Origin of the sequence: Chitinophaga sp. (assembly GCF_017745275.1) — a bacterium.
GTDB lineage: Bacteria > Bacteroidota > Bacteroidia > Chitinophagales > Chitinophagaceae > Chitinophaga.
Window position 1 is genome coordinate 1 of the sequence record NZ_JAGHZS010000014.1, and the last position, 57,671, is coordinate 57,671.

Here is a 57,671-nt window from a genome sequence, read left to right on the forward strand (position 1 = left end):
ATGTGTCAACTTATTTCAGGACGACTCAGAAAGCAGAAAGCAGAAAGCAGAAAGCAGAAAGCAGAAAGCTATTGAAGCGGATGGTCAGTTTAATCCTGTCCCAAGACAAAATCCGCTCTGATCATCCGCTTCAATAGCTTTCTGCTTTCTGCTTTCTGCACCATTATTACTGAATAACAAGCGGGATAGCCTTTTCTTTTTCCGTGCTCCGGATGTAATACACTCCTTTAGGCTGTGTGCCCAGGTCCAGTGCCAGCTCTTTATCTTTCATTACTTCCGTATGCACTAATGCACCATTACTGCTGAATATTTGTATCAGTAAAGGCGTAGCAGGTGCTTTGGCGAGCTGCAGGTGTACATCGCCGGCAGATGGATTAGGGAAGACGTTCATTTTAGTACCCACCGGATCTGCGGGATGTGCAGCGGGGATCTGTAGTGTATCTCTTTGTATTGCCGTATCAGCCTGGGCTTTACCGCTGAAAATCAATACACTCATCAAAAACAGGTGTAAATGTTTAATCATAAGGATAGGTTTTTTATTTTGAGGATATAGTATAAAATTACGCATTTTTTCTCTCATTTAAATTATTTAACATATTTCTTATCTCTTTTAGCCACTTTCCGGCTTCGTCAATTTCCCGTATGTTTGCAGTTGGATTAATTGCACCGTGATATCTCAAAACTCCATACAACAGATCCTCAGTCGCATCGACATTGTGGAAATAGTGGGTTCCTTCGTAAAGTTGAAAAAGAGAGGCGCCAACTACCTGGGTTTGTGTCCGTTTCACAACGAGAAATCCCCTTCTTTCACGGTATCTCCCGGCAAAGAGATTTATAAATGCTTTGGTTGCGGCGCCAGCGGCAATACCATCAGCTTCATCATGGAGCATGAGAAGTACTCTTATGTAGAAGCATTACGTTGGCTGGCCCAGCGTTACCAGGTAGAACTGGAAGAAACGGAAGTAAGTCCGGAGCTGAAGCAGCATCAGCTCATGGCGGATAGTTTGTTTATCATCAACAACTACGCCCGTGAATATTTTACTGATACACTTTTCAATAAGGAAGAAGGACAGAATGTAGGTCTCAGTTACTTTGAAGAACGTGGATTTACGGAAGAAACGATCAAAAAGTTCCAGCTGGGCTACTGTCTGAATACCTTCGACTCTTTCGCAAAATCTGCGCTGGATAAAGGCTACAGCCTGGAATACCTGCAAAAAACGGGGCTTGTTACTATTCGTAATGATCAGCCGGCAGATAACTACCGTGGCCGTGTTATTTTCCCGATTCATAATCAGTCCGGGAAGATCCTGGGTTTTGGTGCACGTATCCTGGTAAAATCAGACCGGGCACCGAAGTATATCAATTCTCCCGAAAACGAAATCTATGTAAAGCACCGGGTCCTGTATGGTACTTACTTTGCCAGGCATTCCATTGATAAACTCAATGAATGTTTACTGGTAGAAGGTTATACCGACGTGATTTCCCTGCATCAGGCAGGTGTGGAAAACGTGGTAGCCTCCAGTGGTACCTCCCTCACACAGGATCAGTTACGGCTGATAAAGAAATATACCAACAACCTCACCATCGTTTATGATGGCGATAGCGCCGGTGTGAAAGCCGCCCTGCGCGGGCTGGACATGGCCATTGAAGAAGGGCTGAATGTGAAGCTGGTACTGCTGCCGGACAAAGAAGATCCTGATAGCTATGTACAGAAAATAGGCGCCGCCGCTTTCCGGGAATTCATCCAGGAAAATAAGCAGGACTTCGTACTGTTTAAACTCCAGCTGAGTATGCAGGAGGCGGGCACCGACAGCAATAAAAAATCACAGCTGGTAAATGAAATTGCCGAAACCATTTCCAAAATTGATAAGGCAGAAGATTTTACCCGGCAACAGGATTATATCCGTCAGTGCAGCCAGTTATTGCATATTGATGAGCAGGGGCTGATACAGCTGGTCAATAAATTTATCCGCGACCGGCTTGTAAAACGGGAACAGGCACATGCACGCAACAATCCTCCACCAGATGATGACGGATTGAGTGAAGAAGCCATTGCCGCCATGGAAGCTGCTGAAACAGGGATTTCGGTAGATTCACTGATCAACGGGCACGAGAAACAGGAAAAGGCGCTGGTAAAAATCCTGTTACGTTTTGGCGACAAACCTTTTAAGGAAGAAGACAACAGTACAGTAGCGGATTATGTGTTCCATTTGCCGTACGACTTTGAAGCACTGGCCGAAAGTGAGCTGGTGAAAAGGATTTTAAGGGAGTATAAGGCTTTGTATGATGCAGGCAATCTCCAGGATAAACGCTGGTTCCTTTATCATGAAGATCAGCAGTTTTCAAAAGCGATTGCGAATATCCTGGAAGACCAGGAAGCGGATCTCAGTATGAAATGGAAGGAGCAGTTTGAAATAGATACTGTTTATGGAGATAATGCTTACCTGCAGGACACCATTTCCACGACCAACTACCTGATACTGCGGAAAATCAAAAAGTTGATTCATGAAAACCAGGAAGAGGCGAAAAGAGCCACTGACATGGATCAGATCATGAATTGCCTGGAAATGCAGAAGCATCTTAACTCACTGGAAAAAGAACTGACCAACAGTATGGGTACTGTTATTTTTAAATAATTACGAATTACAAATTACGAATTACGGATTTGTGGATAGATATTAGCGAGTGTTAATCTTCGCGTTTACGATCTATCTACAAATCCGTAATTCGTAATTTGTAATTCGTAATTTATTTCAGACCCGTTCCCATACCTGGAACGAGAAGGCATATTGATTTTTCTCGTCTGGCTCATGACGCTCATCGCTGACCAGTTCAAACTCTGCCCCATCCAGTTGTGGGAAGAACGCATCGCCTGGTACTACGGCATATACGCGGGTGAGGTAGATACGTTCTATCAGCGGCCATGCCTGTTCAAAAATCTGGGAGCCGCCGGTAATAAACAGCTCATCACCTTCAAACGTTTTAGCTTTAGCAATAGCTTCCTCTACGGAACCTGCTACGTACGCGCCTTCCGGCTGGTAGTTGGTTTGCCGGGTGATCACGATATTAGGCCGGCCGGGAAGGGCTTTCCCGAGGGAGTCGAATGTTTTACGGCCCATTACTATCGGTTTGCCCAAAGTAGTGGACTTGAAATATTTCAGATCTGTTGGCAGGCGCCAGGGAAGCATGTTATTGATGCCAATGACATTATTCTCTGAGGCCGCTACGATAATGGATATACGCATACCAAAAATTATATCGCTACCGGCGCTTTAATAGCAGGATGAAACTGGTAATTGACCAGTTCAAAGTCTTCATAGGTAAAAGAAAAAATGTCCTTTACTTCCGGGTTGATTTTCATCACCGGCAGTGGGAACGGTGTTCTGCTCAATTGCAGGTGGGCCTGTTCCATATGATTACTATAGAGGTGTACATCGCCGAAGGTGTGGATAAAGTCGCCCGCATCAAGATCACATACCTGCGCCATCATCATGGTCAGTAATGCATAGGAGGCGATATTGAAAGGTACGCCCAGGAATACGTCTGCGCTGCGTTGGTACAACTGGCAGCTCAGTTTTCCACGGGTTTCTCCTTTAGCCGGATCTGCCGGGGTGACATAAAACTGGAACAGGCAGTGGCAGGGGCTGAGTGCCATTTCAGACAGTTCACCCACATTCCATGCGTTCACGATAATGCGGCGGGAATCAGGATTGTTTTTAATGGTGTTTACTGCCTCGCTAATCTGGTCAATCACTTTTCCGCTACGGGTTTCCCAGCTACGCCATTGTTTGCCGTATACGGGTCCTAAATCGCCATTTTCGTTGGCCCATTCATCCCAGATACTTACATGATGTTCTTTGAGCCACTTAATGTTGGTATCTCCTTTTAAAAACCACAATAATTCGTATATGATAGATTTAAGGTGCAGCTTTTTAGTAGTGACTACCGGGAATCCTTCCTGTAAATTGAAACGCATCTGGTAGCCAAAGCAGCTGGTAGTACCGGTTCCGGTGCGGTCAGTTTTAACGGCGCCCTCTTTGATAATATGCTGTAATAAAGATAAATACTGATCCATAAGGCCGCAATTTACGAAGTTTTAAAGTCGAAAAATATAACATAATTAAGTCAAACAAAAAAAACCGAAATACCTGTAAAATTTCGTAATCTGCCAGCCGAATATTTTACGTTACGACAAAACTGGCTTAATGAGAAACCCCTACCGGCTGCTGTAGTGAAAAACCCGTGTTAGCCAAGCCTGGTAAGGACAGAATGATAGTGTCTTGTAAACCTGAACAACCAAAATCGGATAATCCATTAATCATGAAAATCTATTTATCGGCTCATATGATCAGATAACCACTTTTTACACATCATCACTTATCTAAACCAAACAAGCTATGCTTCTACCAAAATCCAGCTTGCTGGTACTGCTATGCCTGTGCAGTACCCTGGCACTATTTGCACAACAAAATATTTCAGGAAAAGTAAAGGACGCCGCCAGTGGGAAACCTATACCGGGTGTGACTGTTCGGGTACCTAATACCAATAAGGGTACCATTACAGATGCGGGTGGTACGTACACACTGGCCGTTCCGGCCGGTACCACCAGTTTGCTGGTAAGTTATACGGGATATAAAAGTCAGACCGTAGCACTGAAACCCGGTGAAACGGCATTGAATATTGCCCTGGAAGAAGATTTCGCCCGACTGGAAGAAATTGTGGTCACCGGTTTGGCCACTACAGTAAAGCGAAGAAACCTTGCCAATGCGGTAGCCACTATTTCCGGTAAAGAACTGAATGGTGTAGCACCTGCGCAAACCTTTGACGCGGCACTCAGCGGTAAAGTACCCGGTGCCCTGATTACTGCCAACTCCGGTGCACCTGGTGGTGGTATCTCTGTAAAAATGAGAGGGATTACTTCCGTATTCGGTAACTCACAGCCCCTCTATGTAGTAGATGGTATTTTCTTCAACAACAGCAGTATTCCTGCCGGCCTCAATGATGTTACCGGCGCTGCTACCTCCGGGAATCCCAACAACCAGGATAACCCTTCCAGCCGTATTGCCGATCTCAATCCGGAAGATATTGAAAACATCGAAATCCTGAAAGGCGCTTCTGCTGCTGCTATGTATGGCGCCAAAGCGGCTGCCGGCGTAATTATCATCACCACTAAAAAAGGGAAAAGCGGCAAAACAAAAATCAGTGTGAACCAGGAAGTTGGTTTTACAAAGGTACGACACCTGATGGGTGTCCGCGCCTTCACCGCAGAAACCGCAGCTGACCTCGCAGGAACCGCCACCAATCCTGATCCCAACGTGAAGAAAAAAAGAGAAGAATATGCTGCACAATACACCGCAGCTAAAAATGCAGGCAAGATCTTCGACTATGAAAAGGAAATGTTTGGTCAAACTGGCCTGGTATTAAACTCCGGCATTTCCCTCAGCGGAGGTGGCGATAAAACTACTTTCTATCTCTCCGGTAACAGACGGCAGGAAGATGGTATTGTAAAGAACAGCGGCTACTTCAACAACTCAATCCGGTTAAACGTGGATCATAAAGTCAATGACCGTATATCCATTGGCGTTACTACCAATTATATTGGCTCTTCTGCAGACAGGGGCATCACCAACAACGATAACAACGGCGTTTCCTATGGCGTGGCATTATCGTCTACTCCCGACTTCGTGGATCTGCATCCCAACTCATTAGGGGAATATCCGGACAACCCGTTTGCTCCGTCTAACCCACTGCAAACACGTGACCTGGCCTCCAACAACGAAAAAACCAATCGTTTTGTAGGCGGCGCCAACCTCGATATCCGGTTACAACAAAGTGAACGGTCTACTACCCGCCTTATTGGCCGTGGCGGTATCGACTACTTTAATTTTAAAACTGCCGCGCTGTTTCCCCGCAACCTGCAATTTGAAGCCAACAACCTGCAGGGCCATTCCATACAGGGAAATACCAACAACACCAATACCAACCTGGCCGGCTTCGTAGTAAATACTTTTACGCCTAATAACAACCTCAGTTTAACCAGTACTGCCGGCGCCACACTGGAAACAGGCTTCATGGATTATATCATCACTTCTGCTACCAACCTGGTAAATGGTCAAAGTAACCTGGACGCCAGTGCTAATACTACCACCCACCAGTTCCGGCAGAAATTCCGTGACAACGGCCTCTTTTTACAGGAAGACCTCTCCCTGATAGATGCTATCACTATTAGTGCCGGCGTACGTTTCGACCGCTCTACCAACAACGGCGATTATCTTAAATACTACGTATTCCCTAAAGGCGCCTTGTCCTGGAACTTAAGTAAAATGAGGTTCTGGAACATCAGTACAATAGATAACTTCAAGATACGCGCCGCCTACGGCCAGTCTGGCAACGTACCTCCTTACAGCAGTAAATTCACCGGTATGCTGGGTAGCAATATCGATGGTTTACCCGGTGTATTGGTAGATAACCTGAAAGGTAACCCGGAAATCAAGCCTGAACGGCAGGCAGAATTTGAAACCGGGTTGGATGTGAGTGTACTGAATGGCCGTATCAGCCTGGAAGCTACTTACTATAACAAAAACATTTACGATGTACTGTTGCGTCATGCCCTGCCTGGCGCGTCTGGCTATGCCAACGAGTGGAAAAACAGTGGTGACCTGAAAAACCAGGGGGTAGAACTGGGGCTGACAGTAATCCCGGTAAACAACGCCAACATCCGTTGGAACAGCACCATCAACTTTTGGCTGAACCGCTCTAAAGTAACCAAACTGGTGATTCCGCCTTATTCAATTGGTGCTTTCGGTAACTCACTGGGTACCTTTTACCTGGAGCAGGGAGCGCCGGCTACGCAGATTAAAGGCATTGTGGGCGATGAGCTAAAACTGATCGGTAACTCAGAACCTAAATTCCAGATGAGCTTTTTTAATGAAGTGACCCTGTATAAAAATTTCTCCCTCCGCTTCCTGATCCATTGGAAAAAAGGAGGAGATAATATCAACCTCACCGAACTGCTGACAGATCTGGGCGCTACTTCACCGGACTTCGATGCGCCGATGAAGGGTACCAAAGCAGGGCTGTATCGCCCGGGCGCCGGCGATGCTTCCATTTATGTACAGGATGCTTCGTATGTGCGTATACGTGAGATAGGTTTATATTACAATCTCCCACTAAAAAACACCCAAAATATCAAAGCATTAAGGTTCGGTATATCCGCGAACAATTTCTTCACCTGGACGAAATATATCGGATATGATCCGGAAGTATCAAATTTCGGCAGTAACACGATTACAACTGCGCAAAGTCGCGGTAGTATTGGCTTGTCTACCGGTGTAGACGTGATGTCATTTCCTGCATCCAAACGAGCCAGCTTTCACGTGGGCATAGATTTCTGATCATTTCCTTTCTGCTAAAATCATTATATATGAAAAAGTATATCACACATATTACCGTTGTCATTTTCCTGCTGGTATTGAATGCTTGTCAGAAGGGAGAAATCAACAGTTTGAATACACCTGTTGTAGACGTTATCAGTAAGAATCCAACGAAAAGCGATTTATTTAACCTGGTAACAGGTGCGGAATCCGGTATGCGTAACAGCCTGGCTGTTTACCTGGATGGTGAGGGCATTATAGGCCGGGAAATTTACCGCTTCTCCGGATCAGAACCCCGTTACACGACGGATTTGTTAGGCGGAGGTACCAAGACGCTGGACAACAACACTTTCTATCTCACCAATCCCTGGGTATCGCGGTACCAGGTGGCCCGTCAATGCTTCATTCTGCAAGATGCCATCAAAAACACCAAGCCGGAAATAGCCACGGATGCACAAAAGAAGGCATTTACCGGCTTTGCCAAAACGCTGATCGGGTATCAACTGCTCCTGAATATCAATATGACCAATACTAATGGCGCCCGCATTCCTGTAGCCAATGACGACGTACTGCGGGGCGTTATTACAGATCCTAATGTAGTAATGGATTCCATCCTGAAGTTCCTGGATGCCGGCAAAGCTGACCTTACGGGATCTGAAGTGATCTTTCCTTTGTCTTCCGGCTTTACCGGGTTTAAAAATGCAGCAGGCCTCATTAAATTCAATCGCGCTATCGCTGCCCGGGTACATATTTACCGTAAAAACTGGGCGGAGGCATTAACTGCGTTGAATGAATCTTTCTTTGACCTGAATGGCGACTTTAACATGGGCATTTACCATACGTTTTCCACCAATGGTGGTGACCTGGCCAACACCATGTTTATTGCGCCCAATGGTAATGGAGAAGTAAGGGTTTCTCATCCTTCTTTCGCAACAGATGTACAGGCAGGCGATGACCGCGTAAAGTTAAAAACAGCGTTGCGTACTTCCTCTGCCAGCCAGAGCGGCCTCACCGGCGACCGGGACGTCATCGTCTGGACGTCTCCCAGTTCTCCCATCAGTATTATCCGAAACGAAGAGCTGATACTGATTTATGCAGAAGCCAAAATTCAACTGAACCAACTCCCCGATGCAGAAGTAGCCTTAAACAGGATCCGCACCGGACATCATCTTGGAGCTTATAGCGGAGATAAAACACAGGCAGCATACCTTACTGAACTACTCTACAACAGACGTTATTCCCTGTTTATGGAAGGACACCGGTGGATTGATCTGAGAAGATACAACCTGCTAAACACCTTGCCAATCGACAGGGTGAATGATGATGTGTGGGCAAAATATCCGTTGCCTCAAAGTGAAAGTAACCTGTAGTAGAGCGGAAAGCTGAAAGCAAAAAGCATAAAGCTATTGTAGCGAATGACCGAAGCGATTATTTACGCTTTGATCATTCGCTACAATAGCTTTTTGCTTTCTGCTTTCAGCTTTATAGCCCCCTTCTTCGCATTTCTTTCCTGATCAATGCCAGTTCCCGGCCCATTTGTCCGGCGATAGATGTATTTTCCTGGGCTCTGCGGAGCAGGTAAGGCATTACATCTTTTACGGGACCATAGGGAAGGTATTTGCTGACATTATAGCCGGCGTGTGCCAGGTTGAAGGTAATGTTATCACTCATTCCCAGCAACTGGGAGAAGCTAACATGCGGGTGGTTATGAGGAATCCCTTTTTCATCCAGCATACGGGCAGCCAGCATGCAGCTGTTTTCATTGTGGGTACCAATGAATACGGCCAGCTTATCAAGGTTATCAAGGCAGAATTTCACGGCTGCATCGTAATCTTTGTCTGTAGCGGCTTTGCTGGGTTGAATAGGTGTTGGATAATTATTTTCCGCGGCACGTTTATTTTCTTTTTCCATGTAAGCACCTCTTACCAATTTGGCGCCCAACAGATAGCCTTCCTGCTGTGCTTTTTGCAGGGATGTTTGCAGGAAAGCGTAGCGATCGTGGCAATATAACTGGAAGGTGTTATAAACAACAACTTTGCCTTTATTGAATAAAGACATCATTTCGTTGGTGAGCTGATCAACCGGATCCTGGATCCAGGATTCTTCTGCATCTACGAGCACGGCCACATCATGTTTAGCCGCAGCTTCTGCAATGCCGTATATACGATTGCGTACGCGGGTATATTCTTCCTGCTCTGCCGCAGATAAGGTTTCTTTACGGTGGATTTTTTCCAGCAATTCAAACCTGGCAAAACCGGTAATTTTAATCGCAATAAAAGGAATATCAGGTCTGCTGCCTGCATATTGAATAGCGCGGATAAATTCAGGAACTGCGGCGTCATAGCTATCCTCGCCTTCCATTGCCTCTACCCCGTAGTCCAATGCTACTCCTACGTGATAGTTGCCCAGCTGTAATGCAGTGGTAGCTGCTTCTTCCAGGCTTTCTCCCCCACAGAACTGGGAGAAGATGGTGTTTTTAATAATTCCTTTAATAGGTAAGTGCAGTTTAAATGCGATCGGTGTCATCACTGAACCGAATTTTACCAACCAGGGCTTCCCGATGTTACTAAAGAGAAAGTTGGCTTTTTTCAGTGCTTTGTCGGTCTTTGCCTCAAATGCAATAGCCGTATTATCAAATGATAAAGGTAGCTGCTTTTCCATGGGCCGCAAAGTTAGGGTGCGTCAGGCTTTTAAACAAAAATCATTGTTATATCAGCGCATCTTTTTAACAGCGTTATCAGATATTGTCTATTGCTTCTCATAAATTGTTTAAGCATACAGCTTTACCGCTGTTTATTTTATTACTTTTAGGTCTTTTCTATTACATACAAAATTCCCGGAATATGCTATTTAAAACTGATACTACTGCGTGGCCAAAGACTTTCATCGGATTCATCCTGGGAGGGGTAGTATTGACCGGATGCCAGCCTAAGGCGCCGGAAACCAAAAGTGAGAACCTGCAGGTACCAGGAGTACATTACCAATCGCATAAAGGCGTTACTGGTCAACGAACCGTGGTAAAACTGCCGGACAGCTCTACTGTTATCCTCAACGCCGCTTCCGTATTGGAAGTACCGGACAACTACCTTCAAGGCCACCGTGCGGTGATATTGGACGGGGATGCGTTTTTCGAGGTAACTCCTTCTACCGATACCTTTACCGTTACCAGTGATAAGTTGAAGGCGACCGTATTAGGCACCTCTTTCCGGATGCGTTCTTTTGCCAGTCAGCATGGCGCCACTGTTTACCTGCTTACCGGCAAAATCCGTGTGGGTAAATCTTATCATTCTCCTACGGATAACCAACCGGAGATCCTGGAACGTGGACAAATGATTCTTGCCAATAATGAAATAGACCTGATGGAAAAAGAAACCTACCATCCGGAAGAACTGGAAACATGGCTATCCGATACCTTACATATTCAAAACGCTACCCCCATGGCACTAAGCCGGACACTGGAAGAGTGGTTTGGTGTGGAAATAGAAATGAAAGGAGATGCCTCCAAAGCACCTGTTATTGCAGACGAACGTTTTTATCATGCTACACTTGAGGAAGTGTTGCGTCGTTTGGGAGAACAACAAGGTTTCAAATATAAAATTACAGATAATAAAGCAGTGATTACATTTTAGAAAATTACGAATTACGCATTTGTGGGGAGATGGTAAACGCGAATATCACTCGCTATCATCTACCCACAAATCCGTAATTCGTAATCCGTAATTCGTAATTTCACTTACATCGCCGCACCTACCCTTTGCAGTAATTCTTTTGTTTTCCTGATACCATCTTCTTCTGATAGTTTCTCGCCTTCATACTCCACTCCTATAAACCCTGTAAAACCAGCATCTTTCACGATTTTCAGGATACGGGGATAGTCGATCGTAGTTTCGTTACCGTTAGTATCGAAATCATAGCTTTTAGCACTAACACCTTTGGCAAAAGGCATGAGTTCTGTTACGCCCTGGTAGCGATCGTATTCTTCGAGGCAGGTGGTTTTAGCCCAGGCTTCGGGCGTATCATTTTCAGGTTTGCTTCTTTTGATACAGAAGTTGCCCAGGTCCGGCAGGGTACCGCAGTTAGGCATGTTTACGGTTTTCATGATGCCACTCAGCCATTTACCGTTAGACGACATGCCGCCGTGGTTTTCCACGATGACGCCAATACCGTGTTCCTTACCGAAGGCCGCAAGTTTGGTTAAAGATTCGGCGGCAGCTTTGGCTACATTTTCCGGTGTACCTTCACCGGCAGCATTCACACGGATAGAGTGGCAGCCCAGGAAAGCAGCGGCTTCTACCCATTTATAATGGTTCTCTACGGCCTGTAAACGTTTCTTTACATCCTGGTCCCCCATTTCCCCTTCACCATCGCACATGATTAATACACTGCGTACACCGAGATCATCGGCGCGTTTTTTCATTTCAGCCAGGTAAGTTTTGTCTTTTGCTTTGTCTTTGAAAAACTGGTTCACATACTCGATGCCGTGGATATCAAATTCATTTTTAGCGCGGGAAGCAAAGTCCAGGTGATTCATTTTACCGGCAAACAAAGCTTTGTGGAAAGACCATTCTGCCAATGATATCTTAAAGAAAAGATCTTTGGCAGCGGCTTCGCCGGCTTTAGGAGCGGCGGTGCTGTCTTTCGTTTCTTCGTTGGTAGATTTACCATTATTACATGCTGCCAGTACAGCGGGTAACATACCGATTCCCATCGTGTATATTCCCATTTGACGCAGGAACTCCCTGCGATTGTTTACATTACTCATATCCGTGGGTTTTAAAATTGGTCTTCCTAAAATATTCTTTTACAGGGGGGAAAGCAAGTTTAGGACCATAAAATTTCAGGTTGTCCTATTCAACAGGAATGCGGGGCAGCAATCCGTATGGGGCTGCAGCTGCGGCCGCGGCGGCTTGTAATGCACTATTGTAGGCTGTTGGTACGCCGGTGTGCTGCGCAAAAAGCTGCTGATAGTAGCCACTAAATTGCGGATAATATTGTTGTACTGCCTGCAGCACCAGTTGTTTACTATCAGCCTGTTCCTCTCCCCATAAGGTAATAGACGCAGGAAATACATAGCGGGCGCCATGTTCATGAAAAGCGGCGTATAGTCGTGCCAGTTGTTCCGGTGTATCCGTAATAAAAGGCAGCAGTGGCATGAGGCTTACGCCTGTCATTAAACCGGCTGTGGCGCAACGTTGCATGGCTTGCAGGCGGAGCGACGGATCCGGGGCGCCGGGTTCAAATTGCTTTCCAATTACAGGATCAATGGTGCTGAAGGAGAAAGTAATAAAAGCACGATGGCTGTATTTGGCCAAATCAGGGGGCAAAATGGCGTTTTCGTTGAGGCGGTGGAGTAAGTCCAGGTCGCGCAGTACCAGCGGCGATTTGGTAATGATATGTACGGGGAAGCGGTATTCAAGCAGCAGTTCCAGGATTCCCCGGGTGAGTCGTTCTTTTTCTTCTATAGGCAGGTAAGCATCTGTAACGGACGACAATACCACTATCCCCTGTTGTTGCTTTGCCGCCCTGGCAGCCAGTTGCCGGCGAAGCAACGTTAAAGCATCTGCTTTCACCGATAATTTATCGGCCATGTTGATGCCGTACTTGCTGCCGCGGATGTAGCAGTACAAACAGTTGAAGGCACAACCGCTGTACGGGTTAATGGTATAGTCGTCCAGAAACCACGGATCCCTTTTCTTTGTTTTATTCAGCAGTGACGTTACAGTAATATACCTGGGCATAATAAAGCAATGTCACCGAAGGTCCGTATTTTATTTCATCTCTTTGATTTCATCCAGTTCTTTTTGAGCAATTTTCTGGATCTTGGAGGTTTCCTGCAGTGACAGTTGGTAAGCTGCTTCTGCTGCTTCCAGCGCCTCCGGCTTATTACCCAGCTCCTGGCATATCCTGGCGAGGGTGCCCTGGTTGCCGTATTCTTTAGGATCTATTATCACCGCGCGTTTAGCCAGCTTATAGGCTTGCTGCAGGAAGGCTTTATTGCCACCTGCCAGGTACTGGCAACGTCTGCCAAGGAAGCTCAGGCCGATGTCATCTTTTTTCATCACCCCTTCCAGTGCAATATCTGTTACGCGTATGAAGTTCTTTGCATCCGATGTAGTCAGGTAATATTCTGCCTGCATCATTAACGCTTTCTTTTGCAAAGCCGGATCGCTAGCATTAGACCAGGGAGCCAGGCGTGTAAAAAATGCAGTGCTGTCCTTCTTGCGGATCAATCCATACAGTGCAGTATTGAGTAAGCGTTCCTGCACTTTATTTACTTCAGCAGTATCAAATTTCTTCGTGTATTCGTTTACGTGAGCAGTAAAAAAATTACCCAACTTTTCATTTTCATCCCATGCAAAGGCTTGTATGGTTTGCCATCCCAGTGAGGTCAGCATATCCTTTTCTGTTAACTGAGCAATCAGCAGTCCGCTGATACTGTCCGCTTTGTTGCGGTCTGTTTTCTGTAATGCTTTGGCGTATGACAGTAAATTTTCCTTGCTGCGGTTACCGCTGTTAAAGGCTTTCTCCATGGCGGCCAGGGAGCGTTTTGGATCCAGCGCTTTCTTTCCTTCTTCTATAAATTCCGGTAACTCCATGCGGGAAGTAGCTTTATGTACCAGCTCTCCTTTGCCGTTAATAAACAGGTAAGTAGGAAATACCTGTACACCGTACCGTTTGCGTAACTCCGGCCCCTCTCCTTTCTCCATATCAATTTTATAATTGATAAAAGTGGTGTTGTAGTACCTGGCGGCGGTATCGTTTACGAAAACATTTTTCTCCATCCATTTGCAGGGAGCGCACCAGCTGGTGTAGCAGTCGATGAACACCAATTTACCGGTGCGGGCGCTTTCCTTTAATACGTCTGCAAAGGCATCCTGACGGAAAACAATCCCGGTTTCCGGTTGCTGTGTCTGTGCCTGGATGCTGCCACTGAGCAAAAAGCTCAGCGACAGCATGTTTAATAAGAATAACTTCTTCATATAGCTATTGATTAATATCCCTGGTTCTGTGCCACTACTTTACCGGCAGCCTGAATAGATTTCAGCGGGATAGGCAGGATATAACGCTGCTTACCCATAAACTGTGGTTTCATGGTTTTGATATCAAACTCCCCTTTGCTGGCATATCTTACCATATCAAACCATTCTTCACCACTTTCACCACCCAGTTCATGTAGTTTTTCCAGGCGGATCGCTTTCAACAAGCCGGCGGCATCATCATCCGTGATATCCGGCATCTGGGCGCGTTTACGAATTTTGTTTAATGCGGTCCGGGCATCTTCCAGGGATCCGCCACTTCTTACAATGGCTTCCGCCTGGATCAGGTAAATTTCCGCGAGGCGAAGGAAATATTCGGTATCTGCGTTGGAAGGTGCGCCATCTATGGTTCCGGCCATGAACTTACCATTGCGCACGCGGGTACCACTCACTTTAATCGCCATGGTATCGCGTTTATCTCCCAGCATGATGGCCCGGTATAAGGCAGATGGTTTAAACCAGTTGCTAAATGCATAGCACTTGTTGTTGATATTAGTGCTGGCATCATAAGGCGTCTGGAAAATGGCTTCTTTGGTATTATATATTTTTTTGGAGAAGATGATCTTGAAAGTATCCTCCAGGTTACGCTGTGTGCTCGTAGTCACCTGTTGGGCCATGGCAGCAGCTTCTGCATATCGTTGCTGATAAAGCAGCACTTTCGCTTTCAACGCGCGTGCAGCAATTTTTGATGCATAAAAAGTACTGGAAAATTCATTGGTTTCGAGGATCGCTTCGTCCAGGTCTTTGTTGATCTGATCGTAAACAGCGCGTACGCCGGAGCGTGGGATGGCATCTCCATCTTTTATTGGTGTTGTATGAATTACTAAACCATAAGTAGAAGTAGTATCATAGAACTCTCCAAATAAGCGCAGCAGGTAAAAATAACTCATGGCACGGAGGAACTTTGCTTCGCCGATGATCCTGGTCTTACGTGGGTCGTTACCCGGCAGCACCGCCGTTTTGGTAATAATATGATTGCTCATATTGATCAGCTTATATCCTCCGGCGTACATATATTCCAGCCAGTAATCACTGGTACGTACGTTATTGATGGAATAATCAGCGCCCATCTGCAAAGGCTCCATGGTACCACCCATGAGTGCAGCGGCCGCAGGCATATAATAGTTAAAGGCCAGGGTATTTCCATTCAGGATACCGTAAGTACCATATAAGGTACTCTGTGCTTTTTCTACAGTAGTGATGGCGTTGGCATCTTCCAGCTGGTTTACCGGCGCTACGTCGGTAACATTCACCAGCTTGCAGGAAGCAAATAAAAAGGTAGCGGCTATTGTTGCTAAAATATATTGTTTCATGATTTTTTCGTTTACAGGTTCACGTTAATACCGGCAGTAAAGGAGCGGGTCATTGGATAACCACTGGCATCAATACCTTGTGCAAAATTGTTGGCACCGGCATTGTTTACTTCCGGATCCAGTCCACTATATGGTGTTAGCGTAAACAGGTTACTACCGGTTACGAATACACGGATATGATTGATCCGCACCCGATTCAGCGCTGGTGTATTAAAGACGTAAGCAACCTGCAGATTTTTGAGTTTAAAGAAACCCGCTTTTTCTATAAAGAAATCGGAGTCGCGACTATTATCATTAGGATCGTTGGTCACTAAACGGGGCAGCTTACCATTTTTATTGGACTCCGACCAGGAGTTGGCCAGAATATCCCTGTTATAGTTATAATAATTGGTTTTGAATATCATCATGTCTTTACGGGTCTGGTTATACAGGGAGTTACCAATGCTAAAGTTGAAGAATGCAGTGATTTCCCATTTACCGATGCGTACAATGTTATTCCAGCCACCATAAAAATCAGGCTCTGATTTACCAATAATACCGCGGTCCTCGTCTGTAATGCGACCATCGCCATTCACATCTACAAATTTAAAGTCGCCGGGAGCGGTTTCTTCAGATTGATAATATCCATCCGGCGCAGTTTTGTTGAGGGCATCAATTTCTGCCTGCGATTGGAAAATACCGGCTGTTTTGAAGCCTTCGAAATAGCCCATGCTCTGTCCTTCTCTCAATACGCCATTCAGGTCAAATCCACCATTCAGTTTTTCTACACGGCTACGTATACGCGTGATGTTTACATCGGTGATATAGCTGAAGTTCTTACGGCGGATCACATCACTACCAATCTGGAATTCCCATCCACGGTTAGAAAAGTCACCTACGTTATAGTATTGTTGCTGTGCACCGGTTTCCATGGTAATGCTACGGTACAGGATCATATCGCGGGTATACTTTCTGAAATACCCGATAGTACCTCTTAATTTAGCTTTGAACATGGAGAAATCTACGGCTGCATCCAGCTGGTTGGTAGACTCCCAGCGGATATCCGGGTTCGGTACATCATTTACTATCATCCCGTTTTTACGATTGTAGAAGCTACCGGAAGTAAAGAGGGTAGTATATTGGAAGTCGGCGAAGTTAGCACTACCGGTTTTACCCGTAGACACGCGCAGTTTCAGATCTTCCAGCCAGGTAGCACCTTTCATAAAGCTGGCTTCTGATAAGCGATACGCCAAAGCGGCAGAAGGGAAGAATGCCCAGCGGTGCCCCGGGGAGAACTTGGTAGATTCATCAGCACGACCTGTAAAAGTGAAATAGTATTTACCTGCGAAGTTATAGTTGGTACGCAGGAAGTAAGATTGTAATCCACTGATAGTACCACCACTGGCCCAGGTATTCAGGATACTGGCACCGCCGAGGTGATTCAGGGCCTCATCATCTGAGAAGTTATTGGATTTGATGGTAACAAAATCGCTTTTACTTTGCTGGAATGACGCTCCTGCTACTGCATTAATATTATGCTGGCCAAAGCTTTTCAGGTAACTCAGGGTATTATCAAAAATACGGGCAGTGCTGTTGTTCGTGTAGTCTTCCCTCGATCCGGTACGATTGTTCCGTATTTCGAATACATCAGAGGAAGGGGTATAGTTTAACATATCTCCCTTTATAATATTATAAGAGAGATCAGAACGCCATCTTAATCCTTTCACAATTTCCACTTCTCCAAAGAATGACATCAATACATTCTGACTTCTCTCACGCCTGGTATAATCCAGTTGGGAGATAGGATTAGGCTGTGAGCTATCCGGCGTAGCGCCATATCTGCCGAGGTTATCATATGGCGGTATATCCGGACGGTAGCGGATAATGCTGTAGTAACCCATGCCGCTATTGGTTTCCATCATGGAATAGTTCATGTTGGTACCGAGGCGCAAACGGTCGAACAGGGTTGTTTCCAGGCGGCTTCTCAGGTTATAGCGTTTAAAGCCACTACCTCTGATCACACCTGCCTGATCTGTTACGCTACCAGACACCGAATACAGGGTGCTTCCATTGTTAGAACCACCGTTGATGTTCAGGTAGATGTTGTTGGTCAGCGCTGTGCGAGTCATCTCTTTCGCCCAATCGGTGTTGATACCGGGATACAATACGGAATCTTTAGGGGTTGGTTTGCCTGCATTTCTATATGCAGTTTGTACTGTAGCCAGGTAATCAGCTGCATTCAGCGGATGATAGGTTTTAGCAAATTGATCAGCGGAAGCAGTGTATCCTACAGAGATGTCTGCTTTAGGGCCGGAGCGTCCGCGTTTAGTGGTAATAATTACTACACCGTTAGCCGCGCGGGAACCATAGATCGCTGCAGCAGAAGCATCTTTCAGGATGTCCATGCTTTCAATATCTTCGGGGTTGATGCTGGCCAATGGGGATATTTGTCTGCTTACATCAGCAGCATATTGCTTATTCCCCTGACCACTGCCCACTTCTACGGGCACCCCGTCAATTACATACAATGGTTCGTTGTTACCATAAGCAGAGGTACCACCACGGATACGGATAGCTGCAACCGCGCCAGGGGCGCCGGTAGTTTTTACCGCATTCACGCCGGCAGTGCGGCCTGCCAGTGCAGCATCAAAAGAAGTGGCATTCATTTTCTTCAAATCATCCGTTTTCACAGAGGATACAGAACCGGTAAGGTCTTTTTTGTTAACCTGTCCATACCCTACTACCACGATGCTGCCCAGTGTTTTAGGATCTTCTGACAGCTGAATATCCATGTTTTCACCTGTAATCACCACTTCCCGGGATTGCATGCCCACGGCGGAAAATACCAGGATATTTTTATCGGCAGGTACTTTAATGGTGAAATGTCCATCTTCATTGGTAGCAGCACCACGGGAAGTACCTTTTACCAATACAGAGGCGCCTGGCACCACACTCTTATCTTTTGTGCTGCTAACGGTACCGGAAATGGTACGCATCGCCACATTTTCGGTACCTTCTTTCTTAAAGATCACAATACCATCGTTCATACTCCGGTATTGCAGGTCTGTATTTTTAAGTAACTGATCCAGGATAGCGGTAATTTGCTGATCCTTAAAATCGAATGTGTTAACAGAATACTTCTTCACATCACTTTCATTATAAGAGATGTTGATACCGCTCTTTGTCTGTAACTTCTTCAGGCAGGAAGCAATTGTTTCATAGCTGAAGGAAATAGTAGTTTGTTTTTGCAGGTACGACTGTGCATAGGTACGTAGCTGTGTGATGGAGCATAAAATCACGCAAAGCAGCAAGACTTTCGCCCATTTTTGGTTGATGGTTGGTAAAAACCCATTGTTCATAAATAATCGGTATTTGATATTAAATGGTAAAGTGCTCTATCAGCAAGGCTTACCGCTGATAATTATTTGCTTGTTCCTGATGGTGTATGTAATGTTGTCGATGATCTTCAGCAGGTCCAGTACTTTAGTAACCGGCTCCTGGTCGTTAAAATGAAGGCTGTTGATACATCCTTTCATCTGCCCGTTGGTGAATATGACTTTATAGCCATAGATATTTTCCAGTTTAATGGCCAGTTCTGCGAGGCTTACGTTGGTGAGATAGATATCTCCGTTGCGCCAGCTGTTGGCACGGGCGGCATTGACCTGCTGCGTAGAGAACGCCGCTTTGCTGCTGTTATACACTATTTCTTCGCCGGCACCGAGGATTACATCGCATTGGTGCTGATCCTGTACCTGTATGGTTCCGGAGGCCACGGTCACTTTTTCCTGCAACAATTCCGTGTAGGCAGATACGTTAAAAGAGGTACCTAATACCTTTACTGCCAGGCTTCTTGTTTTTACGATAAAAGGGTGATGGGCATCTTTGGCCACTTCAAAAAACACTTCCCCGTTGCGGACATTAAATTGACGTTGTGCGCCAAAATCGGGGTTATACTGCAGGCTGGAGCCGCTGTTGAGCCACACCACCGAATGGTCCGGCAACTCCATTTTAAGGCGCTTTCCGGCAGGGCAATCCAATGATACCCAGTTAGCTGGTCCTGGTTTTGGAGTTTCCCGGAAATATAATCTCACGCCGGCGAATAGTAGCAACGCGGCGGCCGCCGGCCAGGCGAGGCGTTTCCAGCGTGGCATACGTTTAACAACAGCCGGTGACACCGGCGTTGATAGCGTGTTGATGGTTCCCTCGTATATAGCCGACAGGTGCTGCCAGGATTGTTCTTTCAGCGCCGACTGCTCTGCTGCGGAAGGCATTTCCGCCGGCATGGTGTCCAGGCTTTGATACCATTGCTGCAAAAAAAGTTCTTCTTCTGCGCTGAGACCCTCTTCCAGCTGCTTTTGTAATAAAAAACGGATATACCGGTAATTGAGCATAGTAGTTGGTTGACCCATTAGGTACAGGGAGCTTGGCCGATCGTACCAGTGGAGAAAAAAAATTCTTCAAATTTTTTTTCAGCTTTTAGCCGTTAGCTTTTAGCTTTTAGCAAAATGCAGCGGAGAATATGTTATATGTTTATCTCTGCTGCATTTTGCTAAAAGCTAAAAGCTAACGGCTAAAAGCTAAAATCAAAATGCCGCAGAGTCTCCCCTGCGGCATTTTAAAAGGATGCAAAAGCAACACTATTCGTTTAACAACGGGTTGCTCGCAACGGCATCCATAGGAATACGTATCGTATAACGCGGATCGCCTGCTTTCAGGGTAGTTGCTTTCCCTTTCAGCGTATGAACGATTTCCGGTTGCATAGTTCTGCGGAGATCAAACCAGCGATGTCCTTCGAAAGACAATTCCCGGGCTCTTTCATCGTAAATTTCCTGCAGCAGGGCTTTGCCGGCCAATGTAGACAGGCGGAGTTGCTCTGTGGCATGGAATGCCGGTGTAAGACGGCGCTGCGTTAACTGGTTAATATAATCGCGGGCCACCTCCGGCTGATTCAACTGTGCGGCTGCTTCTGCTGCGATGAGGTACATTTCCGCCACGCGGAAAGATTGACGATAATTATTACCAGTATTGATTTTAGCAATGATGTTTTTGTTGTTCTTGTCCTTTCCGTAGAATATTTTCAGACGTAAGTCGCCTAACGGATTGTACAAAGCAAACAGGTTATCAGATACAAACGCTGTTTGTATGGTGACTACATTATAATTCAGATCATACGCCTGTATGCTTTCAATAGAATTATACAGGGTAGGCAACGCTGTGCTGTTGTTAAAGTCAATCAGGGTATTTTTCTTATCCAATACTGCTTTTGCAGCATTCAGGGCTTTATCCCACTGGTGAGTGTACAGATATACACGTGCAGCCAGGGCCCAACCTGCCGTTTTACTGAATTTGTAAGATAGTGCTGTTTCATAAACATCTTTGTTTACCAGCGACAATCCCTTTTCCAGATCCGCCTGTACCTGTGCGTATACTTCCTTCACCGTATTACGACGGGCTACTTTTTCCATATCCACTTCGATGATAAGCGGTACGGCTTTATCGGTAGCTGCGGTAGCCTCGTTATAGGCGTTGCCATAGAGGTTTACCAGGTTGAAATACGTGTACGCACGCATCAGGTAGGCTTCTCCCAGCAGTTGATTTTTCTGTGCTTCGGTACCGCCGGTAGCAGCAGGTGCTGCACCAATGATATGATTAGCATAAAAAATCCGCTGGTATTTACCGCGCCAGTCGAAAGTAAGCCCTTTGGTTGGGCCATTCTCATTCCAGAGGAAGTTGTTCGACACCAGATCCACATCCCGGCTTTTGGCTTCATTCACGGTTATTTCATCCCCACGATAAGAAGCTATTCCTTTATCCAAATCGGCGATAGCATAAGCAGCATCCAGCTCTTTGGTAAAATCTTCTACCGTAGTGGGTACTACTTTACCTACCGGTACAATGTCGAGGTACTTTTTACAGGAGGACATGGAAGCCATTGTTAACACCAGTCCTGTGGCATATATTACTTTACGCATCTTACTGAGTTTTAGAATGTGGCATTAAGGCCAATGGTAAATGTTTTAGGAATGGGCTGTGCATAGATATTACCCATTGTTTCCGGATCAAGGTAGCCATCATAGTTCTTTGCAAACACAAACGGATTGCGGGCTTCCGCTGTTACCTTCAATCCTTTCATCCTGATTTTATTGCTGATATTTTCCGGTAAACGGTAGCCTAATGTAATGTTACGCACCCTTACATAACCTCCGTCCCGGATCCATAAGCCAAGAGCATTATACTGGTACATTTTGTCTTCCAGCCAGTGACCCAGTAATTTCAGCTCCGGATCTGTTGCTGCAGTATTGCCGAATAATGCAGGGTATTTTCCATGCGGGTTCGCCGGTGTCCAGCGATCGAGAATAGCGGTGCTGCTATTCAAACCGCGGTTGTAGTTCATCGGGTTGTAAGGTGGATCAATCTTCACTTTCTGGCCCAGGTTGAACATCAGGCCAATAGACAGGTCAAATTGCTTATAAGTAAAATTGTTGTTCAAACCACCGGTATACAAAGGATCGCTGCTGCCCATGTTGCTGAACAGATCACGCATCTGTGCATTAGTGAGATTGGTATAAGGGAACAATCCTCCCAAATCCGGATCACCGGCGAAATCATCCTGCAACTGCATCAATTCCGACAGGGATTCTACCTTGCCTTTGTAATTCACCATGATCATCCCTTTTTCACTCAAACCAGCGTAAGGCAGTCCCCAGATGGAACCGATAGCCTGACCTTCCCTTGAAGGGAAATAGGAGTTATCCGGCAGGGTTTCCCGTAAAACAGTATTCTTGTTATAAGAGAAATTAAAGTCGGTAGACCAACGGAAATCTTTACGGGTGATATTCCGGGTGTTAATGCTTACTTCTACCCCACTGTTTTTCATTTCTGCCCAGTTTACGTTCATAGACTGGAAGCCGGTTTCCAATGGCAACGCCAGGGCGTTGATCAGGTCTTTACCATGACGATCATAATAATCCACGGTTACATTCACCCTGTTTTTCAGCACGGCGAAATCAATACCGATATTTTTGTTGATAGTTTTCTCCCATCTCAGTTTGGCATTCGGAGGGCCGTCTACCAGGATCATCTGGGAGGTATTACCCGGCAGTATAGCGGCATTGATGTAGCGGCCAACTACGAATGGAGAGGTGTTTTTGTCGATGTTCCCCTGTAAACCATAGGAAGCACGTACGTTTAACATGTCGAGGAAACGCACATTTTTCATAAATGGTTCTTCCATTACCCGCCATAAACCGCTCACAGACCATAACGGCAGATATTTGTATTTCGGATCTACACCAAACAGGTCTGATCCATCAAAACGGATACTTCCTGCCAGGGTATAACGATTGTTGTAAGTATAACTGCCGGTTCCAAAGAATGATACAAAGGCATTTTCCACATATTGATGCCTGTCTTTATACAGTGCGTTTATTTCATTATCATTCAGATACTTTGGTGGCTGCGTGGTCAATGTTTTAGGATCATAGCCATAACCCACGGTAGTATTGAGTCTGTCTTTAATTCTTCTCAGCTCATTACCACCCATGAAATTGAAGTCGTGTTTTTTATTCAGGTTGAAGCTGTATTCCACCAATGTTTTCAGGGTATACTGCTGCATTCGCTGTTCTCCGTTATCAATCATACCACCTTTGGGCAGGAAGGTAGATTTAGTACCGGTAGCAGGATCATAGCGCTGGCTGATATCTGCCAGCTGACGGATATAATAACTATTTTCCAGGGCTATTTTTTCGGAAGATGTATTTTCCGACTGTATTCCCAGCTGTGAGCTGATGTGCAGTCGTGGGATGATCTCGTAATCCAGTTTAAAGTTGGTATTTACGGCTTGCGCTTTATTGGTTTTACCAGTATTGGCGCGTTCTTCCAGCACATTAAAATTCAGTATGCTTTCATCACCTACAACATTCTTGTCATATACATAATTGCCGTTATTATCTAAAGTACTGGTATATGGATTGGCAACCCTGGAATATCTCATAGGGTTGGTCACCGCCATTCTATCCGTCAGGAAAGAGGTTTGCGAACGTTGATTAGCAAAGATGCCTGCAGAGAATTTCAGTTTATCGGTGAGATCATAATCTGTTTTCAGGGTGATGTTATAGCGTTGAGCGCCGGTACCAATAGCAGCACCTTTCTCATCGTAATAACCGCCACTGAAGTAATAGGAGGATCTGTCGCCGCCACCAGACACGCTTACACTGTGTTCCTGTGTGAAAGCACTGCGGAACAACAGGTCGTTCCAATTGGTATTGATACCTCTCAGGGCATTAATTTCGTTACGTGCGTTGGCATTGATACCATTAAAACCTTTGCTGGTCAATTCTTCCGGTGTAACGCCATATTTGCTGAGAATGCGGGATACTTCACCATTATCCGGCAGGTAGGTGTAGTCGGAGGTAAAGAGGTCCAGTTCCAGGTTTACTTTCTGGTCGCTATTCATCAGGTTGAGGCGGCCCAGGTCAGGCTTCTGCGTAAATGTAAAGTTGTTGCGATAGTTGATGCTCAGGCGTTCGTTCTTTTTGCCGGACCTGGTAGTAATCACAATTACACCGTTTGCCGCACGGGCGCCATAGATGGCGGTAGCAGCGGCATCTTTCAGTACGGTAATACTTTCAATATCTGCAGGGCTGTAGCCGGCAATAGAAGATGTATACAACTGATCAATTGCTTTGGCATCATCAAGCTTCGGCAGGTTAGTACCTTCAACAGGCAATCCATCAATTACCCATAATGGGTCCTGGGTACCTTGCAGGGAAGATGTGCCACGGATACGGATTTTCGCTGCCTGGCCAGGAGCGCCGGAGAGTGGGGTTACCGCCACACCAGACAACTGTCCCTGTAACATTTGCTCCACGCTCATCACACCACCGATATCTATTTTATCGAGACTGATTTTATCGGTAGCGCCGGTAGATTTATTCTTACGGATTTGCTGATAACCGGTAAATACAAACTCGTTGAGGTTTTTACCGGAGGTAGCTAAAGTAATATGATAAGTGTTGCTGGCTGTGAGGGTCACCAAACGGGTTTCATATCCCATATAGTTTACCGTGAGCTGCTTTACTTTCAGGGAGTCAGGCAGGTTCAGGGAGAATTCGCCTTTCTCGTTGGTAATAGCACCGATGCTGATGTTTTCTATAATGTTTTCGGCACCGGTGGTGGTACCGATAGTTTTGTTGCTGGCATAGATAGACACGCCGATGAGGGCATCTCCGGAAACAGCATCTACTACTTTACCCTTAATAATACGCGGGCTGTTTTGCGCCTGCGCCCACCATGGGAAAAGACAGACTGCCAGTAACAGGCATATTGTCTTTTGTAAAATTGAACTTTTTTTCATGTAGAGAGATGTGATTATTTATTATTTAAAGCCTGGTTGATACGGATAATAAGATCGCTGTAATGGTCTGCTGTGGCCCTGTCCCTGCTGTTCTTTCTGCTATTGAGCAATTGCAGCAGGCGGCTCAGTTCTCCACGTTTTGCACTTACGGCGTCGGACACACGATTTACCGCGAAGTACATCATGTTGCGGGAAGCGCGTTCTTCTTTTTGTGGTTGCAGGGAGAAAGTGCAGAAATCATTGATGCCGGTGATTGGTTCGCTGGCCTGTAATTTCTTTGCTGCAACAGGTACCACAGATTTGTCGATGCTAATGATGAGTGCATCAACAAAGCCTTTCTGGCTGTTGCGTTCGAAGATATCCAGCGACTGGCCACGCAACGTTTTGGCAAAGATGCCCTGGTGCAGATCGCTCATCAGGTCGGACACGGTGTAAGCGGATTTGCCGTTGGCAGCTTCATTTTCCAACATACGTGACAGGCGTTCATCGCGGAGCAGATCGTAGTAGAGGTAGGATTGCAAGCTCTTGGCATATACCAGTGCGCCGTATTCGATGTTACCAATTGGGCTTTCCTTAATAGGATAGCTTTTGGTATAGATATCATTTTTGAACAGCCATGCTGGTGTGTTAAATACTTCTGCCACCAGGTAATGTACCGCATCCTGTTGTTTTTTCTTTTCTACGTGTTCGTAGGTATTTTGTTTTTGCCCGTATACGGTAGGGGTGATATAGATACCACCTACATTGGCCAGTACGTGATAGGCATATTGGTTCCACTGGCCGATGGCGCTGTTGAGCATTTTACCGGCTTCGTCGTAGTTATCACCTTCTTCTTTGGTCCAGGTGAGGATTTGCGGCACGATGCGTTTCAGGTTCAGGAGGCCATAACGACTGGCTTTCACGGCGTCGTTGCCGAGATCTTCTATCTGGGAGCGGGGATCTATGGCGTCGCGCACTTCCTGTTGTTCACCGAATGCGTAGAGTCGGTCGTTTTCGTGTGCGCGTAACTGTTTGTTCAGTGTGGGCAGTTCTTCATGTGGCGTTTTAGCGCCGGTATACTGATATGCCCAGCCGATGGCGAATTTATCGTACACGCCGATGGCGGGAGTAATTTGCGTCACGTTATCGCCGGGTTGTGCCACGTAGTTGAAGCGGGCATAGTCCATGATAGAGGGCGCCGTACCACCCATGCGGGAAGTAAAGGCTGGTGATCGCAGGGAGTCTACCTCAAAGGCGTAGGAGCTGCCCATATTATGTTGCAGGCCGAGGGTATGTCCTACCTCATGGCTGGAAACGAAGCGGATGGCGTGTCCCATGAGAGAGTCGCTAAACTGGTTACCACGGGCGCGGGGATCGATGGCACCGGTTTGGATGCGTACCCAGGAGTGGAGTGTACTCATTACGTTGTGCCACCAGATGATATCAGCTTCCAGGATTTCGCCGGAGCGGGGATCGATCACTGAAGGGCCCATCGCGTTGGCTTTGGAAGAGGCGGCGTAGGTAACTACGGAGTAGCGTACGTCGTCGCCGTCAAAGTCAGGATCATTGACCGGCGCATCTTTGGCGACGATGGCATTTTTGAAACCAGCTGCTTCGAAAGCTTTCTGCCAGTCTTCAATCCCTGCTTTGATATAGGGGCGCCATTTTGCCGGTGTGCTTGGGTCAATATAATAAACGATTGGTTTTACCGGTTCCACCAATTCTCCGTTGCGATAGCGTTGGAGGTCTTCTGGTTTGGGTTCCAGGCGCCAGCGGGTGATGAGTTCCCTTTCTTCCAGTTTATGTTGCTCATCGCTGAAATACCAGCGGGGAGTGGTAAAGAGTCCTACCCTTCTGTCGGCGAAGCGGGGCGTCATGGGATGCTCGCTTAACAATACCATATTGGTAGTGGTTTCAATAGAAACTTCCACGCCGGTAATTTTTGCCGTCAGTTCAGATTTGGCAACGATATTATCTTCAAAAGCTTTGATGATGCGGATGCGGGAGAGGTCCCTGATGGGAGAGCTACCCATGCCGAGTGCATCAAATACGTTGTTGATGCTGCTGTTGGAGCCGTCGAATATCTTGGATACGTTTACCACAACGGCGGTGGTATCCGCATTATAGGTTTCTATTTTGAAATAGTCGATAACGGAAGGGATGAAGTTATCTGCTACGGATTGCGCAATGGCGTTGTTGGCAGGTACTTCCAGGAATGGGTTTTGTTTACGCAGGAATATTTTATTGAGCAGGGTGTCTCTTTCGAAAGAAACGACCAGGTTGGCATAGTTCATTCCTTTGTTCACGCCGGCATCGTTGAGCTGTTCCGGTACTTTGGACAGCTTGTTGACTACCAGGATCTGGCGACCCAGGAGTTTCAGGGGGATTTCAAAGTAGTAGTCTGTTTTTACGCGGTGTACTTTAAACAGTCCTTCTTTAGAAACGGCATCGGCGGTGATCACCTCTTTATAAGGTTTCAGTCCTTTGGTATCCGGTTTCTTTTTGGTGGCCGTATCCGCTGTTGCTGCCGGTGTTTTTTTACCAAACAGCCAGTTGCCTTTTTTCTTTGACTGGGCATGGGCTTCCATCGAAGAGAGGCATAGTGCCGAAAGGGCTACGCATGGGAGTAGCCATAACAGTTTCCTGTAACTTACGTGCATAGTTGGAGCGTTATTAGTGATGTATACTAAGTACTAATACAGGGGCAACAATGATCCGGACGCGTTGCTGGTATAAAAGGGATGTCCGCTGGCGGGGTGGTTACCGCATAGGAATCCTGGCAGGGTAATACCCCAACAGTTAAGCCCAGCAAGGGCCGGGCTACAAAGGACGATCGGGTGCTACAAAGAGTGGGTGCAGGTTTAAATAACTACAGACACTTATACATCTTCACAAGCAATATTTCCGCGTGTTAACATTTTTTTAACCACAGGGATGCAAAGCTATTGAAAAGTATTTACAGAAAAACGCTTTGCTTTTATTTTTATTCAAAAGCAGGTCTAAACTTTGCTAAAACGTTATACTACTAAGGATTTTAACGGGAAATTATTTTTTCTGAGATGATAACAGAAATGGGCCTACGTTTATTAATGCAAATTTGCATCCCAGCTTTTCCTTTATACGTAACAAAAAATTATTTGCCGGTCAGGATGGCAATAATGGTGAGGAGCAATGTAGGATCTACTTTGCTGCGCAGGTGTTCCCGCATTTTTTCAGTGGCGCGGTGCAGTTGATTTTTCACCGTTTGAACGGAGAGTGACAGGTGTTCAGCTATTTCGGCGGGGGTGAGCTGTTCTTCCCTGTTTAACAGAAATATTTCCTGCATACGGGGAGGTAGCTGGGCGATGGCATCGTTTACGATGTCCTGTAATTCTTTGAGGGTGAGTTGCTGTACGGCGTTATTCTGGGCGAAGGTAACCTGCCATTGTGTTTCCACAATGTATTTCAGTTTCACTTCATTGCGGGCGTATAAATTAAAGATGCGGTTGCGAAGGATAACCTGCAGATAGGGCAACAACGATTCCCGTGGCTGCAACTGTGCGCGTTGATCCCACACCGTTACAAACACTTCCTGTACTATATCACGGGCCTCCTCTGCATCCTGCAGTCGTTTAAAAGCGATATTAAAGAGCGGATCCCAATACCTCTGGTATATGAGCCGGAACGCCTCTAAAGGTTGCGAATGCACCAGGACAACCAGGTCTTTGTCTGTTATACCATGCATATCACCAGCGAATTAACGGGAAGTACGCAAGATATAACAAACAAGCCGGATTTGCATTTTTATTTTATCATGATCAGGCAGCCAGGAAAGCCAGCATACCCGTTAGCACGGCCTCGTGGCGCATAATCCGGAAGTGTCCTTCCCCGGTAAACCGGAGGGATTGGATGGCCGGATACTGTTGCAGGTAATCGTCTATTTCCGTGGCTTTGGCCAGGGTATCTGTAGTATCATAGGCAATCCATATGCTGCCGGCCTTGATACCGTTGATATAGCGGTGCAGGTCCATGTCGGAGAGGTCTTCCCGGAGACGCTCTCTCACAAGCGTAGTGAGCCGGGGCATCACTACGGGGTGAATGCGGAACAGCCGCAAGGCTTCATCAAAAAATACGGGTGCACTGAGCGCGGCGCCCAACAGCACCAGTTTCGGTACGCTGACCGATTTCCGGGAAAGGGTCAGGGCGGCATTCAGGGCGCCGAAGGAATGTCCAACAATAGCGTATAACTCGCCTTCCTGCAGCATTACCTGCTCCAGTACATGCATCCACTGTACCAGGTTGGTACGCTTGCCACCGGAGCGGCCGTGGGCAGGACCATCGTAGGCTACTACCTGGTAACCGTTTGCCAGCAGTGTGGTAATAAGTTGCTTAAAATGCAGGGGACTTCCTCCCCAGCCATGTAGCAGCAATATTTTAGGCCCGGTGTTGCCCCAGCGATAAGTAACGATGTCTAATGGAGTATTATCAAAAGGATAGCTGCTTACCCGCAGTGGCGCTACTACAGCGGTATCCCGCAGTTGTTCGTGGGTGGCATGTAATTTTCCGGCAGGTGGGGTGCTGTATAAACGGTAAAACAACCTGGCAGTTAAGCCGGGAAAAGGGCGGCTCATCAAGGATAACAGGGTACTCGTCATCCGCAGCGATAGTGGTAAAACCTGGTGTTGCATGATTTTAGACCGATTGGTTTATTTTTGTCGTAAAAAAAAGTCACAGCATGTGACGTTTCATTTCTTCCCTTAAGGAGTCCAGCACTACCATCATTTGCCTGTTATGCCCCAGCACACTACTCACCAGGATAGCCCCTTCAAGCATGGTAAACATGCGAACGGCAAATTGCTTTTCATCCCAGTCGGCACGGAATTCTCCATGCTCCTTTCCATACTGCACCATTTTGGCAATGCGGGATTCATAGTACAACACCAGCTCACTCACTTTCTTTTTCAGGCCAGGATTGGTATCATCTGCTTCCACGCCGAAATTAAGCATAGGACAACCACCACCTACCCGCTGGTGCTTCGGGAAAGTAGCATAGTAGTCGAACAGCGCTTCAAACTTGCCGACAGACGTATTGGCTGTAGCCGTTATTTTCATGAGCTGCTGTCGCTCTTCTTCCGCGATATAATCAAATACCTCCATTACAATTTCTTCTTTGGAAGAAAAGTTGCCATAGATCCCTCCTTTGGCCAACTGCGTAGCTTTCAGGATATCACTGATAGAAGTACCGGCCACCCCTTTCCGGTTGAAAATAGGCGCCGCCCGCTCAATGATAAACTGTCTGGTCTTTTCTGCTTTTCCCATGGCAATAGCAAATTAGACCAATTGGTCCAATTTTCAAAAAAAGTTTTGTCTTGTCCCGGACACGGCAACATCCGTGCTGATCACAGGCTCAGGATGCGCTCCACTGCCGCGGCATAGGCCGCACCAATGGGGATAGGAATGTTTTTGATGTAAAGGGAATTCCGGTCGGCCCGCTCAATTTTATTATTAGCCACAATATAGGAGCGGTGCACACGCGTAAAAGCGGCAATAGGCAACAGGTCTACCGCTTCCTGCATCGACAGGCGGGAAATCAGTTTACGGTCGGTCAGGATGAAATTCACGTAGTTACCGGCGCTTTCCAGGTAAAGGATATCTTCCAATACAATCCGGAATTGTTCATAACCACTTTTTACGAAAATATAATCCGGCTGATCTTTACTCACCGGTACACCGTTGTTCTGTTTCAACTGCAACAGGTTATTGGCTTTGTTGCAGGCTTTCATGAAACGTATCAGGGAGAAAGGTTTGAGGAGATAGTCGATGGCATCCAGCTCAAAACTTTTCACGGCATGTTCAGAATAAGCTGTGGTAAATACCGTCATAGGCGGATAAGGCAAGCTGGATAAAAAATCCAGCCCCGAAATATCCGGCATTTTAATATCTAGAAAAAGCAGGTCTACTTTCTCTTTACTCAAAAAATCTATGGCATCAAACGCATTGGTGAAAAACCCTTTCATTTCGAGGAAGGGCACCATGGCGGCGTGATTTTTTATAACAGCCAGCGCCACCGGTTCATCATCTATAGCAATAGCAGTCAGCTTCATATGGCTATTTTAGGCATTAGCAAGATAGGGATTTACTAAATTTTCCCCAGCAACAATTTCTTTGCCTGTTGCCAGAGATGGTGGTACTGGTTATGCTCGCGGCTGCGCCACTCCTTCACCAGGGCTTCTGCCTGCTCTTTCCGGATATCCCGGGTAGATTCAAACAGGTGATCTACGGTTTCTTTATCTGCCTGCAAAGCGGCTGCCTGGTAATGTTCCTGCAACTGCTCACTGTTAGCGGTTTCAAGTTGGGCCGCTATTACGCCCTGCGCTGTTGCAGCAGCCAGCTTCTCATCGTACTCCCCTTTGGGCATCAGTATTTTACTCAGCAGCGGCATCACTTCAATGAGGGTGATAATAAATACGATAAGCCGGTAACGTTGTTTTACCGGCGGATGTGTTTCTGTTAATTCGTGTAACGCTTCTACCTGTGCCAGGAACCCGTTGGTCAATGTACCCAGGTAAACCGTTTCTTTCAAACTATCCACACTGTGCATCTTGTTGATTTGCGCCTGCAACTGTTGCTGCTGTGGTTCCCAGGCCCGCTGCATCGCCTGGTACTCCTCTTCCGATTTAAGGTAGGCAGACTTCTTCACCCGTGCAATATCCGACTCTCCTATTCTGCCGGAGCCACCGGTACCATCGGTTTCTTTAATGTAGCCGTCTTTATACACTTTCAGCTCCGCCGCTTTCTGTGCCAACTGCGCTTTGCCCAGGTCTATGGACTGCTGCAAAGTGCCCAGCTGCCCTGCGTTGAGCTTCACCAGTTGCTCCCGGTAAGCATCGAGCTTGGTTTGTTTACTCAGCTCCAGCTGAGCATCAATGTCTTTCTTAAATAACATTAATACTACCGGCTGTGATATAAATAACCCGATTGTAACGGCAAGGACTAAACGAAAAATAACGGGTAGTACTTTTATATTGCCGTTGGTACGCGACATGGCCGCAATCAGGGTCCTGTCGATAGATAATATGGCGAAGCCGAAAAACAGGGCCAGTCCTGCTACCACCATATCATCATTCACAATGGTAGAAAAGAAATATCCCCACGCCAGGGTGGCGAACATCCAGGTAACCAACACGGATATACCAATAATGCGATACCGTTCTTTTTCCGTTCTGCAATCCTTCAATATATCTGCATCTGCAGCGGCCAGCCACCATAAAAAACGGGTCATGCCATCCGGTGCTGGTGCAGCAGGTACTTCTTCTTTCTTCATTTTATTATTTATTAACATCAATGGTAAGGTGGATAAAAAATTCACTACCGGTTTGGCGAATACTCAATTCATGCCGGTTAGGATATAATAAAGCCAATCTTTCTTTTACATTATTCAAACCGATGCCCATACCTTCACGCTCCGGATCATTCTCCGGACGGGGATGCACACTGTTATACACATCAAAGAAAATCTGATCAGCCGTACAACTCAGGGAAATCACAATGCGGGACCGATGTCTTAAACTGATACCATGCTTAAATGCATTTTCTACAAACGGAATCAGCAACATCGGCGCTATTTCATGCTGGCATTGGCTTTCATCAATATTTATTTCTATAAGGATATCAGGAGATGATAATACACGCAGGCGTTGCAAGGCAATGTAATTCTGCAGATAAGCCACTTCCTTGTCCAGTGGAATCTTCTCGAGATTGTTGTCGTGCAGCATAAAGCGCATCATATCTCCCAACTTCTGAATACCTTCACTGGTACGGGCAGCCTCTTCCTGTAACGCTGTACCATAGAGGGTATTCAGCGCATTAAATAAAAAGTGTGGATTAATCTGGGAACGTAAGAAATCCAGGTCAGCCGCCGAACGTCCCAACGCTTTTTTCAGCGTCACCACCGTTTGCTGATGCTTCTTACGTGAACGAAACAGGAACCAGCAAACAGGTACTACCGCCATCAGGGAAACCATCACACCAATAGATCCCAATGCAAAAAACCAGTCTCCTCTCCTATGTCCGATAGCACGGGTGATCAACGCCATCAATATGTTGCTGGCAAAAACAGTTAGCGCAATATCCCTGACGAGTAAACGCTTGTCGTGATGCACCTCTTCAAAATCCGGGAACACCTTGTAGCGGAGAATAAAGAACACCGCGATCTGTGAAGGGCCAAAGAAAAGAATCATCAGCGCCAGGTCCCTGGAATCGCCGAACGACAAGCAAAAGATCACCACAAACAAAGCTGCTGCCCAGCATATTTCCATCATCATTTGCCGGAAGGTGGCATCGCGGTTGAAGCGGGCATACAGGGTATCATAGAAGGCCCGCTTCACAAAATAATATACTACATATATCAGCGTGGAAAAAACCGTGGTAATAAAAGCCGACTTCACAAAATGCATATGCGCCCCCCGCACGGTATCGTATACCCCAAACAAATAACCGTAGTAGTAAGAGTTACAAACAATAGTGAGGATAAAATAAAGTAGTCCGAGTGGAATCAACAATAACAACCCTCCTACCCATCGTCCCTTCTCCAGGAACATTGGCACAATTACAAAATTCACGAGCAGGAAAGTAACATATATCGTTGTCATTTGTCCCATTAATGGTAACAAATAATGGATATAATAGTCGAATACCTGGTGATACATGGCGAACTTGGGACCATAGATATCCTGCAGTTCAAACACATTGTACACCAGGCTGGGATAAAGCACGGAAAATAAAAGCAATAGGAAAATACCGGTGGCGACGCCGAATTCAATCTTTTTAAATTGATTCATAAGGGATCAATATTTACAGCAATATTAACATTTGCCCGCTTGGGGCAAAGCAAAATGGGATGAAAGTGCCGGAATGCGGTATGAAATCTATAATAAATCATCAATCTTTATTATTTTCATCGCCTTAACAGGCCCATTATGAGCACGTCAAACAGAAGAACATTTTTAGGAACCGCTGCAGCACTGGCCGTAGGTACTACCGCTGCAGCAGCAATACCCGCAGCAAATATGGAAAAGAAATACCCGATCGTACATCATGTATTCTTCTGGTTGAAGAATCCGGATTCAAAGGAAGATCTTGAGCAACTGATAGCCGGCGTGAAAACGCTCTCTAAAATTGAAACCGTGCGTGACCTTCGTGTAGGCGTAGTAGCGAGTACGGAAAAACGTGAGGTGGTAGACAACAGCTGGTCCGTATCCGAGCTGATTTTCTTCAGCGACCTGGCCGGACAAGCCACCTACCAGGACCATCCCATCCACCAGGAGTTTATCAAAAAATGCAGCCACCTCTGGGAAAAAGTAATTGTATACGATGCAGTAGCAGTATAATTCTATTACCATGGCCACTGAATATTGGATGAGCGGGCCGGTAGAGCATATACCGGCGCTGTTGCAACCTGCAGCACATACGTTGCTGCAGGCCAACCATGAAATAAATATCCTGATGCAGGATTTCCCGGAAGAGCGACTATGGGAAAGCCCAAAAAATGTGGCGTCTCCCGGCTTCCACCTGCAACACATCAGCGGCGTATTAGACCGGCTCTTTACTTACGCCAGGGCAGAAGCGCTGACACCCGGGCAATTCGCCTACCTCAAACAGGAAGGCCAACCCGGTCCATCGCTGCAGGAGCTGCTGGATGCCTTCAATGCGCAAACACATAAAGCGCTGTTGCAGTTATCCACCACGCCGGAAAATACCCTCACCGAATTCCGGGGTGTAGGCCGTAAACAGTTGCCTTCTACGGTACAAGGCCTGCTCTTTCATGCAGCAGAGCATACCATGCGTCATACCGGGCAACTGCTGGTGACGGTGAGAATAATGCTTTAAATTAGCTACATGAAACGCTTATTTTTCCTGCTCCTGATAGCAATACCTTTTGCTAGTATCCAGGCGCAGCAAACACAGAAGCCACCACTGCATGGTAAGAACTGGATGGCCGTTACCGGTAAACCACTGGCAGCCACTGCCGGCGCCATGATATTCCAGCAAAACGGCAATGCCGTAGATGCCGCGTGTGCCATGCTGGCGGCCACCTGCACCATGTGGGATGTACTCAGCTGGGGTGGTGAAACACAAGCCCTCATCTATAATCCAAAAACAGGGAAAGTAATTGCCATCAACGCCCTCGGCGTAGCACCCACCGGCGCTACTCCCGCCTTTTATAAAAGCAAGGGCTACGACTTTCCCCCGGAATACGGTCCACTGGCGGCCGTTACACCCGGCACCGTTGGCGGCCTGTGCTACATGCTTGCAGAATACGGTAGCATGAGCCTCAAAGCCGTGCTGGCCCCCGCCATGGAAATGGCCGCCGGATACCCCATAGAAGCGCAAACAGCCAACAGCATAGAACGAGGTAAAAAATATATCAAAGAATGGCCTTATAGCAAGGCCGTCTTCCTGACTCACCCCGGTGAAAAAAGAGAAGCACCTGAAGCCGGCGAAATCTTTGTGCAGAAAGACCTCCTGGCTACGCTCACCAAAATGGTGGAAGCAGAGCAAGATGCACTCCGTAAACATAAAAGTCGCAAAGAAGCCATCATGGCTGCCTACGACCGGTTCTACAAAGGTGACATCGCCAAAGAATTTGTACGTGGCTGCCAGGAACAGGGAGGTCTTATTACCCTCGAAGATCTCGCCAAATGGAAGCCCGTAGAAGAAACACCGCTACACGTCAACTACAAAGGCATCGAGGTTTATAAATTACAGGAATGGACGCAAGGCCCCATGTTGCTGCAAAGCCTGAACATCCTGGAAAACTTTGACCTCAAAGCCATGGGATATAATTCGACCAACTATATCCATACGCTTTATCAAACCATGAACCTCACCTTCGCCGACCGTGATTTCTATTATGGCGATCCTGCTTTCAACACGAATCCCGCTATCAAAGGGCTGTTGAGCAAAGACTACGCGAAGGCCAGGGCACAACAAATTAATCTCACGCAAAATGATGCCGGCGCAGGACCCGGTGATCCCTATCCTTACATGGGTAAAACCAATCCTTACCTGCATTTTTTACACGAACGCCAACAACTGACTGATACCAGCAACGGACGTAAACCCGGCGGATTTGTTCCTAAACATGACGCCACTACGTTTTTACCTGCTGTTGATGTCAATCATTTATATGCTTCCAATACACCCGACAGCGCCTATATGGATCGCCTGTGGAGAGGTACCACCAGCGTAGAAGCTGCTGATAAAGACGGATGGGTAGTATCTATTACACCCAGTGGTGGCTGGCTTCCCGCCTGCATTGCCGGCAAAACCGGTGTAGGAATGAGTCAGCGGGCACAAAGCTTTGTACTGGATTCGGCTGTTTGTCCTTTCAACGTAATAGCGCCGGGCAAACGTCCACGTGTTACACTCACGCCTTCTATGGCGCTGAAAGATGGAAAGCCTTTCCTTTGCTTCGGCGTACAGGGAGGTGATACACAAGATCAAAACCTCCTGCAGTTTTTCCTGAACATCGTAGAATTTGGTATGACTGTACAACAAGCCACAGAAGCGGCTAATATTAATACCAACCAGTTGTGGTTATCATTAGGCGGCAGCACGGTACACGACCGGGAGCCTCGTCCGGGAAGTATCCTGCTCAATGATAACACCTCAAAAGAAACCCGTGCTGCACTGGAGAAAATGGGATATCACCTCAGCTTTGGCGAGCGTACCAGCGGACCAATCAATGCCATTTTAATAGACTACAAGCATGGCAGTTTGTGGGGAGGCAGCAGTAATCATGGAGAGGATTACGGAATCGGATGGTGAGATAGCTTTTAGCCATTAGCCATTAGCTTTTAGCAAAATGCAGCGAAGATATAAGCGGGTAATAAATATACTTATGCTTATATCTTCGCTGCATTTTGCTAAAAGCTAATGGCTAATAGCTAACGGCTATTTCTGCTCCATATTTCATGAATAGGATCCCCTTTTGAACTGAGTCCACTATGATCCCAGTTATTACCATTGACAGTTCCTTTGAAAGAAAGCATAGCGCCTACGCGGGAGTTATCACGTGAAAAAAACTCGATTTTTTCCGTATAGGTGCCATTTTCAAATGTATAGGTACCGCCACCGGAACCAAAAAATTCACCTGTATCGAGGTTGAGGGCTACCCATTGAAAGCGGGTTCCTGTCATTATTCTAAACGTTTGCCTCGGACCGCTGGGGATGGGATTCATTTTCCCATCGGTTTGGCGGGAGGTGATTTGCCAGTTGCCAGCCAGGGCACCGGTGCCGTCGTCTACACGGGTCCATTCCTGTTTGCTGCCACCGGGCGTACTGGTGATGAGGCGTCCATTTTCCATGCTCACCGGAACATTCGCACTTTGTCCTGCCTGCGACGGGTTGGCGGTGTTAAAATAAATAGTCACGCTGCTTTCCCCATTTCCGGCATCCTTCCAGGTACCACCATAGCTGGATAAAAAACTTTTTTCTTTATAGTCAGTAATGCTGAACCATTCCGGTGTAATCAACAATACGCTGTTTACCTCGCCGGATACCGATTTCCAGGCGCCTACTGCCGGGTTTTGTGCTTTCAGTATACCAATGGAAGAAAGCAATAAGGTGAAGAAGACGGATAGTCTTTTCATAACATGGTTTTTAATACTAAAAGATAATGCATCCGTTGCAGAAAGGAAAGGGTTTACTTTTTCCGTTTTCCTAATTTTTTGGGCATTCCTGCATTTACATCGCGTTTATTCGTACTTTCCGGGATGCAACAAAATGCTTTCCTGCTTTATGGCGCCAACGGATATACGGGCGAACTGATTGCCAGATATGCCGCCCAGTATCAACTTCAACCTGTGCTGGCTGGCAGGAATGAAGCGGCATTACAGGCGCTGGCTGCGCGGCTCCAACTCCCCTACAAGGTAATTTCGCTGGAAGATACAGATGCATTGGTGCAGGCATTGAAAGCCGTTCAATTTGTGATTCATGCGGCCGGCCCGTTTCATTTAACTGCGGAACCCATGATAGCGGCCTGTATCCAGGCAAAAACCCATTACCTCGATATCAACGGCGACATCACTGTTTTTGAAATGTTGCAACGATACGATCAGGCAGCTAAAGAAGCTGGTATCATGTTACTCCCCGGTGCGGGGTTTGATGTAGTTCCTACAGATTGTATCGCAGTATTGTTAAAAACGTTATTGCCGGATGCCAGCGATCTGAAACTGGCGTTCGCTACTTCAGGCGGCGGAGTGTCACATGGCACCGCCATGTCGATGGCATATAAATTAGGAGAAGGCGGTGCCGTAAGAAGAGCAGGACGCATTATCCGCCGGCCATTGGGGCACCAGGGACGATGGATAGATTTTGGCCGGCAAAAACTTTTCACGATGAGTATTCCATGGGGAGATGTGTCAACCGCTTATGTGAGTACACGTATTCCCAACATCACCACCTATACTGCTGTTCCGGTGAATGTGCATCGGTTGTTAAAACTGCAGAAATTATTCAATTGGTTATTGCGGACTACGCTCGTCCGGAATTTTATCAGGAAGAAAATTGGGCAACGCCCTTCCGGTCCTACGGATGAAATGCGCAGCACTGCCTATAGCCTCGTGTGGGGACAGGTGTATAATATGGCTGGCCGAAAAGCCACGGTGCGGTTAAAATGCCCGGATGGATATACGCTTACCATGCTCAGTTGCTTACTGATGGCGCAGAAAATATGTAACGGCCAATGGAAGCCGGGATATCAAACGCCGGGTACCGCCTATGGTGCGGAGTTCATCATGGAGATACCTGGGGTGGAGCGCGAGATAATTACCGGCGAATCATAATGTAAACAGGCAGCTACTCACCGGGTAAGCTACTTTGGCTATTGTGATTGCCCGCTCACTATCAGCCGTTGTGCCGGGCTGGTTAGTAAGATTAGTAGCGCGCAGGTTGCAACCGGGATCTTCCCACAACTTCAACTGCCGCTGTATAGCAACATATTACTATTGCATCTTCTCTTATCATTTATACAACTGCTGGTCCTTGATATAATCAATCCCATTTGTTTTGAGATAAGCAATGCCCCATTCACTGGTGAATTCATACAAAGGGGCCAGGCTTTTCCCCATGGATGTTAGTCCATATTCCACCCGGTAAGGCTTTTGTGTCAGCACATTTTTTTCAATGAGCTGATCCCGTTCCAGTTCTTTTAATTGCTGGCTCAGCATTTTTTCAGAAACACCGGGCAGGTTATTCCGGATGTCTGCATAGCTTCTTTTGTTGAAATAGTGCAGGTGAAAAAGGATTAACAGTTTCCATTTACCTCCTATAAAGCCGAGTGTAACATCAACAGGACAAGTATATGTTTTATCATTGAGTGTGATCATGAGCAGGCGTTATAATGCAGCTACAAGTTAACAAATTCCGGTGGGCTGATATCATTTACGCCTCTTCCAGTGCACGTTTCATGATGTTCAGGTAGCCGATATGCTGCTCCGCGTACGACCAGCTTTCAGAGAGCAATGCCCAGGCTATTTGCCGCTCCAGAGCGATGCTGATGATCCCTTTATTCTCTTCATCTATGACGCCTTCATCCACCAGTTGTCCAAATCCAGTAGCAATGATAGATGCATCGAGGGTGAATATATAATAGCTGTCGTCATAGCCAGGGTCATCCATCAATGCCTTCATGTGATCCCTGTCGAGCAACTCTTCGTTATACGCCTCGATGCTCATTTCCCCTATGGATTCAATCACCCATTTGAGGCATTCCCTGACAGGTGTATGTGGATTGGCTTTGCGCCATTCTCTGAATTCTGCGAGGGCCATATCACCTTCATCAGAACCAAAGGGGGCTAACTCATCTACGCAATCCCAGAAAAAATCTTCCGGTAGTAGTTCAATGGCTCTTGGATGTGCGTGTTCTTTATTAATTCCGTATAATTCTTCGTGTGTCATGTGTATGGTTTTATTGGCTTTCCCAACCCCGGGCATTAGAGCAGGTTTCAATACAATGCACCGTGTTACGTTCAAATTCCACTCCAAATAATTCCTGGTATACGATATACCCGATAAAACCTACAATTTCTGCCTCTGCATCATAGGTTGCTTTAGAGGGAGTTTCATCAATCATTTCATAATACTCCCTGCCCATGCCTACGATAAAACATCTGCAGTAAAGAAAGCTATCATCAGAACCATCCGTGTATTGGTGGATATCTTCCCGGTCTATATGGAATAACCTTTCTTCCATGATATGGTTAAATGCGGTCAGTTCTTCCCTGTTCAATTCCCGCAGTAAATCCCTGATATTATTGGTAATGGTACCGTATACTTCACCTGTCAGATCTTCTATTAATGCAGCGTCGTTGGTTTTCAACGCTGTATTCCGCATCTCAAGTAAAGCAGGAGCAGCTGCCCAGGCTTCTTCAATAATATGCCAGAATTTGAATTCATTCATAAGATAGCAATTAGTATTATTTACAGTGTAATATATACCTGCCAAGCGCAGTGTACATGCGTAGTCATAAAACGTTTATGATGAAAAAATATTGGCGAAATGCGCGGACACTGCGGCCACAATGGCGGTGACATCTGCTTTATAAAACCCCGCAGCATTCATGCAATTACATTCTACAATATAAAATTCGTCACCACAAAGACATACATCCATTACAAAAACTGCCTGTGGCATATATTCCTCACAACGGCTTTCTGCAAAAGCAATTACTTCCGGCGGGCATCCAATGGCAGGCGTAAGCTTAAAATAAGTCCGGTATTTTGACGCTGCAATTACTTTTCCATTTACGATCCACAACCGCCATTCATATTGAATATTATAGGGCGTAGATACTACAATGGGAGATTGAAGTGATAAGTTGGTGTTCTCTACCATCTTCAACTGGTCATACCAGGCTTTAATATCGCCAAATGATTTGGTTTCTCCGGCAAATGATTTACTATCATCATCCGGGCGAATAAAAAACAATGTCTCCGGCGCTTCTTCCCTGCTCATCAACGTAGCAAACGTGGTAACAACTGCGCCATCATTTAGCATATATTTTCCCCATCTCTCTAAATAATTACCGATAGAAAACAAGGCCGGGTCAAAAAACAAGCCTTCCTGCAACTGTTTATTTTCCGCTACCAGTGCACATAACGTAGTGGATCCATAAAAAATACTCCGGCGGGTATTATCAAAATCGGGTAACTCAACGGCAAAAGGAATCATCTCTATCAGCAGGCAACGAACACCGGTTATTTCGCATGCCCGTTGTAAATTTTCCAGGTCTGTTTTATTCGTCAGATTCCGTTGCACTACCCATTGTATTCCGGGATAAAGGTCTGGCATACACTGAAATTACATAATAATTTCTTTAATTTTAAAACCCGGTTCCCCTGATAACGATTGCGATAAATTATTTTATTATTAATTTCCGGTCCCCTAAATTTACCCTGTTTATTGATTTTGTCAGGGCTACTAAACCGCCAACGTTGTCAAACTTCTCGCTAACAGATGAACATGCACTGCTACAGAAAGTCGCCACCGGCGACGGGGAAGCCTACACGGTCCTTTTCCGGCATTATAGCCAGCAGGTGTTCGATGTAGCCATGGTTTACCTGAAAGACAACGGACTGGCGCGGGAAATTGTGCAGGAAGTATTTATGAAGATATGGCTGAAAAAAGCCGATATGCGTGAAGTAAAGAATTTCAAAGACTATCTCTTTATACTTACCCGCAATCATATTTACGACGGCTTTAAAAAGCAACTGGTACGCGTAAAGGTTTACGACCTGCTTGGCAAAAGCCAACCTGCCTCTCAAAATGATACCGATCACCTCCTATTACAACGGGAATATGATGCTATTCTCGACAAAGCAATTGCCGGCCTGCCACCGGAACGTAAAAAAGTATATTTAGCCCGTAAACAAGGCTGGAGCAATGAAGAAATATCCCTCCAGCTCAATATCTCCGTACATACCGTAAAAAAACAAATGAGCCTGGCCATGCATGCGGTACGAGCCTTTGTGAAAGCCAGGATCCACAATGACATGCTTCCTTTCCTGATCGTCTTTCTTTCCTTATTCAGATAATCTGCCCCCGCTGAAAAAAAATTTTCCGGGAGGATACTCCTTTTTTATTTGTCGCGCGTCTTTACGAACATCACCCATTCCAAACTTTGTATATGTCCATTTCGGAAGTACAGTTACTGCTTGAAAAATATAAACATGGCCAAATCAGCCAGGAAGAGCTACAGCGCTTAAAAGCCCTGGTAGCCACCGACGATTATGAGCCGGAAATCAAAGCAGATATCCTGATGACCTTATATGGACCTGTGCGGGATGGTGGCTGGCAACGCGAGGATGAAGCCGCAATCCTGCAGCAAATCCTTCAATCCGACGACACTCCTGTGAAAGCTGTTCGCCGCTTCCGCTTACTACCTTATGCAGCCGCTGCAGCCCTGACGGGGGTGATTATTTTTGCCGGCGCCCGTTACTTCGTCAACCGGCCTTCACATACAGCACCGATAGCGGCTACTGCCGCTGTTCCGCTGGCACCGGGCAGTAACAAAGCCATGTTGGTGCTGGCCGACGGAAAGCAAATTCCACTGGATAGCGCTAACCTGGGCGCACTGGCCCAACAGGGTAACTCCCGCGTACTGAACACACAGCAGGGATTGGCTTACGAAGCTGCCGGCAAAGTTGCCGAAGTAGTATACAATACCGTGGTAACACCCCGTGGAGGCCAATACCAGCTTACCCTCGCCGATGGTAGCCGGGTATGGCTGAATGCCGCCAGCAGTATCCGCTTCCCTACTGCTTTTACAGGTAAAGAAAGAACCGTGGAGATTACGGGAGAAGGATACTTCCAGATTGCTGCCAATGCCCAACAACCTTTCCGGGTGAAAGTAAAAGGCGCCCCTGACATGGCTATTAATGTACTGGGCACCAGCTTCAATGTCATGGCCTATCCCGATGAAAAAACCATTACCACCACCCTGGAAGATGGCGCGGTACAACTGGTTTGTGGTAACAACAAAAGCCTGCTAAAGCCCGGCTATGGCGGTAGTTTATCAGTAGGCGATAAAGACTTTGTAATTGAAAAAGCAGACCTGGAACAGGCACTGGCCTGGAAAGAAGGCAAATTCCGGTTCCGCAACACCAACATAGCAACCATTATGCGGCAACTGGCCAGGTGGTATAACATTGAGGTAGCCTACCAGGGTGACCTTTCAGATATCAGATTAACAGGCATCATTTCACGGAGAGAGAATGCATCCTCCTTATTGAACATATTATCAACAACCAAACGCGTTCACTTTGATATTAAAGACAACCGGATCCTGGTAAAGCCATACGATCCTGAGTAACAGCTATTTTGTCCACTTATGAATTCATCATTTTAAAACTATTGAAAGTTATGAAGACGTAGTCCAATTCCACTACCGGTTGTAAAAAAACCGGAAGCACTGCAATGCTCCCGGCTATAGAAGGCAACCCAACTCCCAGCATCACGTTAGAAATTGAATTATTAAGCCAACAACACAAAAGTATGGAACTACCTGGTACTTGCAAAGTCCCCTGTAAAGGAGCGGCTATGCGTAGAAAATTACTGTTAATTATGCGATTAACTGCAATACTCACACTAGTATTCACCCTTCAGCTGAGCGCCAAAACATATTCTCAGTCTGTTACCATCAAAGGAAAGCGGCTCCCGCTCTATGATGTGTTCAACAGCATTAGCCGGCAAACAGGCTATGAATTTATCTATGATGAAAAATTACTGGAAAAAGCGCCCCCGGTAAACCTGAATATGAACCAGGCTTCCCTGACAGAAGTGCTGAACGCCTGCCTGAACAACAAGTTGTTTAACTATAACATCATAGACAAAACAATTGTGATCAGTCCGAAATCCGCTGCTGTAGCAGATCCGGTTGCAGCGCCCATACAGGGTAAAATAACGGATGCCAAAGGACAACCCCTCATTGGTGTATCTATCCAGATAAAAGGTACTACCAAAGGTACCATGACCAATGTAGAAGGTACTTTCAGTATCGCTGCCAATCCCGGCGACGTATTGATCATCAGCTTTATTGGCTATGAAACCAAACAAATTACGGTTGGTACTGACAACAATATCAATGTAAGCCTGGCTATCCAGGATAGCCAACTGGGGCAGGTTGTAGTAACAGCGCTCGGTATCAAAAGAGCTGATAAGTCTATCACTTACTCCACCCAGCAATTAGATGGTCTTGAACTGACCAAAGCGAAAGATGCCAACCTGGTAAATACGCTGAATGGTAAGGTAGCAGGGTTAACGATTTCTTCCAGCGCTTCCGGTGTGGGCGGTTCCGCGAAAGTAATTCTCCGTGGTAGCAAATCCGGGCTGGGCAGCAACCAGGCCTTATATGTGATAGACGGGGTACCGATGAATAATAACCTGACCAACCAACCCACCAGTATCTACGGCGGAAGCAGCGCCTATGATGGCGGTGATCCGATCTCTAACCTCAACCCGGAAGATATCGAAAACATTTCTATACTGAAAGGTGCTTCCGCCGCTGCTTTATATGGTAGCCAGGGTGCCAACGGCGTAGTGATTGTAACTACCAAAAGTGGTAAAGCTGGTCGCACGCTGGTAAACTTCTCTTCCGGCTTCAACGTAATGCAGGCAGCTTATCTTCCTAAATTCCAGAACAGTTATGGTGCTACCAGCGATGGTTCTCCTCAAAGCTGGGGAGCAAAAATCAATGGCGCCGCCAATAACCTGTCTTCCTTTTTCCAAACTGGTACTAATCTTACCAATGCTATCAGCCTCTCAGGCGGTACCGAGAAAATGCAAACCTATTTCTCGTATGCCAATACTTCCGCCAGAGGTATAACACCTGGTAATAAACTGGGCCGTCATAACCTGGATTTCAAAGAAACCGGGCATTTCTTAAATGATAAACTGACCGCTTCTGCTGACATTAACTACATGACCCAGCAGATAGATAACACACCACTTTCCGGCTTGTATTTCAATCCGCTGACAGGCTTGTACCTGTTCCCTCGTGGTCGTGATATCAGCCCTTTTAAAGATCAGTTTGAAAAACAAGATCCGGCCAGGAACTTCCTGCCTGTACAAAACTGGGCTTTTGATGAAGATATTCAGCAAAATCCATGGTGGATCACCAACCGTAACATCAACAGCCTTACCCGCAACAGGATACTGGCTAATGCCAGCCTGAAATACGAACTGTTCCCCTGGTTAAATATCCAGGCAAGAGGAAGTATAGACCGTATTGCAGATGTATATGAACAGAAAATTTATGCCGGCTCACAAAAAGCTGTCGCACCTAAAAACGGTTTATATAATTACAACAACAATACTACCACACAACAGTACGGTGACCTGATTGCCAACTTCAATATCCCGGCCAATGATTTCAAAATCATCGGTGTTGCCGGCGCCAGTATCCGCGATGTAAAATCTTCCGGCGTATTTGCCAATTCAGGACAGGATGGCTTATACATTCCCAATATTTTCACGCTTCAGAATTTTGTAGCATTGAATGCCCGTAACTCTGGTGATCAACTGGAGAATCACGGCCAATGGCAATCCGTATTTGCCAGCGCTAACATTTCTTATAAAGAATGGTTATACCTGGATGTAACTGCCCGTAACGACTGGGCTTCCAACCTCGCATTTACACCACAGCTTTCTTATTTCTATCCTTCAGTGGGGTTAAACGTGATGCTGAATCAACTGGTAAAAATGCCGGAACAGATAACTTATGCTAAAGTTCGTGGTTCCTATGCCATTGTAGGCAACTCTCCATTGAGCTATCAGAGCCATGCTGCTGAAAACCTGTTAGGAACCAGCGGTAACCCATTACCAGCTACCGCCGCTCCTTTCCGCACACTGAAACCAGAAAAAACGAAGTCGCTGGAATTTGGTACTGAGTGGCGTTTCTTTGATAGCAGGCTGAGTGTAGATCTCACTTACTATAAAACCAATACCACCAATCAAACCATGCAGATTATTGCTCCTAAAGCCAGCTTCTATGATACCTATTTCATTAATGCCGGTAACATCCAGAACCAGGGCGTAGAAGCAGTTATCCGCTATGATGTATTGCGTCATACTAAACTGCAATGGAACACCGGTCTGAACTTCGCTACCAACGATAATAAAATCATAGAACTGTCTCCGTTATCTGACCGCTTTACACTGAGTGGTGCTTCTGGCGCTAACTATGCATCTCAGTTTAAAGTAGGCGGATCCTTTGGTGACATTTATGGAACCGTATTACAACATGACGAGCAGGGTAGAATAAAAATTGATAAAGATGGTAAACCAATGAAACAGGGCGGTGATATGGTATACCTCGGCAATGCCAATACCAGGTGGCAACTTGGATGGAACAACAACTTTATTTACAAGAACTTCACCCTCTCCTTCCTGATCGATGGAAAATTTGGCGGTAATGTAATGTCTGTTACACAAGCCATGATGGATATCTATGGCGTATCTAAAACTACAGGAGATGCACGTGATGCAGGAGGTGTTCCTGTAAATGGTGTAAGTATAGTAGATAATAAACCGGTAACCAGCGTAAAAGCGCAGGATTGGTACTCAGTGGTAGGTGGACGGGAAGGTGTTTCTTCTGCCTATTTGTATAGCGCCACTACAGTTAGATTAAGAGAAGCGGCAATCGGTTATCTTATACCGGTGACTAATCCCAACACTTTTGTAAAATCATTGAAGCTGTCGCTGACGGGCCGTAACCTGCTTTATTTCACTAAAAAGGCACCATTCGATCCTGAACAAACCATGTCTACCGCAAATGGACTGGGAGGCGTAGATGTGTTTATGTTACCTGCTACGCGTAGCTATGGTCTTACATTAAACGCTTCTTTCTAAATCATTCACGCAAAAACTGACAACGATGAAATTTCAATATAAACTGCAAGGCTACACCTCCCGTTTATGGATAGCAGTAGCTGTGCTGGTGACGGGCCTGAGTGCATGTACAAAGAATTTCGAAAGATATAATACAAATAATACCGGCGTAACAGACGCACAACTGGGCGCAGATTTCATTGCACTGGGTGCCTACCTCAAATCGGCCCAGATGGCGATTTACAACTTTTCAGGCGGAGGTGATCCCAACTCGTTCCAGGTACAACAAAACCTGAATGCAGATTGCTTCTCCGGCTATTTTATGTCGCCTAACCCATTTGGAGGAAATACCAACATGAACTACGGCCTGGTAAGCGGATGGAACGGCGAAGCCTATAAAGTAGGCTACCTCAGCGTAATGCTGCCGGTTGCCAAACTGAGAAGAACAGGCATTGAAAAAACTTATCCAGCCATATGGGCAGTAGCACAAATTGTGCAGGTAACCGGTATGAGCAGGGTAACTGATATTTACGGTCCTGTGCCGTATAGCCATGCAGGTGAGGTTAGTCCCGGAGGCGTTCCTTACGACAGCCAACAGGACATTTACAAACGTTTCTTCCTGGAACTGGACTCTGCCACCAAAGCATTGCGTACACAAATTAGCAGCGGTACCACCTTACCTTTTGATTTTGGTAGCTTTGATGCCGTATATGCCGGTAATTTTCCACAATGGCTGCGGTTTGCCAACTCCCTTCGTTTACGCCTCGCTACCCGCATCAACAACGTAGACAAAGCACTGTCAAAATCAGAAGGAGAAAAAGCATTGGACCCTGCCAACGGCGGCGTGCTCACTGACAATGCAGATAACATGACGGTGAAAGTAACCGGTAACTTTACCAATCCATTAGTATTTATCGCTAAAAACTGGGCGGATACCCGCATTTGCGCCACCTTGCAATGCTTCCTGACAGGATTCAAAGATCCCCGTATCAGTAAATACATGGACAAATCTACCGACCCCTCTTTCCCTGCACAATACATCGGTATCCGCAGCGGTAGCATCACCGGCGCGGATTCCAAAGACGGGCATTCCGGTTATTCTTCTTTGAATACCGATAATGGTCCGGCTCCTTCTTTTGCATTAAATACACCGGTACAGTTAATGACCGCTGCCGAAGTATATTTCCTGCGCGCAGAAGCTGCCCTGAATGGCTGGGCTAATGCCGGCGGAACTGCGCAACAGCTGTACGAACAAGGCGTGACCACCTCCATGGCACAATGGAAAGTTGACCCGGCTGGCTATTTAAATGATAACACCAGCGTTCCTGCGCCGTCCATCGATCCTAAGGCGAAAGATACCCTGGCTAACCCATCTAAGATCACCATCAAATGGAATGATGCCGCATCACCTGAGGTAAAGCTGGAACGCATTATTACCCAGAAATGGTTGGCTATGTTCCCTGAAGGACAGGAAGCATGGTCGGAATTCCGTCGTACCGGGTATCCCAAACTCTTCCCGGTTTTACACAACAACAGTGGTAATGTGATCTCTTCTTCCTTACAGGTTAGAAGACTACCTTATCCACAAGATGAATACAGCACCAGCGCCACTGCTGTAGCCAATGGCATAAAGCTGTTAGGTGGTAACGACACCGGCGGTACCCCGCTGTGGTGGGACACCAGGAAATAAACATATTACCTGTTACCCGGTGGTTGGCCTATCAGTCGCCACCGGGTATTTATCATATTCAACGTTAGCCCGGTATCATCACCAGCATATCTGTCGTTAGACCCATTAGTCAGGAAGCCCACCACCAAAACTGAACCCGGATTATTTAAACCTCTAAAATGTTGTTATGAAAAAACTCCCTTTCCCGCGGCTGACAGCCGCCGGCACCACCGTTGCTATTACCCTCTTCTTTGCAGCCGCCTGTAAAAAAGAAAATGAAAAAGGTTTACAACCCATTACGACCAACAACGCCGCCGTAAAACCCATCACCACTAAAACGGTCACCAAAACCGGTGGGATGTCGGTTTGCTATGTAGAAGTAAACAGCAACAGTTTACTCAATACCGGCAAATACACGCTCACTACCGGCGGACAACAACTCTTTGATATCGCTATCATTTTTGCAGCGAATATCAACTACAATACCACTACCCATCAGGCAGTATTATCCAACAACACCAACGTATCCAATGTGCTCGTGAATAAAGCCACACAGATTGTGCCCTTGCAAAATAAAGGCATGAAGGTATTATTGTCTATACTCGGTAACCACCAGGGCGCCGGTATCTGCAATTTTACCAGCAGAACAGCCGCCCGTGCTTTTGCGAAGCAATGCGCTGATACCGTGGCGTACTATGGATTAGATGGAATTGACTTCGACGATGAATATGCGGAATATGGCAACAACGGCACCACACAACCCAACGACAGCTCCTTCGTTATGCTGGTAGATGAACTGCGGAAATTAATGCCTTCCAAAATCATCTCCTTCTATTACTACGGCCCCGCCGCTTCCCGCTTATCTTATGGCGGCAAAAAAGTAGGCGACCTTGTTAACTATAGCTGGAATGCCATCTACGGCACCTATTCCGTACCTAACGTGGCCGGATTACCGAAGAGCAATTTAGCCCCTGCAGCAGTGGATATACAAAGTACCAGTCAAAGCACCGCCAATTCGCTGGCTACACAAACGAAGAATAACGGCTATGGGGTGTATTTATGGTATAACCTTACCAGCACAGATAAGCATACTTATTTTTCCGGGGTATCTAATATTTTGTATGGTAGTAGTGTGACGTATACACCGTAATAGCTGTTAGCTTTTAGCCATTAGCTTTTAGCAAAATGCAGCGAAGACCTATCTGGTTATCTTCGCTGCATTTTGCTAAAAGCTAATGGCTAAAAGCTGTTACTTAATGTTTTCCTCCCTGGCCGACAAACGGAACCAATCCTTCGCATATGGCTTTAATAAAGCAGTAGATGCAGTAGGGCCCCAGGTGCCTGCTTTGTATAAATGCAGCTCTTTAGCGGGATATTTCTTCCAGGTATCTAGTATCGGCATTACCACTTTCCAGGCGGCTTCCACCTGGTCCGCACGCATAAACAGCGTGGTGTTGCCATCCAGCACATCCAGCAATAATGCTTCGTATGCTTCCGGGATAGTTTCCGTATAGGATTCCTGGTAGGTAAAATCCATTTCCACGGGCTTCAGCCTCATCTTCAGACCAGGTACTTTACTTTCAAACAGTAAGCTGATTTCCAGTTCCGGCTGTATGCTAATGATCAGGCGATTCGGAGTCAGGTCGTCTTTGAAGATTTTATTAGGCGAGTCTTTAAACTGGACTACGATCACAGACGATTGTACGGGCATGGATTTACCGGTGCGTAAGAAGAAAGGTACGCCCTTCCATCTTTCGTTGTCGATAAACAGCCTTGCGGCTACAAAGGTTTCTGTGTTGGAGGCAGGCGCTACGTGTTCCTCCTTGCGGTAAGCCACACGTGGGCCACCGTGTACGTTGCCGGCGGTATATTGTCCGCGGATCACGTTTTTAAGCACCTGCGCCGGCGTATAGGTCCGGATGGCTTTCAGGACTTTTACTTTGGCGTCGCGGATCAGCTCAGACTTATAGAACTTAGGGGCATCCATGGCTATAATACAGAGCAGTTGCAGCAGGTGGTTTTGCACCATGTCGCGCAGGGCGCCGGCGCCATCATAATAGCCGCCACGTTTGCCTACGCTCACTTCTTCTGCTACGCTGATCTGAACGTGATCGATATATTTTTTATTCCATAAAGGCTCAAATACATAGTTGGCAAAACGGAATGCCATGATATTCTGTACCGCTTCCTTGCCCAGGTAGTGATCAATACGGTAGATCTGCTTTTCTGCGAAACGTTTTCCTAAAAAGCGGTTAAGTTTCTTAGCGGTATCCAGGTCGGTGCCGAAAGGCTTTTCCACTACAATGCGGTCCAGGTCTTCGCGGCAGCAGAGGCTGTGCTGATACAAGGCTTCCGCGATGATTTCAATGAAACGGGGCGCTACTGCAAAGTAAAATACACGGGAGCTGTCCTTTTTCTGTTTCTTCTCAAAAGCCTCCATCCTGGTTTTAAGCCCGGTGTATGTTTCTGCTTTCAGAAAGTCGCCCTGCAGGTAGGTGATGTTTTTAGCAAATCCTTCCCATTCTTTTTCATCAGCCTTTCCATTCCGGCTAAATTCGTTGATACCAGCCAGCAGATCAAGTTTGAAGGCGGCTTCATCTTCCGGTAGAAAGTCTACGCAGTAGATGTTAAACACCGGCGGCAGGTGCTTGTCGGTATACAAATTATAAAGTGCCGGGATCAGTTTTCTTTTTGTCAGGTCCCCTTTAGCACCAAAGATGGTGATAGACGCGGGGATTATTTTTCCAGGTTTCATCTAAGCATCGGTTTAATAGTGCTGTAATTTAAGCATCAATTCCCGGAATATGTGAATTAAACTTACATTAGCAATTGCTTATTGTGCCTGTAACAGATATGAGTACATCAAAAACCGCCTTACAACAACTATTATTTGAGCTGGCCGGCATATTACCTGCCGATACCGCCCCCCTCTTTTCCATGACCAGGATGGTAAAGCTGGAAGCCAACGAAATATATATTCGCGAAGGAGCCACCACGCGCCGTCTTGCCTTCATTGAACAGGGCATTATGCGGGCTTACGCAATTAAAACTAACGGCGATGAAGCTACGCTGTTTCTCCGCTGGGAAGAACAGTTCATTGCTTCCCACGATGCTATTATTCACCGGAAGCCCTCCAGGTTTATTTATCGTGCGTTGGAACCCGTTACCCTGCTGGAAATAGACTATGATGTGCTGGAAGCCGTATTGAAAACCCACCCGGAATATGAGCCGTTGCGGAATTTTGTGCTGATGCGCATGTTGTCGGAGTCGTTACAGATGATAGAATCTTTTGTTACCCTGTCGCCGGAAGAGCGTTACCTGAACCTGCTCACCGGGCGTTTCGACCTGGTAAACCGGGTACCGGACAAGTACATTGCCTCCATGCTGGGCATTACGCCTGTTTCGCTGAGTCGTATCCGGAAGCGGTTGCACACCAAAGGAAAAGGCTGAAATTAACCTTTGTTAAGATGGGAAGTTATCCTTTGTTAACCACTTCTGCCGGGCGGCTACGTTATTTTTGGAACCTAAAATGATTGGTTTATGGATCCGATAGTAACGGCGGCAGGTAAAATTTTCCTGCTCTCTGCCCTGCGGTATTTTTTGCTGGCAGGTATTCCCTTTGCACTATTTTACCTGTTGATGCCTAAGCGCTGGAATCGTTTTAAGATCCAGCAGCGGCTCGCCTCCAAAAAAGATTTCTTCCGCGAAATATGGTACTCCATGCAAAGTACGCTGGTATTTACCGGTATTACGATGGTGCTGTTGTTTACGCCTATCCGGCAGTATACACAGATCTATGCTAACCTTTCTGATTTTCCTATCTGGTATGTTGGCGTGAGTGTGGCGCTGAGCCTGGTGGTACACGATACCTATTTTTACTGGATGCACCGGCTTATGCACCATAAAAGCCTGTTTAAGTTAACACATGTGGTACATCATGAAAGCACCAACCCTTCACCGTGGACATCTTACAGCTTTCATGTGGCTGAAGCAGTGGTAGAAGGCGGCGTGCTGATAGTGATCGCATTTGTAATGCCATTACATCCCCTGTCTATTTTATTGTTTACCATCAGTGGTTTTATCATCAACGTATATGGGCACCTGGGCTACGAAATTATGCCCAAAAATTTCCGCCATTCATGGCTGTTTCAAGTCATCAATACGTCCACCCATCATAACCTGCACCATAAAAAATTCAGGGGGAATTACGGATTGTATTTCCGCTTCTGGGACCGTATGATGGGCACTGAAAATCCCGACTATGTAAAAGAATACGACCGTTTACAGGCCCTCCGGTTCGAAAAGCCGGTAGCAGCATAAGTTTGGCAGGTGCTGATCTTTTTTTGAAGCAAAGGATCGGCACCTCTTGTTATATATCTCCCCCAAATATCCTCCCTCTTCCGCCCCTGAAATAATCTTCCTGAAGTATTTTTCAATTATATTTATTTTCAGGGAGATGGGTACGCCATGGCTACTCGTTTTCCTCATGCTGGCTGCCCTTGCTTTCATTGTTAACAGTATGGCTTTTATTTATCACCTTGTTCATTATACGATATGTTATACAAACAACTTTCCCTGCTGGCAGTTGCCCTGCTGCTTTCCGCTCTCGTCCGGGCACAATCCATCTCTGTAGAAGGAGAAGTAAATACCCCGCTAAAACTCAGTAGCAGCGATATTGCCGCGATGCAACAAATAACCGTCACCGCTACCGACAAAGATGGAAAAGCACACCGGTATACCGGCGTGCCGCTGTATCATATCCTGCAACAGGCAGGTGTTACCCTGGGGGCACAACTGAGAGGAGCTAACATGACAAAGTACCTGCTGGTAAAATCAGCCGATGGATATAAAGTAATATTTGCACTGCCGGAGCTGGACAGCATCTTTACTGACCGGCAAATCCTGTTAGCCAACCAGGTAGACGGACAGCCGCTGCCGGCGGAAAAAGGTCCTTTTCGTATAGTGGTCCCCGGAGAAAAGAAACCCGCCCGCTGGATCTGGGGAGTAACGGCCATGATTATACGATCGGCCAAAGATTAACACGAAACAGGGCTGCTTCTTATCATTGTTCTTCAAAATACTTACTATAAAAATATTTTATTTTATGTTATATTAGGGTGCACACCATCAAGATCTTTCTAATGACACAAAACAAGGGCTTAAAGAAAACATTGACTCCCTTTATGCTGTGGGGGCTTGGAGTAGGATACGTTATTTCAGGTATGTACTTCGGTTGGAATCTTGGACTTGAAAAAGGAGGCACTGGCGGAATGGCCGTTGCCACACTTGTGATCATGGTTATGTACGTTACCTTTAGCTTTAGTTATGCAGAACTGGCATGTGCCATACCCAAAGCCGGCGGCGTATTTGACTACGCCAACAAGGCCATGGGCAAAGATATCGGCTTCATTGCAGGTATTGCCCAGGTGGTAGAATTTATCCTGGCACCTCCTGCCATTGCATTTGCCATTGGCGCCTACTTCAACGCATTTTTCCCCCAGGTTCCCATCTTAACAAGCGCTATTGCCATCTATTTTGTGTTTACCGCCCTGAATGTGTATGGTGTAAAAGCCGCGGCTTCGTTTGAAGTGGTGGTCACCATCCTGGCAGTAGGCGAACTGTTGTTATTTTCCGGCATATCACTACCCAAATTCCAAACAGCGAATCTTACGCATAATGCTTTGCCAAATGGCTGGAGCGGCGCCTTTGCAGCAATTCCTTTTGCTATCTGGTTCTTCCTGGGCATTGAAGGCATCGCCAACGTTGCCGAAGAAACGAAAAATCCCCAACGGGATATCAGTAAAGGATTTGGATGGGCCATTCTTACACTGGCGATTTTATGTATACTCGTTTTTGTGGCCGCTACCGGTATTGCCGGCTGGGAAGCCATCGTTTATAAAAACGGCGTCAGCGGAGATACTTCCGACTCTCCCCTGCCATTAGCGCTCGCCAAAATTACCGGCAACGATCACCTGATGTATCACCTGCTGATCACTGTGGGTTTGTTCGGGCTCGTCGCCTCGTTTCACGGCCTCATTCTCGCCGCCGGACGCTCTACCTTCGAAATGGGTCGTGTGCATAATTTGCCCGCTATGCTGGGCAAAATATCGCCCCGTTTTCATACCCCCGCCAATGCGCTCATCGGTAATATGGTGATCGGTATCCTGGCACTCCTCTCCGGTAAAACAGCCGAAATTATTATCGTGTCTGTTTTCGGGGCACTCACACTTTATATCATCTCCATGGTGTCTATTATCATTTTAAGAAAACGGGAACCGGATTTACCTCGTCCGTTCAAAGTGGCCTTCTATCCGGCCTTCCCGCTGATTTCACTGGTCATCGCCACCGTCTCTATTATCGCCATGTTCTTCTTCAATCCCTTACTGGGAGGCATTTATTTCTCCATTTTAATCATTGCTTTTTTGTTGTATAAAATATTTAAACCTGCGCATACATGACTACATCAGACATATTAGCCTACGTAAAGCAGCACCCTTCCGGGAAAGTGAAGATAGCCGTTACCGATATCGACGGGGTATTGAGAGGGAAATATATTGCTGCTGAAAAATTCGCTTCCGTAGTGGAAAGCAGACTGGGATTCTGCGACGTGACCTTTGGCTGGGATATGAGCGATGTGGTATACGACAATGTCAAATATACCGGCTGGCACACCGGCTATCCCGATGCGCCGGTAAAAATAGATCTCAGCACCTTCCGGAAAATTCCCTGGGAAAATGATGTCCCTTTTTTTCTCGGCGACTTTGTCATGGAAAACAATACAGCCGCTTATACCTGTCCCCGGCAACTGCTGCGTAAAATATCGGCCGATGCCACGCAAAACGGTTTTATTCCCTACTTCTCCCAGGAATTTGAATGGTTCAACTTTGCAGAAACACCGGATACCGCCCACCAGAAACAGTTCCGGGAGCTCACACCCATGACACCCGGCATGTTCGGTTACTCCATTTTACGCAGTGCGCTGAAAAATGAGTACATGAGTAGCTTGTTTGAACAACTGGTAAAATTTGATATTCCGGTAGAAGGATTACATACGGAAACCGGTCCCGGCGTATATGAGGCAGCCATCAGGTACGCCAATATATTACCTGCCGCTGACCAGGCCGTATTATTCAAAACAGCCGTCAAGGAAATTGCCTATAAACATGGTATACTGGCCACTTTCATGGCTAAAATAAATGAAAACCTTCCCGGGTGCAGCGGTCACGTACACCAGAGTTTATGGGATGCCGATAATAAACACAACTTATTTTACGACGAGAAAGATCCGCACAAAATGAGTGCGTTGATGAAAAGCTATATAGCGGGACAACTACACTGCTTACCGCAGATACTCCCCATGATAGCCCCCACCATCAACAGCTACAAACGATTGGTAGAAGGGGCCTGGGCACCCACTACCCTCACCTGGGGCATCGATAACAGAACCGTGGCCCTGCGGGCATTGCCCGGCAATCCAAAAGCCACACGCCTGGAAACCAGGGTAGTAGGATCAGATACCAATCCCTACCTCGCATTAGCCGCCTGCCTCGCAGCAGGACTATATGGCGTGAAAAATAAATTGTCCCTGGAGAAAGAAGCTACCATCGGCAATGGGTACAAAGACACCAGTAATGGTGTATTACCTCAGAACCTTCACATGGCCACACAGCAAATGAAAGGATCTGCCCTGGCGAAAGAATTATTTGGCGCTGATTTCGTAGAACATTTTACCTTAACAAGAGAATGGGAATGGAAACAATACGCTAAAGCAGTCACCGACTGGGAACTTAAAAGATATTTCGAAATCATCTAAGCAACAGCATATGGCATTTCAGTACAACTTTCCAACTACCATCCGTTTCGGTGCAGACGTCATCAAAGAATTACCTGCATACCTGCAGAAAAACGGCCTTAAACGCCCCCTGATTGTTACAGATCCCACCGTGGCCAGTCTCTCCTTTTTTAAAGGCATTGTGGCTGACCTGCACGCCCATCAGTTGTCGGTGGAAGTATTCAGCGATATCCACAAAAACCCGGTAAAAAGTGATGTATATAAAGGTACTGAGCAATGGGATGCCACGCAGCGCGACTGCATCATCGGCATCGGCGGAGGCGCCGCTATAGACGTAGCGCGGGCCATTGTACTACGCATCCACCACCGGGAAGACCTCTTTAAATACGACGACCTCATTGGCGGCGATATCTACGTTACCAACGACGTTCCTCATTTCATTACGGTGCCTACCACCGCCGGCACCGGCAGCGAAGTAGGCAGGAGTGCTATCATTGCCGACGACGACACCCATCAGAAAAAAATATTATTCTCGCCTAAACTCATGGCGAAAATTGTATTCGCAGACCCCATGCTCACCATGGATTTGCCTCCCTTTATCACCGCTGCCACCGGCATGGATGCGCTCACCCATAACATGGAAGCATTCCTGGCTAAGAATCCACATCCCCTGTGCGATGGCATTGCCTTAGAAGGTATCTATCTCATTAATAAATCATTGGTAAAAGCTACTCATCAACCTGACCTGGAAAGCAGGAGTAATATGCTCATGGCTTCTATGATGGGCGCCATCGCTTTTCAGAAAGGTCTCGGCGTGGTGCATTCCCTGGCGCATCCGCTGTCGTCTTTACTGGATACTCATCACGGGCTCGCCAATGCAGTAAATATTCCCTATGGCATGCAATTCAACATCGCCGGCTTTGAAGATAAATTCCGCCGCATCGCCAGAACCCTGGAACTGAAAGAAGAAACCGGTGAGGCAGTAGTGCAATATCTCTTTGATCTCAACAGCCAGGTGAACATTCCGCATCACCTGCGGGAAATAGGCGTAAAAGAGTCACATATAGAGACCCTCGCAGATCTGGCATTGGCCGACTTCGCACATCCCAACAATCCTAAACCGGTGAGTCGGGAAGACTTCAAACAATTATACTTAAACGCGTTGTAGCTATGAAGAAAAAAATAGGGATCAGTTTAACGGAAGCCAGCGCCCCTAACTATCAACATTGGTTCACGCCTGCAGAACTGGGTGAGGACCTGGAACTGGTGATCCTTTCCTATATTGATGATAACGTGGAGGACATCC

General features: G+C 46.5%; 45 protein-coding genes (1 of these 45 running past the window's edge). 20 read left to right on the forward strand and 25 right to left on the reverse strand.

Features of this window, described 5'->3' with window-relative positions:
• Positions 1 to 166 precede the first annotated feature (166 nt).
• A complete protein-coding gene (locus J7623_RS31120) occupies positions 167 to 523 on the reverse strand; it encodes a T9SS type A sorting domain-containing protein (RefSeq protein ID WP_291929122.1) in 357 nt (118 codons plus the stop codon).
• A gap of 145 nt (positions 524 to 668) precedes the next feature.
• Here J7623_RS31120 and dnaG point away from each other — a divergent pair, with 145 nt between their 5' ends.
• Positions 669 to 2,636: a DNA primase gene (gene dnaG / locus J7623_RS31125; protein ID WP_291929125.1), complete on the forward strand. Its 1,968-nt coding sequence runs from the start codon at positions 669 to 671 to the stop codon at positions 2,634 to 2,636.
• A 117-nt stretch (positions 2,637 to 2,753) separates the two neighbouring features.
• On the opposite strand, the gene J7623_RS31130 is transcribed toward dnaG, so the two are convergent.
• Together J7623_RS31130 and J7623_RS31135 are read right to left on the reverse strand one after the other, a co-directional pair.
• A complete protein-coding gene (locus J7623_RS31130; protein ID WP_291929128.1) occupies positions 2,754 to 3,245 on the reverse strand; it encodes a dihydrofolate reductase in 492 nt (163 codons plus the stop codon).
• A gap of 8 nt (positions 3,246 to 3,253) precedes the next feature.
• Positions 3,254 to 4,075, reverse strand: coding sequence for a thymidylate synthase (locus tag J7623_RS31135; RefSeq protein ID WP_291929129.1), 822 nt, complete (start codon positions 4,073 to 4,075; stop codon positions 3,254 to 3,256).
• A 322-nt stretch (positions 4,076 to 4,397) separates the two neighbouring features.
• Here J7623_RS31135 and J7623_RS31140 point away from each other — a divergent pair, with 322 nt between their 5' ends.
• Together J7623_RS31140 and J7623_RS31145 are read left to right on the forward strand one after the other, a co-directional pair.
• Positions 4,398 to 7,394: a SusC/RagA family TonB-linked outer membrane protein gene (locus J7623_RS31140; protein ID WP_291929132.1), complete on the forward strand. Its 2,997-nt coding sequence runs from the start codon at positions 4,398 to 4,400 to the stop codon at positions 7,392 to 7,394.
• A 29-nt stretch (positions 7,395 to 7,423) separates the two neighbouring features.
• Positions 7,424 to 8,743 (forward strand): RagB/SusD family nutrient uptake outer membrane protein, encoded by a 1,320-nt coding sequence (locus tag J7623_RS31145; RefSeq protein ID WP_291929134.1) that lies wholly within the window; start codon positions 7,424 to 7,426, stop codon positions 8,741 to 8,743.
• 112 nt (positions 8,744 to 8,855) lie between these two features.
• On the opposite strand, the gene J7623_RS31150 is transcribed toward J7623_RS31145, so the two are convergent.
• Positions 8,856 to 10,034 (reverse strand): proline dehydrogenase family protein, encoded by a 1,179-nt coding sequence (locus J7623_RS31150; RefSeq protein ID WP_291929137.1) that lies wholly within the window; start codon positions 10,032 to 10,034, stop codon positions 8,856 to 8,858.
• A gap of 182 nt (positions 10,035 to 10,216) precedes the next feature.
• On the opposite strand from J7623_RS31150, the gene J7623_RS31155 reads away from it, so the two are divergent.
• Positions 10,217 to 11,002 (forward strand): FecR family protein, encoded by a 786-nt coding sequence (locus J7623_RS31155; protein WP_291929140.1) that lies wholly within the window; start codon positions 10,217 to 10,219, stop codon positions 11,000 to 11,002.
• Between the two features lie 104 nt (positions 11,003 to 11,106).
• On the opposite strand, the gene J7623_RS31160 is transcribed toward J7623_RS31155, so the two are convergent.
• The 15 genes from J7623_RS31160 to J7623_RS31230 all read right to left on the reverse strand — a co-directional run bounded on the left by J7623_RS31160 (position 11,107) and on the right by J7623_RS31230 (position 33,855).
• Positions 11,107 to 12,135 carry a sugar phosphate isomerase/epimerase family protein gene (locus J7623_RS31160; RefSeq protein WP_291929143.1) on the reverse strand — a complete coding sequence of 343 codons (1,029 nt, stop codon included), beginning with the start codon at positions 12,133 to 12,135 and terminating at the stop codon, positions 11,107 to 11,109.
• 85 nt (positions 12,136 to 12,220) lie between these two features.
• Positions 12,221 to 13,111 (reverse strand): radical SAM protein, encoded by an 891-nt coding sequence (locus tag J7623_RS31165; protein ID WP_291929146.1) that lies wholly within the window; start codon positions 13,109 to 13,111, stop codon positions 12,221 to 12,223.
• A gap of 30 nt (positions 13,112 to 13,141) precedes the next feature.
• On the reverse strand, positions 13,142 to 14,353 hold the full coding sequence (locus J7623_RS31170) for a thioredoxin family protein (RefSeq protein WP_291929149.1): 1,212 nt from the start codon (positions 14,351 to 14,353) through the stop codon (positions 13,142 to 13,144).
• 11 nt (positions 14,354 to 14,364) lie between these two features.
• Positions 14,365 to 15,723: a RagB/SusD family nutrient uptake outer membrane protein gene (locus J7623_RS31175; RefSeq protein WP_291929151.1), complete on the reverse strand. Its 1,359-nt coding sequence runs from the start codon at positions 15,721 to 15,723 to the stop codon at positions 14,365 to 14,367.
• An 11-nt stretch (positions 15,724 to 15,734) separates the two neighbouring features.
• The gene (locus J7623_RS31180; RefSeq protein ID WP_291929155.1) at positions 15,735 to 19,061 is read right to left on the reverse strand and encodes a TonB-dependent receptor; all 3,327 of its coding nucleotides are present in this window, start codon (positions 19,059 to 19,061) and stop codon (positions 15,735 to 15,737) included.
• Positions 19,062 to 19,100: 39 nt separating this feature from the next.
• Positions 19,101 to 20,093, reverse strand: coding sequence for a FecR family protein (locus J7623_RS31185; RefSeq protein ID WP_291929158.1), 993 nt, complete (start codon positions 20,091 to 20,093; stop codon positions 19,101 to 19,103).
• A 246-nt stretch (positions 20,094 to 20,339) separates the two neighbouring features.
• Entirely contained in the window at positions 20,340 to 21,674 is a 1,335-nt protein-coding gene (locus J7623_RS31190; RefSeq protein ID WP_291929161.1) for a RagB/SusD family nutrient uptake outer membrane protein, read from the reverse strand.
• 11 nt (positions 21,675 to 21,685) lie between these two features.
• Positions 21,686 to 25,057, reverse strand: a complete 3,372-nt coding sequence (locus tag J7623_RS31195; protein ID WP_291929164.1) for a SusC/RagA family TonB-linked outer membrane protein — start codon at positions 25,055 to 25,057, stop codon at positions 21,686 to 21,688.
• Positions 25,058 to 25,071: 14 nt separating this feature from the next.
• Positions 25,072 to 27,696, reverse strand: coding sequence for a zinc-dependent metalloprotease (locus J7623_RS31200; protein WP_291929166.1), 2,625 nt, complete (start codon positions 27,694 to 27,696; stop codon positions 25,072 to 25,074).
• Positions 27,697 to 28,169: 473 nt separating this feature from the next.
• The gene (locus J7623_RS31205; protein WP_291929169.1) at positions 28,170 to 28,760 is read right to left on the reverse strand and encodes an RNA polymerase sigma factor; all 591 of its coding nucleotides are present in this window, start codon (positions 28,758 to 28,760) and stop codon (positions 28,170 to 28,172) included.
• Between the two features lie 73 nt (positions 28,761 to 28,833).
• Positions 28,834 to 29,703, reverse strand: a complete 870-nt coding sequence (locus J7623_RS31210; RefSeq protein WP_291929172.1) for an alpha/beta hydrolase — start codon at positions 29,701 to 29,703, stop codon at positions 28,834 to 28,836.
• Positions 29,704 to 29,743: 40 nt separating this feature from the next.
• Positions 29,744 to 30,334, reverse strand: a complete 591-nt coding sequence (locus J7623_RS31215; protein ID WP_291929175.1) for a TetR/AcrR family transcriptional regulator — start codon at positions 30,332 to 30,334, stop codon at positions 29,744 to 29,746.
• A gap of 80 nt (positions 30,335 to 30,414) precedes the next feature.
• Positions 30,415 to 31,119 (reverse strand): LytTR family DNA-binding domain-containing protein, encoded by a 705-nt coding sequence (locus J7623_RS31220; RefSeq protein WP_291929178.1) that lies wholly within the window; start codon positions 31,117 to 31,119, stop codon positions 30,415 to 30,417.
• 35 nt (positions 31,120 to 31,154) lie between these two features.
• Positions 31,155 to 32,339 carry a DUF4407 domain-containing protein gene (locus J7623_RS31225; RefSeq protein ID WP_291929181.1) on the reverse strand — a complete coding sequence of 395 codons (1,185 nt, stop codon included), beginning with the start codon at positions 32,337 to 32,339 and terminating at the stop codon, positions 31,155 to 31,157.
• Positions 32,340 to 32,343: 4 nt separating this feature from the next.
• Positions 32,344 to 33,855: a histidine kinase gene (locus J7623_RS31230; RefSeq protein ID WP_291929183.1), complete on the reverse strand. Its 1,512-nt coding sequence runs from the start codon at positions 33,853 to 33,855 to the stop codon at positions 32,344 to 32,346.
• 138 nt (positions 33,856 to 33,993) lie between these two features.
• Between J7623_RS31230 and J7623_RS31235 the strand changes: the two genes are divergently transcribed.
• From J7623_RS31235 to J7623_RS31245, 3 genes are read left to right on the forward strand one after another with little or no spacing between them, the layout of a single operon-like run.
• Positions 33,994 to 34,404 carry a Dabb family protein gene (locus tag J7623_RS31235; RefSeq protein ID WP_291929185.1) on the forward strand — a complete coding sequence of 137 codons (411 nt, stop codon included), beginning with the start codon at positions 33,994 to 33,996 and terminating at the stop codon, positions 34,402 to 34,404.
• Positions 34,405 to 34,414: 10 nt separating this feature from the next.
• Complete coding sequence (locus tag J7623_RS31240) at positions 34,415 to 34,903, forward strand: DinB family protein (protein ID WP_291929188.1); 489 nt, start codon at positions 34,415 to 34,417, stop codon at positions 34,901 to 34,903.
• Positions 34,904 to 34,912: 9 nt separating this feature from the next.
• Positions 34,913 to 36,844 carry a gamma-glutamyltransferase gene (locus J7623_RS31245; protein WP_291929191.1) on the forward strand — a complete coding sequence of 644 codons (1,932 nt, stop codon included), beginning with the start codon at positions 34,913 to 34,915 and terminating at the stop codon, positions 36,842 to 36,844.
• Positions 36,845 to 36,963: 119 nt separating this feature from the next.
• On the opposite strand, the gene J7623_RS31250 is transcribed toward J7623_RS31245, so the two are convergent.
• Positions 36,964 to 37,668, reverse strand: a complete 705-nt coding sequence (locus tag J7623_RS31250) for a hypothetical protein (protein ID WP_291929194.1) — start codon at positions 37,666 to 37,668, stop codon at positions 36,964 to 36,966.
• Between the two features lie 123 nt (positions 37,669 to 37,791).
• Here J7623_RS31250 and J7623_RS31255 point away from each other — a divergent pair, with 123 nt between their 5' ends.
• Positions 37,792 to 38,862: a saccharopine dehydrogenase NADP-binding domain-containing protein gene (locus J7623_RS31255; protein ID WP_291929197.1), complete on the forward strand. Its 1,071-nt coding sequence runs from the start codon at positions 37,792 to 37,794 to the stop codon at positions 38,860 to 38,862.
• A gap of 177 nt (positions 38,863 to 39,039) precedes the next feature.
• On the opposite strand, the gene J7623_RS31260 is transcribed toward J7623_RS31255, so the two are convergent.
• The 4 genes from J7623_RS31260 to J7623_RS31275 form a co-directional block, all read right to left on the reverse strand.
• Positions 39,040 to 39,405 (reverse strand): helix-turn-helix domain-containing protein, encoded by a 366-nt coding sequence (locus tag J7623_RS31260; RefSeq protein WP_291929199.1) that lies wholly within the window; start codon positions 39,403 to 39,405, stop codon positions 39,040 to 39,042.
• Positions 39,406 to 39,460: 55 nt separating this feature from the next.
• Complete coding sequence (locus J7623_RS31265) at positions 39,461 to 39,976, reverse strand: hypothetical protein (RefSeq protein ID WP_291929203.1); 516 nt, start codon at positions 39,974 to 39,976, stop codon at positions 39,461 to 39,463.
• A gap of 10 nt (positions 39,977 to 39,986) precedes the next feature.
• Positions 39,987 to 40,478: a DUF4240 domain-containing protein gene (locus tag J7623_RS31270; protein ID WP_291929207.1), complete on the reverse strand. Its 492-nt coding sequence runs from the start codon at positions 40,476 to 40,478 to the stop codon at positions 39,987 to 39,989.
• Between the two features lie 75 nt (positions 40,479 to 40,553).
• Positions 40,554 to 41,369 (reverse strand): ATP-grasp domain-containing protein, encoded by an 816-nt coding sequence (locus J7623_RS31275; protein ID WP_291929210.1) that lies wholly within the window; start codon positions 41,367 to 41,369, stop codon positions 40,554 to 40,556.
• A 143-nt stretch (positions 41,370 to 41,512) separates the two neighbouring features.
• Between J7623_RS31275 and J7623_RS31280 the strand changes: the two genes are divergently transcribed.
• The 5 genes from J7623_RS31280 to J7623_RS31300 all read left to right on the forward strand — a co-directional run bounded on the left by J7623_RS31280 (position 41,513) and on the right by J7623_RS31300 (position 49,723).
• Positions 41,513 to 42,112, forward strand: coding sequence for a sigma-70 family RNA polymerase sigma factor (locus J7623_RS31280; protein ID WP_291929212.1), 600 nt, complete (start codon positions 41,513 to 41,515; stop codon positions 42,110 to 42,112).
• A gap of 92 nt (positions 42,113 to 42,204) precedes the next feature.
• Complete coding sequence (locus tag J7623_RS31285) at positions 42,205 to 43,389, forward strand: FecR family protein (RefSeq protein WP_291929215.1); 1,185 nt, start codon at positions 42,205 to 42,207, stop codon at positions 43,387 to 43,389.
• 251 nt (positions 43,390 to 43,640) lie between these two features.
• Entirely contained in the window at positions 43,641 to 46,925 is a 3,285-nt protein-coding gene (locus J7623_RS31290) for a SusC/RagA family TonB-linked outer membrane protein (RefSeq protein WP_291929218.1), read from the forward strand.
• 25 nt (positions 46,926 to 46,950) lie between these two features.
• Positions 46,951 to 48,594 (forward strand): RagB/SusD family nutrient uptake outer membrane protein, encoded by a 1,644-nt coding sequence (locus J7623_RS31295; protein WP_291929220.1) that lies wholly within the window; start codon positions 46,951 to 46,953, stop codon positions 48,592 to 48,594.
• 166 nt (positions 48,595 to 48,760) lie between these two features.
• A complete protein-coding gene (locus tag J7623_RS31300; protein ID WP_291929222.1) occupies positions 48,761 to 49,723 on the forward strand; it encodes an endo-beta-N-acetylglucosaminidase H in 963 nt (320 codons plus the stop codon).
• A 99-nt stretch (positions 49,724 to 49,822) separates the two neighbouring features.
• On the opposite strand, the gene zwf is transcribed toward J7623_RS31300, so the two are convergent.
• Positions 49,823 to 51,328, reverse strand: coding sequence for a glucose-6-phosphate dehydrogenase (zwf, locus tag J7623_RS31305; protein ID WP_291929224.1), 1,506 nt, complete (start codon positions 51,326 to 51,328; stop codon positions 49,823 to 49,825).
• A gap of 98 nt (positions 51,329 to 51,426) precedes the next feature.
• Here zwf and J7623_RS31310 point away from each other — a divergent pair, with 98 nt between their 5' ends.
• The 7 genes from J7623_RS31310 to J7623_RS31340 all read left to right on the forward strand — a co-directional run.
• Positions 51,427 to 52,023: a Crp/Fnr family transcriptional regulator gene (locus tag J7623_RS31310; protein ID WP_291929225.1), complete on the forward strand. Its 597-nt coding sequence runs from the start codon at positions 51,427 to 51,429 to the stop codon at positions 52,021 to 52,023.
• 90 nt (positions 52,024 to 52,113) lie between these two features.
• Positions 52,114 to 52,893: a sterol desaturase family protein gene (locus J7623_RS31315; protein ID WP_291929227.1), complete on the forward strand. Its 780-nt coding sequence runs from the start codon at positions 52,114 to 52,116 to the stop codon at positions 52,891 to 52,893.
• 234 nt (positions 52,894 to 53,127) lie between these two features.
• On the forward strand, positions 53,128 to 53,613 hold the full coding sequence (locus J7623_RS31320) for a molybdopterin-dependent oxidoreductase (RefSeq protein WP_291929229.1): 486 nt from the start codon (positions 53,128 to 53,130) through the stop codon (positions 53,611 to 53,613).
• 101 nt (positions 53,614 to 53,714) lie between these two features.
• The gene (gene eat / locus J7623_RS31325; RefSeq protein WP_291929231.1) at positions 53,715 to 55,031 is read left to right on the forward strand and encodes an ethanolamine permease; all 1,317 of its coding nucleotides are present in this window, start codon (positions 53,715 to 53,717) and stop codon (positions 55,029 to 55,031) included.
• A complete protein-coding gene (locus J7623_RS31330; RefSeq protein ID WP_291929232.1) occupies positions 55,028 to 56,386 on the forward strand; it encodes a glutamine synthetase family protein in 1,359 nt (452 codons plus the stop codon). The genes eat and J7623_RS31330 overlap by 4 nt, the downstream gene beginning before the upstream one ends.
• 10 nt (positions 56,387 to 56,396) lie before the next feature.
• A complete protein-coding gene (locus J7623_RS31335) occupies positions 56,397 to 57,533 on the forward strand; it encodes an iron-containing alcohol dehydrogenase (protein WP_291929234.1) in 1,137 nt (378 codons plus the stop codon).
• 2 nt (positions 57,534 to 57,535) lie between these two features.
• Positions 57,536 to 57,671, forward strand: the beginning of a protein-coding gene (locus tag J7623_RS31340) for a gamma-glutamyl-gamma-aminobutyrate hydrolase family protein (protein ID WP_291929236.1). 569 nt of this gene lie beyond the right edge of the window; the window shows 136 of its 705 coding nt (coding positions 1–136); the start codon lies at positions 57,536 to 57,538; its stop codon lies off the right edge, out of view.

What these genes read in the sequence shown, in the direction of transcription:
- J7623_RS31235 (WP_291929185.1), top strand. Translation starts at nt 33,994, where the DNA reads ATGAGCACGTCAAACAGAAGAACATTTTTAGGAACCGCTGCAGCACTG.
- J7623_RS31300 (WP_291929222.1), top strand. Translation starts at nt 48,761, where the DNA reads ATGAAAAAACTCCCTTTCCCGCGGCTGACAGCCGCCGGCACCACCGTT.
- J7623_RS31160 (WP_291929143.1), bottom strand. Translation starts at nt 12,135, where the DNA reads ATGAGTAATGTAAACAATCGCAGGGAGTTCCTGCGTCAAATGGGAATA.
- J7623_RS31260 (WP_291929199.1), bottom strand. Translation starts at nt 39,405, where the DNA reads ATGATCACACTCAATGATAAAACATATACTTGTCCTGTTGATGTTACA.
- J7623_RS31120 (WP_291929122.1), bottom strand. Translation starts at nt 523, where the DNA reads ATGATTAAACATTTACACCTGTTTTTGATGAGTGTATTGATTTTCAGC.
- J7623_RS31240 (WP_291929188.1), top strand. Translation starts at nt 34,415, where the DNA reads ATGGCCACTGAATATTGGATGAGCGGGCCGGTAGAGCATATACCGGCG.
- J7623_RS31310 (WP_291929225.1), top strand. Translation starts at nt 51,427, where the DNA reads ATGAGTACATCAAAAACCGCCTTACAACAACTATTATTTGAGCTGGCC.
- J7623_RS31245 (WP_291929191.1), top strand. Translation starts at nt 34,913, where the DNA reads ATGAAACGCTTATTTTTCCTGCTCCTGATAGCAATACCTTTTGCTAGT.
- J7623_RS31255 (WP_291929197.1), top strand. Translation starts at nt 37,792, where the DNA reads ATGCAACAAAATGCTTTCCTGCTTTATGGCGCCAACGGATATACGGGC.
- J7623_RS31180 (WP_291929155.1), bottom strand. Translation starts at nt 19,061, where the DNA reads ATGAACAATGGGTTTTTACCAACCATCAACCAAAAATGGGCGAAAGTC.
- J7623_RS31150 (WP_291929137.1), bottom strand. Translation starts at nt 10,034, where the DNA reads ATGGAAAAGCAGCTACCTTTATCATTTGATAATACGGCTATTGCATTT.
- J7623_RS31210 (WP_291929172.1), bottom strand. Translation starts at nt 29,703, where the DNA reads ATGCAACACCAGGTTTTACCACTATCGCTGCGGATGACGAGTACCCTG.
- J7623_RS31220 (WP_291929178.1), bottom strand. Translation starts at nt 31,119, where the DNA reads ATGAAGCTGACTGCTATTGCTATAGATGATGAACCGGTGGCGCTGGCT.
- J7623_RS31155 (WP_291929140.1), top strand. Translation starts at nt 10,217, where the DNA reads ATGCTATTTAAAACTGATACTACTGCGTGGCCAAAGACTTTCATCGGA.
- J7623_RS31275 (WP_291929210.1), bottom strand. Translation starts at nt 41,369, where the DNA reads ATGCCAGACCTTTATCCCGGAATACAATGGGTAGTGCAACGGAATCTG.
- J7623_RS31285 (WP_291929215.1), top strand. Translation starts at nt 42,205, where the DNA reads ATGTCCATTTCGGAAGTACAGTTACTGCTTGAAAAATATAAACATGGC.
- J7623_RS31195 (WP_291929164.1), bottom strand. Translation starts at nt 25,057, where the DNA reads ATGAAAAAAAGTTCAATTTTACAAAAGACAATATGCCTGTTACTGGCA.
- J7623_RS31290 (WP_291929218.1), top strand. Translation starts at nt 43,641, where the DNA reads ATGCGATTAACTGCAATACTCACACTAGTATTCACCCTTCAGCTGAGC.
- J7623_RS31330 (WP_291929232.1), top strand. Translation starts at nt 55,028, where the DNA reads ATGACTACATCAGACATATTAGCCTACGTAAAGCAGCACCCTTCCGGG.
- J7623_RS31190 (WP_291929161.1), bottom strand. Translation starts at nt 21,674, where the DNA reads ATGCGTAAAGTAATATATGCCACAGGACTGGTGTTAACAATGGCTTCC.
- eat (WP_291929231.1), top strand. Translation starts at nt 53,715, where the DNA reads ATGACACAAAACAAGGGCTTAAAGAAAACATTGACTCCCTTTATGCTG.
- J7623_RS31185 (WP_291929158.1), bottom strand. Translation starts at nt 20,093, where the DNA reads ATGCTCAATTACCGGTATATCCGTTTTTTATTACAAAAGCAGCTGGAA.
- J7623_RS31295 (WP_291929220.1), top strand. Translation starts at nt 46,951, where the DNA reads ATGAAATTTCAATATAAACTGCAAGGCTACACCTCCCGTTTATGGATA.
- J7623_RS31175 (WP_291929151.1), bottom strand. Translation starts at nt 15,723, where the DNA reads ATGAAACAATATATTTTAGCAACAATAGCCGCTACCTTTTTATTTGCT.
- J7623_RS31200 (WP_291929166.1), bottom strand. Translation starts at nt 27,696, where the DNA reads ATGCACGTAAGTTACAGGAAACTGTTATGGCTACTCCCATGCGTAGCC.
- J7623_RS31205 (WP_291929169.1), bottom strand. Translation starts at nt 28,760, where the DNA reads ATGCATGGTATAACAGACAAAGACCTGGTTGTCCTGGTGCATTCGCAA.
- J7623_RS31265 (WP_291929203.1), bottom strand. Translation starts at nt 39,976, where the DNA reads ATGACACACGAAGAATTATACGGAATTAATAAAGAACACGCACATCCA.
- J7623_RS31315 (WP_291929227.1), top strand. Translation starts at nt 52,114, where the DNA reads ATGGATCCGATAGTAACGGCGGCAGGTAAAATTTTCCTGCTCTCTGCC.
- J7623_RS31335 (WP_291929234.1), top strand. Translation starts at nt 56,397, where the DNA reads ATGGCATTTCAGTACAACTTTCCAACTACCATCCGTTTCGGTGCAGAC.
- J7623_RS31225 (WP_291929181.1), bottom strand. Translation starts at nt 32,339, where the DNA reads ATGAAGAAAGAAGAAGTACCTGCTGCACCAGCACCGGATGGCATGACC.
- J7623_RS31170 (WP_291929149.1), bottom strand. Translation starts at nt 14,353, where the DNA reads ATGAAGAAGTTATTCTTATTAAACATGCTGTCGCTGAGCTTTTTGCTC.
- J7623_RS31215 (WP_291929175.1), bottom strand. Translation starts at nt 30,334, where the DNA reads ATGGGAAAAGCAGAAAAGACCAGACAGTTTATCATTGAGCGGGCGGCG.
- zwf (WP_291929224.1), bottom strand. Translation starts at nt 51,328, where the DNA reads ATGAAACCTGGAAAAATAATCCCCGCGTCTATCACCATCTTTGGTGCT.
- J7623_RS31320 (WP_291929229.1), top strand. Translation starts at nt 53,128, where the DNA reads ATGTTATACAAACAACTTTCCCTGCTGGCAGTTGCCCTGCTGCTTTCC.
- J7623_RS31270 (WP_291929207.1), bottom strand. Translation starts at nt 40,478, where the DNA reads ATGAATGAATTCAAATTCTGGCATATTATTGAAGAAGCCTGGGCAGCT.
- J7623_RS31165 (WP_291929146.1), bottom strand. Translation starts at nt 13,111, where the DNA reads ATGCCCAGGTATATTACTGTAACGTCACTGCTGAATAAAACAAAGAAA.
- J7623_RS31145 (WP_291929134.1), top strand. Translation starts at nt 7,424, where the DNA reads ATGAAAAAGTATATCACACATATTACCGTTGTCATTTTCCTGCTGGTA.
- J7623_RS31230 (WP_291929183.1), bottom strand. Translation starts at nt 33,855, where the DNA reads ATGAATCAATTTAAAAAGATTGAATTCGGCGTCGCCACCGGTATTTTC.
- J7623_RS31135 (WP_291929129.1), bottom strand. Translation starts at nt 4,075, where the DNA reads ATGGATCAGTATTTATCTTTATTACAGCATATTATCAAAGAGGGCGCC.
- J7623_RS31140 (WP_291929132.1), top strand. Translation starts at nt 4,398, where the DNA reads ATGCTTCTACCAAAATCCAGCTTGCTGGTACTGCTATGCCTGTGCAGT.
- J7623_RS31250 (WP_291929194.1), bottom strand. Translation starts at nt 37,668, where the DNA reads ATGAAAAGACTATCCGTCTTCTTCACCTTATTGCTTTCTTCCATTGGT.
- J7623_RS31130 (WP_291929128.1), bottom strand. Translation starts at nt 3,245, where the DNA reads ATGCGTATATCCATTATCGTAGCGGCCTCAGAGAATAATGTCATTGGC.